The organism is Streptomyces sp. NPDC051578, assembly GCF_044454045.1.
Lineage (GTDB): Bacteria > Actinomycetota > Actinomycetes > Streptomycetales > Streptomycetaceae > Streptomyces.
In genome coordinates, this window is the sequence record NZ_JBITDH010000002.1 from 1,005,226 (window position 1) to 1,058,389 (window position 53,164).

The 53,164-nt window shown below is 68.5% G+C and carries 46 protein-coding genes and 8 pseudogenes (1 of these 54 cut by a window edge); 25 read left to right on the forward strand and 29 right to left on the reverse strand.

Annotated features, from left to right (window positions below):
- Window positions 1-476, forward strand: partial view of a virginiamycin B lyase gene (locus ACIA6C_RS15790; protein ID WP_399276091.1) — the 3' portion only. The gene continues 409 nt to the left of window position 1, outside the view; only the last 476 of its 885 coding nucleotides appear in the window; its start codon lies off the left edge, out of view; its stop codon occupies window positions 474-476.
- 307 nt (window positions 477-783) lie between these two features.
- Here ACIA6C_RS15790 and ACIA6C_RS15795 read toward each other — a convergent pair whose 3' ends face one another.
- Entirely contained in the window at window positions 784-1,155 is a 372-nt protein-coding gene (locus tag ACIA6C_RS15795; protein WP_399276093.1) for an STAS domain-containing protein, read from the reverse strand.
- A complete protein-coding gene (locus ACIA6C_RS15800) occupies window positions 1,152-2,585 on the reverse strand; it encodes a PP2C family protein-serine/threonine phosphatase (RefSeq protein WP_399276095.1) in 1,434 nt (477 codons plus the stop codon). The genes ACIA6C_RS15795 and ACIA6C_RS15800 overlap by 4 nt, the downstream gene beginning before the upstream one ends.
- Before the next feature lie 847 nt (window positions 2,586-3,432).
- Between ACIA6C_RS15800 and ACIA6C_RS15805 the strand changes: the two genes are divergently transcribed.
- The 3 genes and pseudogenes from ACIA6C_RS15805 to ACIA6C_RS15815 all read left to right on the forward strand — a co-directional run bounded on the left by ACIA6C_RS15805 (window position 3,433) and on the right by ACIA6C_RS15815 (window position 5,457).
- A complete protein-coding gene (locus tag ACIA6C_RS15805; protein WP_168713964.1) occupies window positions 3,433-3,588 on the forward strand; it encodes a DUF6131 family protein in 156 nt (51 codons plus the stop codon).
- 680 nt (window positions 3,589-4,268) lie between these two features.
- Window positions 4,269-4,526 (forward strand): annotated as a pseudogene (locus ACIA6C_RS15810) (recombinase family protein); the annotation flags it as partial.
- 286 nt (window positions 4,527-4,812) lie between these two features.
- On the forward strand, window positions 4,813-5,457 hold the full coding sequence (locus ACIA6C_RS15815) for a LysE family translocator (protein WP_399276097.1): 645 nt from the start codon (window positions 4,813-4,815) through the stop codon (window positions 5,455-5,457).
- A gap of 739 nt (window positions 5,458-6,196) precedes the next feature.
- On the opposite strand, the gene ACIA6C_RS15820 is transcribed toward ACIA6C_RS15815, so the two are convergent.
- From ACIA6C_RS15820 to ACIA6C_RS15830, 3 genes are read right to left on the reverse strand one after another with little or no spacing between them, the layout of a single operon-like run.
- The gene (locus tag ACIA6C_RS15820) at window positions 6,197-7,234 is read right to left on the reverse strand and encodes an alpha/beta fold hydrolase (protein WP_399276099.1); all 1,038 of its coding nucleotides are present in this window, start codon (window positions 7,232-7,234) and stop codon (window positions 6,197-6,199) included.
- Entirely contained in the window at window positions 7,231-7,467 is a 237-nt protein-coding gene (locus ACIA6C_RS15825) for an acyl carrier protein (protein ID WP_361127540.1), read from the reverse strand. The genes ACIA6C_RS15820 and ACIA6C_RS15825 overlap by 4 nt, the downstream gene beginning before the upstream one ends.
- A gap of 35 nt (window positions 7,468-7,502) precedes the next feature.
- Window positions 7,503-8,510 carry a beta-ketoacyl-ACP synthase III gene (locus ACIA6C_RS15830; protein WP_399276101.1) on the reverse strand — a complete coding sequence of 336 codons (1,008 nt, stop codon included), beginning with the start codon at window positions 8,508-8,510 and terminating at the stop codon, window positions 7,503-7,505.
- A 1,435-nt stretch (window positions 8,511-9,945) separates the two neighbouring features.
- On the opposite strand from ACIA6C_RS15830, the gene ACIA6C_RS15835 reads away from it, so the two are divergent.
- Complete coding sequence (locus tag ACIA6C_RS15835) at window positions 9,946-10,347, forward strand: hypothetical protein (RefSeq protein ID WP_399276103.1); 402 nt, start codon at window positions 9,946-9,948, stop codon at window positions 10,345-10,347.
- Window positions 10,348-10,623: 276 nt separating this feature from the next.
- A pseudogene (locus ACIA6C_RS15840) lies at window positions 10,624-10,856 on the forward strand (hypothetical protein); the annotation flags it as partial.
- Between the two features lie 196 nt (window positions 10,857-11,052).
- Here the strand turns inward: ACIA6C_RS15840 and ACIA6C_RS15845 are convergent.
- Window positions 11,053-11,853, reverse strand: coding sequence for a class I SAM-dependent methyltransferase (locus tag ACIA6C_RS15845; protein ID WP_399276105.1), 801 nt, complete (start codon window positions 11,851-11,853; stop codon window positions 11,053-11,055).
- A 65-nt stretch (window positions 11,854-11,918) separates the two neighbouring features.
- Window positions 11,919-12,080, reverse strand: a complete 162-nt coding sequence (locus tag ACIA6C_RS15850) for a hypothetical protein (protein ID WP_399276107.1) — start codon at window positions 12,078-12,080, stop codon at window positions 11,919-11,921.
- A gap of 235 nt (window positions 12,081-12,315) precedes the next feature.
- Here ACIA6C_RS15850 and ACIA6C_RS15855 point away from each other — a divergent pair, with 235 nt between their 5' ends.
- Window positions 12,316-12,909 (forward strand): RICIN domain-containing protein, encoded by a 594-nt coding sequence (locus ACIA6C_RS15855; RefSeq protein ID WP_399276109.1) that lies wholly within the window; start codon window positions 12,316-12,318, stop codon window positions 12,907-12,909.
- A 65-nt stretch (window positions 12,910-12,974) separates the two neighbouring features.
- A pseudogene (locus tag ACIA6C_RS15860) lies at window positions 12,975-13,246 on the forward strand (transposase); the annotation flags it as partial.
- 114 nt (window positions 13,247-13,360) lie between these two features.
- Here ACIA6C_RS15860 and ACIA6C_RS15865 read toward each other — a convergent pair.
- On the reverse strand, window positions 13,361-14,074 hold the full coding sequence (locus tag ACIA6C_RS15865) for a YitT family protein (protein WP_399276111.1): 714 nt from the start codon (window positions 14,072-14,074) through the stop codon (window positions 13,361-13,363).
- Between the two features lie 61 nt (window positions 14,075-14,135).
- On the opposite strand from ACIA6C_RS15865, the gene ACIA6C_RS15870 reads away from it, so the two are divergent.
- Window positions 14,136-15,491: a PLP-dependent aminotransferase family protein gene (locus ACIA6C_RS15870; protein WP_399276113.1), complete on the forward strand. Its 1,356-nt coding sequence runs from the start codon at window positions 14,136-14,138 to the stop codon at window positions 15,489-15,491.
- Between the two features lie 583 nt (window positions 15,492-16,074).
- Here the strand turns inward: ACIA6C_RS15870 and ACIA6C_RS15875 are convergent.
- A pseudogene (locus ACIA6C_RS15875) lies at window positions 16,075-17,124 on the reverse strand (IS701 family transposase); the annotation flags it as partial.
- A gap of 186 nt (window positions 17,125-17,310) precedes the next feature.
- Here ACIA6C_RS15875 and ACIA6C_RS15880 point away from each other — a divergent pair.
- Window positions 17,311-17,613, forward strand: a complete 303-nt coding sequence (locus tag ACIA6C_RS15880; protein ID WP_399276115.1) for a hypothetical protein — start codon at window positions 17,311-17,313, stop codon at window positions 17,611-17,613.
- 523 nt (window positions 17,614-18,136) lie between these two features.
- Here the strand turns inward: ACIA6C_RS15880 and ACIA6C_RS15885 are convergent.
- Window positions 18,137-18,961: a glutamate racemase gene (locus ACIA6C_RS15885; protein ID WP_399276117.1), complete on the reverse strand. Its 825-nt coding sequence runs from the start codon at window positions 18,959-18,961 to the stop codon at window positions 18,137-18,139.
- A gap of 508 nt (window positions 18,962-19,469) precedes the next feature.
- On the opposite strand from ACIA6C_RS15885, the gene ACIA6C_RS15890 reads away from it, so the two are divergent.
- Window positions 19,470-19,886, forward strand: a complete 417-nt coding sequence (locus ACIA6C_RS15890) for a DUF4190 domain-containing protein (RefSeq protein WP_399276119.1) — start codon at window positions 19,470-19,472, stop codon at window positions 19,884-19,886.
- 413 nt (window positions 19,887-20,299) lie between these two features.
- Here ACIA6C_RS15890 and ACIA6C_RS15895 read toward each other — a convergent pair.
- Window positions 20,300-20,449, reverse strand: a pseudogene (locus ACIA6C_RS15895) (IS3 family transposase); the annotation flags it as partial.
- Window positions 20,450-20,643: 194 nt separating this feature from the next.
- Here ACIA6C_RS15895 and ACIA6C_RS15900 point away from each other — a divergent pair.
- Together ACIA6C_RS15900 and ACIA6C_RS15905 are read left to right on the forward strand one after the other, a co-directional pair.
- Complete coding sequence (locus ACIA6C_RS15900) at window positions 20,644-21,483, forward strand: MFS transporter (RefSeq protein WP_399276121.1); 840 nt, start codon at window positions 20,644-20,646, stop codon at window positions 21,481-21,483.
- A gap of 32 nt (window positions 21,484-21,515) precedes the next feature.
- Window positions 21,516-21,890: a GH25 family lysozyme gene (locus ACIA6C_RS15905; protein WP_399276123.1), complete on the forward strand. Its 375-nt coding sequence runs from the start codon at window positions 21,516-21,518 to the stop codon at window positions 21,888-21,890.
- A 513-nt stretch (window positions 21,891-22,403) separates the two neighbouring features.
- On the opposite strand, the gene ACIA6C_RS15910 is transcribed toward ACIA6C_RS15905, so the two are convergent.
- Window positions 22,404-22,889: a ricin-type beta-trefoil lectin domain protein gene (locus tag ACIA6C_RS15910; RefSeq protein ID WP_399276125.1), complete on the reverse strand. Its 486-nt coding sequence runs from the start codon at window positions 22,887-22,889 to the stop codon at window positions 22,404-22,406.
- A 359-nt stretch (window positions 22,890-23,248) separates the two neighbouring features.
- Window positions 23,249-23,401, reverse strand: coding sequence for a hypothetical protein (locus ACIA6C_RS15915; protein ID WP_399276127.1), 153 nt, complete (start codon window positions 23,399-23,401; stop codon window positions 23,249-23,251).
- 332 nt (window positions 23,402-23,733) lie between these two features.
- Between ACIA6C_RS15915 and ACIA6C_RS15920 the strand changes: the two genes are divergently transcribed.
- On the forward strand, window positions 23,734-24,384 hold the full coding sequence (locus ACIA6C_RS15920; RefSeq protein WP_399276129.1) for a hypothetical protein: 651 nt from the start codon (window positions 23,734-23,736) through the stop codon (window positions 24,382-24,384).
- 370 nt (window positions 24,385-24,754) lie between these two features.
- On the opposite strand, the gene ACIA6C_RS15925 is transcribed toward ACIA6C_RS15920, so the two are convergent.
- Entirely contained in the window at window positions 24,755-24,904 is a 150-nt protein-coding gene (locus ACIA6C_RS15925) for a hypothetical protein (RefSeq protein WP_399276131.1), read from the reverse strand.
- 124 nt (window positions 24,905-25,028) lie between these two features.
- The gene (locus tag ACIA6C_RS15930; RefSeq protein ID WP_399276133.1) at window positions 25,029-25,697 is read right to left on the reverse strand and encodes a hypothetical protein; all 669 of its coding nucleotides are present in this window, start codon (window positions 25,695-25,697) and stop codon (window positions 25,029-25,031) included.
- A 481-nt stretch (window positions 25,698-26,178) separates the two neighbouring features.
- On the opposite strand from ACIA6C_RS15930, the gene ACIA6C_RS15935 reads away from it, so the two are divergent.
- From ACIA6C_RS15935 to ACIA6C_RS15960, 6 genes are all read left to right on the forward strand, one after another.
- Window positions 26,179-26,619, forward strand: a complete 441-nt coding sequence (locus tag ACIA6C_RS15935; RefSeq protein WP_399276135.1) for a YidB family protein — start codon at window positions 26,179-26,181, stop codon at window positions 26,617-26,619.
- A gap of 568 nt (window positions 26,620-27,187) precedes the next feature.
- Window positions 27,188-28,435 carry a 2-isopropylmalate synthase gene (locus tag ACIA6C_RS15940; protein ID WP_399276137.1) on the forward strand — a complete coding sequence of 416 codons (1,248 nt, stop codon included), beginning with the start codon at window positions 27,188-27,190 and terminating at the stop codon, window positions 28,433-28,435.
- Window positions 28,432-29,106, forward strand: coding sequence for a hypothetical protein (locus tag ACIA6C_RS15945; RefSeq protein WP_399276139.1), 675 nt, complete (start codon window positions 28,432-28,434; stop codon window positions 29,104-29,106). The genes ACIA6C_RS15940 and ACIA6C_RS15945 overlap by 4 nt, the downstream gene beginning before the upstream one ends.
- Before the next feature lie 397 nt (window positions 29,107-29,503).
- On the forward strand, window positions 29,504-29,788 hold the full coding sequence (locus ACIA6C_RS15950; protein WP_399276141.1) for a hypothetical protein: 285 nt from the start codon (window positions 29,504-29,506) through the stop codon (window positions 29,786-29,788).
- Between the two features lie 286 nt (window positions 29,789-30,074).
- A complete protein-coding gene (locus tag ACIA6C_RS15955) occupies window positions 30,075-30,344 on the forward strand; it encodes an acyl-CoA-binding protein (RefSeq protein WP_399276143.1) in 270 nt (89 codons plus the stop codon).
- Window positions 30,345-30,569: 225 nt separating this feature from the next.
- On the forward strand, window positions 30,570-31,208 hold the full coding sequence (locus ACIA6C_RS15960) for a hypothetical protein (protein ID WP_399276145.1): 639 nt from the start codon (window positions 30,570-30,572) through the stop codon (window positions 31,206-31,208).
- Window positions 31,209-31,825: 617 nt separating this feature from the next.
- Here ACIA6C_RS15960 and ACIA6C_RS15965 read toward each other — a convergent pair.
- The 3 genes from ACIA6C_RS15965 to ACIA6C_RS15975 form a co-directional block, all read right to left on the reverse strand.
- Entirely contained in the window at window positions 31,826-32,230 is a 405-nt protein-coding gene (locus ACIA6C_RS15965) for an IS5 family transposase (protein ID WP_399276147.1), read from the reverse strand.
- A 206-nt stretch (window positions 32,231-32,436) separates the two neighbouring features.
- A complete protein-coding gene (locus ACIA6C_RS15970) occupies window positions 32,437-33,621 on the reverse strand; it encodes an IS701 family transposase (protein WP_399276149.1) in 1,185 nt (394 codons plus the stop codon).
- A gap of 53 nt (window positions 33,622-33,674) precedes the next feature.
- Window positions 33,675-34,679 carry a terpene synthase family protein gene (locus ACIA6C_RS15975; protein ID WP_399276151.1) on the reverse strand — a complete coding sequence of 335 codons (1,005 nt, stop codon included), beginning with the start codon at window positions 34,677-34,679 and terminating at the stop codon, window positions 33,675-33,677.
- 507 nt (window positions 34,680-35,186) lie between these two features.
- Between ACIA6C_RS15975 and ACIA6C_RS15980 the strand changes: the two genes are divergently transcribed.
- Together ACIA6C_RS15980 and ACIA6C_RS15985 are read left to right on the forward strand one after the other, a co-directional pair.
- Window positions 35,187-35,450 carry a hypothetical protein gene (locus ACIA6C_RS15980; RefSeq protein WP_399276153.1) on the forward strand — a complete coding sequence of 88 codons (264 nt, stop codon included), beginning with the start codon at window positions 35,187-35,189 and terminating at the stop codon, window positions 35,448-35,450.
- A 377-nt stretch (window positions 35,451-35,827) separates the two neighbouring features.
- The gene (locus ACIA6C_RS15985) at window positions 35,828-37,447 is read left to right on the forward strand and encodes a PxKF domain-containing protein (protein ID WP_399276154.1); all 1,620 of its coding nucleotides are present in this window, start codon (window positions 35,828-35,830) and stop codon (window positions 37,445-37,447) included.
- A gap of 421 nt (window positions 37,448-37,868) precedes the next feature.
- Here the strand turns inward: ACIA6C_RS15985 and ACIA6C_RS15990 are convergent, their stop codons facing one another.
- The 11 genes and pseudogenes from ACIA6C_RS15990 to ACIA6C_RS16040 all read right to left on the reverse strand — a co-directional run bounded on the left by ACIA6C_RS15990 (window position 37,869) and on the right by ACIA6C_RS16040 (window position 48,257).
- Window positions 37,869-38,138 carry a hypothetical protein gene (locus tag ACIA6C_RS15990; RefSeq protein WP_399276156.1) on the reverse strand — a complete coding sequence of 90 codons (270 nt, stop codon included), beginning with the start codon at window positions 38,136-38,138 and terminating at the stop codon, window positions 37,869-37,871.
- A gap of 696 nt (window positions 38,139-38,834) precedes the next feature.
- Complete coding sequence (locus tag ACIA6C_RS15995) at window positions 38,835-39,917, reverse strand: hypothetical protein (RefSeq protein ID WP_399276158.1); 1,083 nt, start codon at window positions 39,915-39,917, stop codon at window positions 38,835-38,837.
- A 461-nt stretch (window positions 39,918-40,378) separates the two neighbouring features.
- Entirely contained in the window at window positions 40,379-40,624 is a 246-nt protein-coding gene (locus ACIA6C_RS16000) for a hypothetical protein (protein ID WP_399276160.1), read from the reverse strand.
- A gap of 5 nt (window positions 40,625-40,629) precedes the next feature.
- Entirely contained in the window at window positions 40,630-41,145 is a 516-nt protein-coding gene (locus tag ACIA6C_RS16005; RefSeq protein WP_399276255.1) for a hypothetical protein, read from the reverse strand.
- Between the two features lie 72 nt (window positions 41,146-41,217).
- Window positions 41,218-41,448: a hypothetical protein gene (locus ACIA6C_RS16010; RefSeq protein ID WP_399276162.1), complete on the reverse strand. Its 231-nt coding sequence runs from the start codon at window positions 41,446-41,448 to the stop codon at window positions 41,218-41,220.
- Window positions 41,449-42,963: 1,515 nt separating this feature from the next.
- Window positions 42,964-43,388 (reverse strand): annotated as a pseudogene (locus ACIA6C_RS16015) (transposase); the annotation flags it as partial.
- A 46-nt stretch (window positions 43,389-43,434) separates the two neighbouring features.
- Entirely contained in the window at window positions 43,435-44,025 is a 591-nt protein-coding gene (locus ACIA6C_RS16020) for a transposase (RefSeq protein WP_399276164.1), read from the reverse strand.
- Window positions 44,022-44,333, reverse strand: a complete 312-nt coding sequence (locus tag ACIA6C_RS16025) for a winged helix-turn-helix domain-containing protein (RefSeq protein WP_399276257.1) — start codon at window positions 44,331-44,333, stop codon at window positions 44,022-44,024. The genes ACIA6C_RS16020 and ACIA6C_RS16025 overlap by 4 nt, the downstream gene beginning before the upstream one ends.
- Before the next feature lie 9 nt (window positions 44,334-44,342).
- Window positions 44,343-44,570, reverse strand: a pseudogene (locus ACIA6C_RS16030) (helix-turn-helix domain-containing protein); the annotation flags it as partial.
- A gap of 1,068 nt (window positions 44,571-45,638) precedes the next feature.
- Window positions 45,639-47,606: an RICIN domain-containing protein gene (locus ACIA6C_RS16035; RefSeq protein WP_399276166.1), complete on the reverse strand. Its 1,968-nt coding sequence runs from the start codon at window positions 47,604-47,606 to the stop codon at window positions 45,639-45,641.
- A gap of 153 nt (window positions 47,607-47,759) precedes the next feature.
- Window positions 47,760-48,257 (reverse strand): hypothetical protein, encoded by a 498-nt coding sequence (locus ACIA6C_RS16040; protein WP_399276168.1) that lies wholly within the window; start codon window positions 48,255-48,257, stop codon window positions 47,760-47,762.
- A gap of 622 nt (window positions 48,258-48,879) precedes the next feature.
- Between ACIA6C_RS16040 and ACIA6C_RS16045 the strand changes: the two genes are divergently transcribed.
- The 3 genes and pseudogenes from ACIA6C_RS16045 to ACIA6C_RS16055 form a co-directional block, all read left to right on the forward strand.
- Window positions 48,880-52,437, forward strand: coding sequence for an ALF repeat-containing protein (locus ACIA6C_RS16045; protein WP_399276170.1), 3,558 nt, complete (start codon window positions 48,880-48,882; stop codon window positions 52,435-52,437).
- Window positions 52,437-52,838, forward strand: a complete 402-nt coding sequence (locus ACIA6C_RS16050; RefSeq protein WP_399276172.1) for a hypothetical protein — start codon at window positions 52,437-52,439, stop codon at window positions 52,836-52,838. Before ACIA6C_RS16045 ends, ACIA6C_RS16050 begins: the two co-directional genes overlap by 1 nt.
- 95 nt (window positions 52,839-52,933) lie before the next feature.
- A pseudogene (locus ACIA6C_RS16055) lies at window positions 52,934-53,056 on the forward strand (IS701 family transposase); the annotation flags it as partial.
- Window positions 53,057-53,164 lie beyond the last annotated feature (108 nt).

Consider the following 53,164-nt stretch of genomic DNA (forward strand, 5'->3'; position numbering starts at 1 on the left):
TCCCCGGCGGCTCCTTCCCGTCCTTCCTCACCACCGCCCCCGACGGCGCCCTGTGGTGCACCCTCAACCACGGCAACGCCCTCGCCCGGATCACCATCACCGGCGAGACCACCCTCCACCCCCTGCCCACCCCCGGCGCCGCCCCCGTCGGCCTCACCGCGGCCCCGGACGGCACCCTCTGGTTCGCCCAGATCGGCAGCGGCCACATCGGCCGCCTGACCCCTGGGGGCATCAGCGAACACCCCTTGCCGGACCCCCGGTGCCGCCCGCACGCCGTGGCGGTCGCCCCGGACGGCTCCTGCTGGTACACGGCATGGGCCACGGGCCGCATCGGCTGCGTCACCCCGTCCGGCACCGTCGCCGAGTTCGCGCTCCCCACCCCGGCGTGCGAACCCCACGGCCTCGCCTTCGCCCCCGACGGCACCCTCTACGTCGCCCAGGAGAGCGGCGAGGTCACCCGCTGGAGCCTCACCTGACACCCCTGGCGGTGACGAGGTCTCGAGGTCTCAATTCACCCTCGAAGCTGCCCGGCGGACTTGCGCGGCCCGGTTTTCCGACCACGCAAAGCGTCCCACTGAGCCAGGACGCTGTTGTTCGGCCATGCCGGCCTCCGTACGTCAGGGGTTGTGATCGAGGACGTAATGGGCGCGGGCGAGCTCGCGCCCGCGAGACCGCGATCTACGGCTGGCTCCGCTCATCGTGGAGACGAGGCACGCGCGGAGGAGTACCGGAGGGTGCTGATCGCCTGGGCCGAGGCAACGCGCGGCCCGGCCACCGCGGGGGTTACGCGGTGGCCGTGTTCTGGCTGGGGGTGTGCGCGACGAGGGCGTGTGCTGCGGTGGGGTGGGCGGGTAGCAGGGCGCTGAGGCCGGTGAGGTCCAGCAGCCGCTCGAGGCGGTCGGGGACTGCGGCGAGGACCAGGGTGCCGTCGGCGGTCTTGGCGCAGCGGAGGATGCCGACCAGGGCGTTGAAGCCGGAGGAGTCGCAGAAGGTGACGGCTGCGAGGTCCAGGATCAGGTGGCGGTGGCCTTGTTCGATGAGGGCCAGTGCCTGGGCGCGTAGCTGGGGGGCTGTGGCCACGTCGAGCTCCCCGGCGACGTGGGCCAGGGCGAGGTCGCCGTCGGTGTGCTGCGTGGTGAGGAGGAAGTCGGTCACGATCTGCTCTCCGGCGTCTCGCCGGCGGGGGCGATGGTATGGGCGGTGGCGGTCGCGGTGAGGCCGTCCGCGGCGCCGGCGAGGGGGACGGACAGCGCCAGCAGCGCGACGTCGTCACCGGCCCCGTGGGGCAAGGCATCGAGGAGGGCGACGGTGTCCCCTATGACCGCCGCCGCGCTGACGGGTGCCGTGCGCGCGGAAAGGAAACGGGTGAGACCCTCCTCTCCGATCATTTCACCGCCAAGGGCGCGGGCCTCGGTCAGCCCGTCGGTGTAGAGAAGCAGTCCTTCGCCCGGGGCGAGGTGGATGCTGTGGGAGGCGAAGCGTGCGCCGTCGAGGGCGCCGATGAGCATGCCGCCCTGGGGGTGCACCGCTTCGACTGCCCCGTGGCCGCGCAGGTGATAGGCCGGCGGGTGTCCGCCGGTGGCCACCGTGACGGTGAACCCTCCCTCCTCGTGCGGGTCAAGGACGCCGAAGACAGCGGTACAGAACCGGGTGCCTACAGCCGGGTCCAGCAGCAGCGCCGTGTTCAGCGAGGTAAGGACCACGTGGGGGTCGGGGTCGATCAGGGCTGCGGCGCGCAGCGTGTAGCGAGTCAAAGAGGTCAGGGCGGCGGCTTCGGGGCCCTTGCCGCACACATCGCCCAGGAAGAACGCCCACCTCGCGCCGTCGAGGGGGAAGACGTCGTAGAAGTCACCGCCCACGTTCTGCGGGGAGGCGGTGGCGTAGTGGCAGGCCAGCTCCAGCCCGGGCACTACCGGAAGCGCCGGCGGCAGCAGAGTGCGCTGAAGGGTGGAGGCGAACGCCTCGATGGCGCTCTTGTCCCGCTCGGCGCGCTGCCGGGCCTCCTCCTGCTCCCGGCGCCGCTCCTGCTCGGCGCGAAGGGCGTTCAGGGCGGCCAGGCGCATCTCCATCTCGTCCAGCACGATCGCGGCCAGGTCCGTGAGGGTGGCGGTGTCGTCCTCGGTGATCAGGCGCGGCTTGGTGTCGAGGATGTTGACGGTGCCCAGCCGGTGCCCGTCGGCGGTGATGATCGGAGCGGCGGCGTAGAAGCGGACGCCCATCGGCCCGGCGACCAAGCCGTTGTCGATGGCGACGGGATCGGTGAGCGTGTCCGGGATCACCAGGGTCTCGTCGGACAGGATCGCCGAGCCGCACAGGCCCGGCTCCCGGCTGATCTCGCTGACGCCTTCCAGACCGTGGGCGGCCTTGAACCAGATCCGGTCCTCGTCCACGATCGTCACGCTGGCCACCGGCACCTTGAACAGCCGGGCCGCCATCGCCGCAACGCGGTCGAACGCACCGTCCGGCGGGGTGTCGAGGATGTCGTAGCGGCGCACCGCGTCCATCCGGGCCGTTTCCTGTGCCGCACTGAGCGTCTGCCGCTCCGGCGTGCCCGCCGGGCCGGTCGCGTGTCCCGCTTGCGGCATCGTTTGCCTTCCCTTGCCGCGCCGGCCTCGGTGGCCGACGACTGTCGCAGCCTAGACCGGCCCACCCGTCGTCGAGAAACCTGGGCCGGACGGGATGGCACAGGCAGCGGACCGCCGCCCCCGCAGTCGTAGGGCGAGCGGTCGTCACAGGGCGCCAGCAGGCGGCCTGGTCGGTCTCGTCCGGTGGCTCGGGCGGGGGCCACTCCTCACGGTCCGGGCACAGGCGCGAAAGCCGTTCGTTCGCGAGGTCCACGGCATCCCGCGGGTGACCCGGGATGCCGGTCTCCCCTGATCGCCGGCGGGCTGCGTCAACCTTGGCACCCGCTCCTGGCTCGGGAAGAACGCCGAAGGCGAGGCGTACTTCCCGCGGGGCCAGACACCGGCGACACCTGCTATCGCCTGGCGCCGGCTGTCACCTGCCGACTACGGGGCGCCCTCATCGGACGGGTAGGCGACCAATGTCGCAGAGATGGGCCGGCTACGGGCCCGGATGCCCCAGCGGCACCTATCCGCGACAGGTGACATCCGGAGCGCCCCGACAACAAGGACGATGAGCCTGCGGACTGTAGCGCCGTCGCAGTCACGGAGCGTATGCACCGAGGGCCCAGCGTTTTCCGCGGGAGTCCATGCCCGCCAGGCAGGGCGAGGCGCAGCCAGCCATAGCCGCGCCGGTGTGCGCGGCGGCCTTCCACTCCCGCCACTGGTCCCCTGGTCCCCGGTTTGAGACCGGATGCCCCACAGGAGGCCTGATCATGCCGGCTCTGGGTATGCGCAGTGCGCAAGAGGAGTGCCGGGCTGGGGGAGCACTCCTGAACCGGAACGTGACCCCGCGAAACGGGAGGACACCATGATCGTCCTCGGCGTCATTCTTCTCATCGTCGGCTTCCTGACGAGCATCAGCATTCTGTGGACGATCGGCATCGTCCTCGTCGTCATCGGACTCGTCCTCTGGATCCTGGGCGCCGTCGGGCACGCCGTCGGCGGCCGCAAGCACTACTACTGATGTCCACTCGAACGCGCACCCTGCCGTCATCTGTGGCTGCGATCCCGGTGCTGCTGTCATGGCAGCACGACGGATCGCACTGGTTGTAGACGGCGGCCGCCGTGCAAGGGGCATGCCCGTAAAGCCGGGCTACGATCACGTCCGGCCGCCGATGGTTGGAGAGCCGGGCCCAGGGGCCTGCACAGGAGTCAAGCTCCAGGTCCGGATCACTCCGCCTCGGCGCGCGCCGCGGTGAAACAAGATCCCGGTCAGTCGTTTTCTGCGGCCGGGACGCGGTCGGCCGCGTAGCGCGGGCAGGACAGAGCAGGCCACGTCACCGTCTGGCGCCCGCGGCCGCGGCGATCGTGACTGGCCATCGCCCGGGCCGCGGCGCAGTCCTGCCCGGCCTGATGGTGAGGAGCCGACGCCCTTCTGGTAGGCCACGCGGGCGCTGTTGGCGCCCAGAAGGGCCGCCCCGCCCACCAAGTGTGCCGATCGCGGCCACGTTGACCGTCGTCCTGCTCAGGCCGTGGGCGTGGCCGTCCACGCTCGACGGGAACCGGTGTCCGTGGCGGCGTGAGCTCCTCCGCCGCCCCAGGCAACGGCTCCAGGCGTAGCAGTCGTGCCCTGGAGGCGGCGTAGGCCGTCAGCGGGCCGACGCTGCCGCCCTTGGAAAGCACGCGCGCCGGAAGGTCTCGCCGTTCGGCCGGTCGCTGGAGAACGTGATCGAGCTGTCGAAGGACCGCCAGGCCCGGGGCGTCGATCTGGTCGTCCTCGACCAGGGCATCGACAACTCCACCGTGATCAACACGACGTTCTTCCAGATCCTGGGAGCGGTCGCCGAGTTCGAGCACGCCCTGACGTCGGAGAGAACGAGGGACGGGCTGGAGCCCGATCCGCGGCCGCGCCGGCGGGCAGAAGCCGAAGGCCGCCCGCCGCCGGAACAGTCCTCGGCCTAACCGATCAAGATCAGGCGGCAGGCCCGGCATCGATCAAGTGGCGGCGGTACAGGAAACGGGTGGTGTATGTGGGCACACGCTGCAAGTCCTGCTGCGCCTTGCTCGGGCAACGGGGCAGTCCTCGATGCCGTTGACTGGCTGCAGAGGGTGCACGGAGAAGCCGAACGGCAGGGCCGTACCCTGAGGCACGCGATGCAGGCACTGCCGTTGCGTCGTAGCCGTCCGTCTCCGCCGGGCGCCGCCCACGCCGGGTACCGGGTGCCCAGATGAGGAACGGGAGTTGACAGTGATCAGTCTGGCCGCAGTGGGGGGAGTGGCCCTGGTCGAATTGGGCATGGCCCTGACCCCGGGACCCAACATGATCCACCTGGCCTCTCGCGCGATCACCCAAGGCCGCAGGGCGGCCCTCGTCAGCCTGAGCGGGACCGCCGTGGGATTCCTGTGCTACCTGCTGGCTGCGGCCGCCGGCCTGTCCGCGTTGTTCGCTGCCGTGCCGCTCGCGTACACGGTGGTCAAGCTCGCCGGAGCCGCCTACCTGGCCTACCTGGCCTGGAACATGCTCAAGCCCGGTGGTCGCTCCCCCTTCGCTCCGGCCCAGGACCTGCCCCCGGTCTCTGACGCCCGCCTGTTCTCGATGGGGCTTGTGACCAATCTGCTCAATCCCAAGATCGCTCTTCTGTATGCCGCTCTTCTGCCCCAGTTCATGGATCCGCAGGCGGGCCCGGCCTGGGCACAACTGCTGCAGCTCGGCAGTGTGCAGATCATCGTGGGAATCTCCGTGAACGCTCTCATCATGCTGGGCGCAGCACGGATGTCAGGGTTTCTGGCCGCCCGGCCCCGCGTGATGACCGCTCAGCGGTTCGCCTCCGGTGGCTTGCTCGGTGTCTTTGCGTTGCGCACAGCCCTGTCCCGTACCCCTGTCTCGGCCTGAGCCATGCCTGCACCTGTGAGGCCGGTGTTCCGCTGAGGCAGTCGCGGTATCGAGCGGGGAGCTGATGTCAGCTGGATGCGACCGTCCTTGACGAACATCAGCGGAGCGCGGTCCAGTCAGTTCGCCGAACTCTTCCCTCGCATCTTCCGCTCCCCGTCTCCTCAGTCCGCAACCACAAGAAGGGCAGGCAGGACGGCGGGAGGCAGCGGACGCGCTGCGTGCGGCGGCCGCCCGCTGGAAGACCAGACATCTCCTGCTCGTGGAATCCACCGCACGGCTGGGACCGGCCTCTGATGGAAAGCGTCGCCATCTGGTTGTCTTGCGCGTAACAAGGCTCGGTACGGGCGGCTTCGGCTCCCGCGCGCGGTTGCCATCTCGGCCGAGAAGGCTCCGCCGAACGCAGCCGCCCGGACGGCGGTGCAGCGCGACCACGGCAGATCTGGTGACCGCCGCCGGCCGACCCAGCTGCCGGGGCCTGGCCCCGACTGCGAACTGCTGGTCTGGTACACCGAAGCACACCGTCTGTCGTTCGAGGGGTTGTAGCACGGGGCGACCGCCCGCACCCGCAGCGCCCCGGCCGCGCGGTGGTGGGCCTACTTCACGGCCTTCGACGATCAGATGTGAGTTCCTCGAATCGGCGATGTGGAAGGGCGTAGGGCGCCTACTCCCCGCCTTTCGTGGACACCGGCTCCCTGCAACGGCCGTACGGCCCTCGCGTCGTGCGCCGCGTGACGATCGCTCAGCCGGCCCGACGGGCAGACGGCCGCGGAAGGTACTCGGGGTCGGTGCAGAACGGCAGCCCGTCCAGGGGCAGGTCGCGCAGGAAGCGGAGTACGAGTTCGGCGTACTCGCGGTCCCGCTCCAGGTGAGCCATGTGGTCGGCGTGGCGCAGGAGGACGAAGGCCGCGCCCTCGATCGTCGCGGCAACGGACCGGTTGTCGTCGGGCGTGGTGGTGATGTCGTGTTCGCCGGTGAAAACCAGGGCCGGGACGCCGCGGATGCCACCGCCGGGGATGAGATCCGCATCGAGCAGGCGCCGGTGGCACGCAGCGTTGCGCAGGGTCTCGGCGGGCGAAGTGCGCAGGAACTGACGGCACAGCAGCCGACGCGCGGCGTCGGACTGCTCCACCCGCTCCCGCGCGCCCTTGTTGATCAACACATCCACCAGGCGCTCGGCGTTCTCTCTTCGGTCCGCGCCCCTGCCGGCGTCCCCGGCCGCTGGTCCCCGGCCCCGCACGACGGCCTCCAGGTGATCGGCGACCTCGCGCAGGAGGGCGCGCACCGGTGCCGACACCCGACGCGTGGTGCCGGCCAGCAGCAGCCGGGCGACCCGGTCGGGGTGCCGCTGCGCGATCCGGTAGGCGATCGGGGCGCCGTAGGAAGTGCCCAGTACGTTGACGCGCGGAAGCGCCAGCCGGTCGAGCACGTGCAGGGTCGCCTCCGTGAGGAGGTCGAAGCCCTGGTCCGGGGCCAGATCGTCTGCGGTGCCCGTGCCGGGGAGGTCGACCAGGACGATCGGCGTGCAGGGGGCGATGCGGCGCTCCAGCCTCGGCCACGAATACATGTCCTGGAGGGCGCCGCCGAGCAGCAGCAGCGGCTCGGTGACCGCGGGCGTACCGGTGTCGCCGGGTGGACTCGGGGCCGGCGCGTGCTCGGGCGGGTCCGGGCGTACGACACGCGCGGTGTAGCGCAGGCCTCGCCAGCACAAGGGCACGTGCTGTTCATGCAACAGCCCAGCCGCCACAGGGACCGGGTCGACGGCGGGGGACAGGGTCATGCCCGCAGCTCCGCGTACCGTCCGACCAGCTCGGCCAGTTCCGCGACGCTGGCGGCCTTGCCCAGCACGTCCTCGCTGACTTCGACTCCGATGCCCTCTTCCACTTGCATGGAGAGGACGACGAGTGCCATGGAATCGATGTTGGCGCTCACCAGGGAGGCCTCGGGGGTGATGGGAGCCGCAGGCAGGCCGCCCTTCGTGGTGAGGATTTCCTTGACTTGCTCGAACGTCATCGGTGGGTCCCTGGAGAAGAGTCGGGGCTGGATTCTCACATGCGGGGGGCGAGGCCGGCCGGCCAGACGAGAGTGGTGGCCGCCCAGGCGAGGCCGCTGCCGAAGGAGACGAGGAGCACCTTGTGGCCGGGCTTGAGCTCCCCCTTGTCGGCGGCGTCGGCCAGCAGCAGCGGTACCGAGGCCGCGGCGGTGTTGCCCACGTCCCGGATGTTGGAGGGAACCTGGTCGGCGGGGATGCCGAGCGCGTCGGCGACGGCGAGGTTGATGCGCAGGTTGGCCTGGTGGGCGATGAGCCGGTCGACCTCGTCGATCCGCCAGCCGGCCCGGGCCGTCGCCTCGCGCGCCGCGTGCGTCATACGGCGGACCGCGTGGCGGAAGACCTCGTTGCCGCGCAAGTGGACGAAGAAGTCACCCTGTGGCGCCCGGGCACGCTCGTGGCGTCCGCGGGCACCGCCCGCCGGGACCACGATGGCGTCGGCGAGGGAGCCGTCGCTGCCCCAGATCACGGGGCCGAGCGCCCCTTCCGCGTGCGGGCTGCCCGCTTCGAACACGGCGGCCCCCGCGCCGTCACCGAAGATGGGGGCGGTCGCCCGGTCCTCCGGATCGACCAAGGCCGACATGGTCTCGGCGCCGACCACCAGGACGCGCCGGGCGGCGCCGGAGGCGATCAAGCCCGCGGCGACAGCAGATGCGTGCACGAAGCCCGAGCAGCCCGCCGCGATGTCGAACGCCGCCACCGGAGGCAGGCCCAGCCGGTGGGCCACCCAGGGAGCCGTCGCGGGGCAGGGGTGATCGGGACTGCTGGTGGCCACGAGCAGGGCGTCCACGGCATCCACGCCGGCCGAGGCCATGGCGCGCGCGGCCGCCTCGACCGCCATGTCGCCGGTCGATACGTCGGGCGCCGCGATGCGGCGCTCAGCGATGCCGATGCGCTCGCGGATCCACTCGTCGGAGGTGTCCAGGCGCGCGCACATGTCGTCGTTCGTGACGCGCCGGGGCGGCAGCCAGGCCCCCAGTCCCGTCAGCACCGCGGCAGTACCCACGGCATCCCTGGACCCGCCGTCGCGGTAACTCATCCCCGTTCCCCTCGGTCGCTCCACCCGCCCAAGCGAAGCAGCCCGGCCCTCGGCGGCAGGCACGCCATGCCGACCGGGCGCCGCCGACCACCTGATCGGGGGCTCGACTTCCTGATCTGCGCTCACCTGGTTCGGGCAGTCCGACTGCTTGGTGACAGGATGCAGTCATGGACCAGGCAGAGGTACTGCTCCTCGGGAGGCGCGCCAGTGCCGACCGGCCGCGGGATCACCGCCCGGATCCGGCGCCGCCACACCGCGAAGCGCAAGACGGAGAGGAGCGGGAAGCGACGCGAGCGACCGCCTGGGCGAGTGCTGACGGCAGTGCTCTTCGTTTCTGGCCTGTTCACCCGGACGCTGCATGAACAGGCCCACATCTGGCGAAGGAGCTCACGGGCTGCTGTCGGGGGGGCAACACCGCCGTCGAGGTGTGACTTGCCCGCAGTCGGCTATGCCATGGTCGAATCCGTCTGTGGTGAGTCGGGGTCGGTGCTTGGCAGTGCCCTCGGCAGCGGGAGCCGTCGCAAGCTCAGCCTTTGTGCCCCTGGCCGCGCCCACTACGGTGGCACAGCAGCGCACTTTCCGTCGACGACCATAGAGGGAACGCCCACGATCTCAGCACCTCTTCCCCAGCCCACCCGAGGGTCGGCGCGCAGTGATCACGACCGATTGTCAGCGAAGACACGACGACGCAGCGAATACTCACGTAGCCGGCCGTAAGGGCTGTCGGGACGACATCGCGCTGACTGCGGCACCGACCACCCTGTGGCGGTAGACCGGCGTACCGGTCAGCCCAGTTCAACGGGATTGTGGCCATGCCGCAGGTGGCTGAGGCGATGACGATGTCGACGCTTGGCTCTCCTTGTGGGCCAGGGGGAATCACCAGGTGGGCTGCGTTAACGGTCACGCCCCACGCCCGACGCTGCAGCTCGGCTGGCCACATTCCCGGTGAGCAGATCGTGGCGCGCGCTGGAGTCCCTGTATGCGACCTTGAACCCGCCGGGTAGGGCAGCCTCCAGCAGCGAACTGTTGTTGGGTCCCTTCGGTCTTGGACGGTGCCAGGGGACCGATGGTGAGGGGACGACTCCCCGTCCCTCTGCTGTGAATCCGTACGCTGACCCCTCACCAGCCGCAGCCTGAGCAGGCGACACACCCGCCAGCCCCACGGCCAGCACCGAAGCCGCCGTAACCCCCCACCGCAACGCCCTGTGGCACACGCTCCCTCCCGTCTTAGTGCGTCAAGCCACGTGATGGTTCATACCCGGCAAACGATCAAGGCCCCCCACGCGCCGCGTCCGTACCGAACGGGCCCAGCGCGCCGGGGGCATGGGTGTTTGCCTCTCGGGCCCCGGCGGTGCTGCGTAGGCTGGGCGTGGACGCACGCGGGTCGGGAAGGCTGATGGTCATGAGCGAAAGTCATTTAGGCGGCCGGGACGACGCTGACGGATCTGATGCCCTGGGCCTGTACTTGGAAATGGTGCGCGCCCGGCTTTCCGTAGCGCGGTTCGAGGCCGTTGTCCGCGCGGCCCAGGCCACCTGCGGGCTTCTTGCCGAAGGCCATGAGGCCTTGGTGGCCGTGCCGGGGGAGGAAGGTTTCAGCCTGCAGATGCAGCGGGAGTATCTCGGGTTGCTGGCGGTGATGATCACGGGCAATCTCGACCACCGGGTGGTCGACCTTCCCGGCCCGGCCGGCGTGACCGGCCTGGCCGTCATCCAGCCGGTCACAGGCCAGGGGGCGCCCGGCAGCGCACGCGGTCCGGGGTGTAGTGGCGAGCAGTGGCAGGCGATCCTCCGCTACAGCGCCTGAACAGCACACAGACGCGCCAGCCCGCTCCTTGAGGCGAGCTGGGCGGGGTGGGGGCGTCGATGGGGCCGTCGCCACCGCAGCCGCCGGCAAAGCACCCCCGCCGGCCCCGGCCGCCCCGGTGCCCACCGCCGCCCCGGCTACTGCTGCTCCCGGTGAACACCTCGGCCGCCTCGGAGTCCGCACCGAAGAGCCGCCTCGACTGACCCCCCGCCAAGGGCCTCAGAGCAATCCTGGGCCCCGCCCCGCCTATCGCCCACCGATGAGAGTGCCTGGTGGGTGGATCGTCGTGTGTACGGGGTGGAGCCGAGCGAGCGGGACCTGGGGCCGAAGCCGGGGCACGCCTGTGTCGAGCTGGTGGGCGGCCCCTTGGACGGCATGCTGCTGGACGTCACCGGCTGGCCCCATCAGGGGGTCGTTGTGGGGCGATGCTGCTGTTGGAGCACGGCCGGTTCGGGCCGGGCGGCGGGTCCGAGTACGAGCCGGCCGGCCGTTCCGCCGATGGCTATCGGGCGGTGAAGTGTTTGTTGATGGCGTCGATGTCGAGGCGGTCATGCGTGGTGCGGGTGCCCCACGGTTGCCAGCACGATGAGAGACGCGGGGTTGCCGAGGGCGGGGTGTTGCCGGCTTGTGCATCAGCAGGGTCGTTGCCCACCTGACCCAGCCGCCCGTCGGCCTCACTGCTGACCTGGGCCGGCCGGTGGAAGGTCAGTGACCGGCGCCGGCCTTGACCGCTTTGGTGGCGAAGTAGCCTGAGAGCCAGCCGGCAGTGGCCTCCGAGTGGTGCGGCGCCTCGGCGAAGCCGGTGATGGCGAAGCCCGCCGCGATCTGCCCGCCGAGCTGCTCGGTGAGCGTGTGGCTGTACTCCACCGGCGCGTCGAGGCCCCACAGCCGTTCCCGCTCGGCGGGCTCCAGGTGGGTGAGGTCGCTGTAGGGCAGGCGGTGGCGCACCACCAGCTCGCCGCGCGTCTCCAAGGACTCGGCGTCGAAGAGGTAGACGTCCGGGTTGAGGAAGCCGGACAGCAGTGTCCCGCCGGGGCGCAGCACGCGGTGGCATTCGCGCCAGACCGGCGCCAGCTCCGGGATGAACAGGTTGGAGACCGGGTGGACGACAAGGTCGAACGAGGCGTCCGGGAACGGGCTCAGGTCGCGCGCGTCGCCGAGCACGGTGCGTAGGTCGAGCCCCTCCCGCGCCGCGACCATCTCGTCCTGCGCCAGCTGGCGGGGCGAGTTGTCGAAGACGGTTACCCGCGCGCCCGCCGCGGCCAGCACCGGACCTTGCTGCCCGCCGCCGGAGGCGAGGCAGAGCACGTCGCGTCCGGCGATCTCCGGCGGGAACCAGGTCGGGTTCACCGGCTCGTACCCGATCAGGACGATGGACCACTGGCCGGCCCGCGCGTTCGCGATCACCTCGGGGCCGACCGGGCGTGACCACTCGTTACCCTCCTCCACCTGGCGGTCCCAGGCGAGGCGGTTGTGCGCGACGGGGTCGACGGGGATCTGGCTCATACGCCGTACCCTAGTGGCCTGACGCCGGCGGTGGGAGCGACCGTTGTCTAAGACCAGATGAATCGTCAGCCGGTTGAAATGCACCGCTGCAACCGAGCTAGGACCCGGATGAAGTGCGCGGAGTCGTTGCGCTTCAGCTCCTCTACGACCACCTGACCGGTGTGCACGTCCAGCGCGACGGTGACCGAGACGATGCCGTGGCGGATGTACTCGAGGCCGGTGTCCACTCATCGTGCCGACCGCCACGCAGACGTCGCTCCGCCACGCCGGGCAGGAGGGAGGAAGTCATACAGACTGGCTGTTTCGCTCAAATCCCCTCTTCCGTTCCGTGCATATTGTCGTTGTTAGTACCCTACTTGAGTGGCATTCAGCCTATTGGGGCGGGTTGTGGGCAGTTCTGGGGTGCGCCAGCGGCGGGTCGCCGCACGAGTATCCAGGCGCCTGACCGGAGGGGGCCCTCTCATGCCTATCCCGAAGTCCCACACCCGCCGCCGTGTGCTGCTGCGTGTGCTGCCCGCAGTGGCCGCGCTGACGCTGTGCGCAGTTGGCACACCGAGCCAAGCCGCAGACGTCACCGATGCCCGGCACCAGGAGATCATCAACAGGGCGGACGGGGGTCGACTCAGCTCGTGGGACGACGCCACACACGACGGAGTCGCCGCCAGCACGATCCGCGAACCCAACGACAACTACGAAGCCCGGACCAGCACACAATGGGAACTGGAGCAACAAAACGACGGAACCTGGCTGGTGCGCAACGAGAAGAACGCCGGCTTGTGCCTTCAGCCCACGACCACCGCCACGATCAATGCCGTGGTTGTGCTCAAGCGCTGCACCGGCGAGCGGATTCAGACCTGGCAGATCGTCCCTGAGGAAACCGACCTGGACCTCGCGGCAGGCTCCACTGGCTGGTGGAGCCTGCGGCCGGCGGACAACCCCATGCTCGCTGCCGCCCCCGTAACGGTGGGCGGCGCCTACAGCGGGATCAGGCTCTTCCGGGCCACCAACAGCGCTGACCGGCTCTGGCACCACCAGTCGGCCCGGCACAGCTGGTAGCACGCACTACGTCTTGGCGGGCTCCCCCCCCCGATCGAAGTCCCGGGGGAGGGAGCCTGGTGACTCTCCACCTCGCCTGCGACGGACAGGGGCGGCCGATCGCGTCCACGCTCACCGGCGGGAACGTCAACGACTGCACGCAGTTCGAGCCGGTCATGGCCCGCATCCGCATCAAACGGTGCGGGCCCGGCCGACCCCGCACCCGGCCAGGGTAGTCAGGGACAAGGGGTACTCGTCCCGGAAGATCCGCTCCTACCTGCTTAAACGCGGTAGCGCCTGCACCGTCCCCGAACACATCGACCAGATCAGCGGACGCCTCCCACGAGGCGAGAGCCTGTCGTACCGATTACGGTGAGCGTCGGTTCGGTTGGTGAGGCTCGGTTGAGTGATACCCAACGGGGCAGGCCACCGGTTCTAGGTCAGGCCGACCAGACCGGTGCAACGCAGGCATCTATCGCCGGGCTGTCGCTTCCGAACGACTGGTCGAGCCGAGGATGATGACGGGTGACGTCCCGTCAACCGTCCTGTCGGGCGTGCTCCTGTGACGGTAGGCAAATCGGGGGATGAGGTACTGCGTGATCGGCCCCACGGCTAGCGAATAGAGCACCGTGCCGATGCCCACGCTCCCGCCGAGTAGCCAGCCCAGGGCAAGGACGCAGATCTCCATCGCGGTGCGGACGGACCGGATCGACCACCCGGTGCGGGCCGCGGCGCCGGTCATGATCCCGTCGCGCGGGCCGGGGCCCAGGCGCGCGCCGACGTACACGGCCACGGAGAACCCGTTGAGCAGCACGCCGCCAAGCAGGAGCGCGGCGCGCGCTGCGAGGTCAACGTGTTCGGGGATGAGGGACAGGCCCAGGTCGGAAGCGCCGGCCAGGACACCGACGTTGGCGAACGTACCGAACGTCGGCTTCTGCTTCAGCGGGATCCAGGCCAGCAGCACCAGGAGGCCGATGACGGCGCTGATCGTCCCGAAGCTGAGCGGCGTGTGCTTCTCCAGGCCCTCGTACAGCACGCTCCACGGGTTGACGCCCAGGGCGGCACGGACCATCAGGGACAGGCTAAATCCGTAGAGTGCAAGCCCGACGAACAGCTGCGGGAGCCGGCGGGTCGGATGCTCGCGTAGGGGGATGAAGGTGATCGGAGGCAAGGTCTTGGTGCTCACGGCGCCAAGCTAGGGCCCCCGACCCCGGCAGCACCTGGTCCAATCGTGCAAAACTGGACCAGTGAGAGTTACCGAAGCCCAGCTGGCCAAAGCGCTGACCGGCTGGCGCACGCCGGACGTCCCGCTGGCGTCGGCGCTCGCCTGCGCGCTGCGCGAGGGGATCCAGGACGGCCGGCTGCGCACCGGCGACGCCCTGCCCGCCGAACGCCGCCTCGCCACCTCCCTCGGCGTCAGTCGGGGGACCGTGGTTGCAGCACTGGACGCACTGCGTGACGGCGGCTGGGTCACGACCCGCCAGGGCAGCGCCAGCATCCTGCGCCTCGCCCCGTCCGCCGCCGAACGCCTGGCCCCGCGCAGCGCCACCGGCGAGGGCGGATTCATCGACCTGAGCCGGGCCGTGCCAGCGGCCCCGGCCGAGGCGTATCAGGCCGCGATGACAGCGGCGATCGTACGGTCGGGACGGCTGCTGGCGGAGGCCGGCATGCCCGGGCCCGGTCTGCCCGAGCTACGGGAGCTGATCGCCGGCGATTACAGCCGCTCAGGCTTGCCCACGAGGCCGGAGAACATCTTCGTGACCACCGGGGCCCGCGCCGCGTTCGCGCTGCTGTGCGCGCACCTGCGACCACGGACCGCAGCGGTCGAAGTGCCCACCTACCACGGCGCCCTGGACCTCCTGCGCGGCGCTGGCGCTCGCCTGAGCGGATTCCAGGTCACCACCGCCGGATGGGACTGCGACCACATGGCGGCAGCCTTCCACGCGGCGCGCGGCGGCATGGCCTATCTGACCCCGGACTTCCACAACCCCACCGGCGCCCTCATGGACACCGCCACCCGTCGCGACGTCGCCGCCCTGGCCGCGCGCCACGCCGTGACGCTCGTGGTGGACGAGACCATGCGCGACCTCGACCTGCGTACCGAAGCCGAAGCGGCGCCCAGGATCCGCAGCGCGTTGTTGCTCGGCTCGACCAGCAAGACAGTGTGGGGCGGGTTGCGGATCGGCTGGCTGCGCGCCCCGGCCGATCTTGTCGCCACCCTGGAGTCGGTCCCGCTCAGCGCCGCGCTTGCCGCAGCCCCGATCCAGCAGCTGATCGCACTCGAATTGCTGGACGGAAACGGAGGCCGACTCCGGCATCGGCTGGTGCGGCTGCGCGCCCAACGCGACCATCTCAGTGCCCTGCTCGCCGATGATCCACGCTGGCGGTTCGCGGTTCCGGACGGCGGGCTCTCGCTGTGGCTGCAGCTGACCGAAGGCCGCGCGGACAGCCTCGTGGCCCACGCCGAGGCATCCGGGCTGCGGCTCAGTCCCGGCTCCCGCTTCGCCGCGGACGCCACGCTGGCGCAGTTCCTGCGGGTGCCGTTCACGCCCCCGGTGGACGTCCTCGACCGCGTCGCCACGACACTGCGCGACCTCGCCTGATCCGCCGTGCGACCGGTAGCTCGTAATACCCGAGGCAATTGGGGGTAGCGGTGCGCGGTAGTGACTGTGGTGATGAGGGATCCGTGAAAACGAAAATCCCCAGGCCCGATCGACTTCCCCACTCGGTTGACGAACGAAGCGGCGGAGGCACCGAGTACGGGTGGGTCCGGGCCGAACGAACGGTTAATAGCGCCTTCGGCGCCGCTGCGCGATGGGCTGCGTTCGCCCAGGGTTTCAGCCGAGGAGCAGGGCCGGCACTGCGTCCGCACCCCACCGAGCCAGAAACAGGACGACCGCGAGAGTCCCACCGATCCAAAGCGCCGAAACCAGATTGTCCGCTAGTACTCCAGTGCGGTTTCGTGATCTATCCGCTGGCTTCGTGGGCTGAGCGTCGTCGGTAGTGGCTGCGCCGGGCTGTTGCCTGGTGGCGTCTGCGCCAGTTCGACCAGTGCAGCAGTCTGGCCGGGGACGCGACTGGTGGGTTGAGGATGGCGGTGAAGAGGTGGCGGATCTCTGGAACGGTCAGCGAGATCGGGTTGCGGCCCCGGGTGTGGTGATGTGGGTCGGTTGGCCGGTCGGGGGCTGCATCGGCGGCGACGGTGGCGAGGAAGGCCAGCGCGAGCATGGCGAGCGTGACGTGCCGGTGCCATGAGGTCCAGTTCCTCACCTGGTAGTGGTCCAGGCCGACTTGGCTCTTGGCGGCCTGGAAGCACTCTTCGACGCTCCAGCGGCTGCCGGCCACGCGGACGAGTTCGGCCAAGGGCGCTGCGGCAGGTGACCAGCACAGGTAGAAGGCGAGTTCCCTCGTGGCGGGGTTGCGGCGGATCAGCAGATGGTGGTGTTCGCCGGTGCCGATATGGATCCACGCCCAGTCGTAGTAGCGCAGGCCCTTCGCGCCGTTGCCGGCGCTTTGCCGGTGCCAGGCAGTCGCGGGCAGGCGGCCGGCGACCGTGTCCGCGCGAATCGGCGTGCGGCCGGAGTTGATCCGGACCCGGAGGGAGCAGGCGACGGCCAGAACGTAGCCGGTCCCGCGGGCCTCCAGGGCGGCACGAAGCTGCGGGTCCTGCCCGTATGCCTCGTCGCCGGTCACCCACGGTGCTTCCACCCCGTCGTCCAGTGCGGCGGCGATCATCTCCCAGGCCAGGCGGGGTTTGGTCGCGAACTGCACCTCGTCGGGTATCCCGGCGGCCTGGCGGCGCTTGGGATCGGTGCACCAGGAATGCTCCGGCAGGTAGAGCCGGCGGTCGATCAGTGCCCGCCCCCGGCTGGTTGCGTAGGCGAGGAAGACACCGACCTGGCTGTTCTCGATGCGTCCGGCGGTGCCGGTGTACTGCCGCTGCACGCCCGCCGAGGACCGGCCCTTCTTCAGGAAGCCGGTCTCGTCGACGATCAGCACGCCACCGTCGTTGCCGAGGTGGTCGACGGCGTAAGCGCGGACTTCGTTGCGGACGGCATCAGCGTCCCAGCGGGCGCTTCGCAGCAGACGCTGCGTCGGTCCGGGACGTGCGTGACCAGCCTGTTCGGCCAGCCGCCAGCAGTTCTTGCGCTCGACGCCGGACAGCAGCCCGAGCAGGTACGCGCGGGCGGTCGCCCGCGGTTCCACCCGTCGGAACCGGCCCGCGATCCGGGCCATGGCCTGGTCGAACAACGCCCGCCAACGGACCGGGTCTACGCTATGGCCCGCAGCCACCGCACGATCTTCAGGAGTCCACACAACTCCCGATGATCACGCGGTGGCTGCTCTCGCTCCGGGCCGGGTCCTGGGCAGTGCAGAACTCCTTGCGTCGGTCCGACGGCCCCTGATCGACACAATGAGCACATGGACAGCGAACCCCTGCGGATCCCCCTTGACCAGCTTCGGACGGCCTTCGAGCTGGCACTGCAACACATCGAAGCGTCAGCCGGCAGCGCAGTCGCGCTCGAACACGATTACTTCTGGTCTGTTCCGGGCGACGAACTCTACAACGTCCCCAACGAACCGAAATCGATCACAATCGGGCAGCTCTCCGAGTCATGGCAGCACCTGGAGGACCTCCTCGCCGACCCGAACCGGGCCGTGGGCCACCACCTGGTCTGGCTCGCCGATGTCCTCCGCGCGATTGGACAGTCCACCGCCCAGTAGCCAGAACACGCACGATGTGACGTGGAACTACGAAGTCACACTGGAGTACTAGGGGACTACTGGGGTCCAACGGCACCGTGCGACCGGGGATCACCAGCACAGTGCGTGACGGATCCTTCTCCTTGCCCTGCCGGCTGACCCCTCGATAGCGCTGAATCTGGCCGAGCTGGTCCGCGACCTCGTAGACGTCGTAGTGCGAACTCGGTTCCCTTGGCAATGCTGGCGACCGTGATCAGCGGGTCCCACCGCAGAGGCCGCCCACTGGGGCCTGCCGTGGCCCGCTGGATTACTCCGAAAGGGATATGGACACGTTTCTGGCCCCGGTCCCGGATCAGCCCGGATCCCGTCATCCGTACCGCGCGTCGCCCGAACCATGTCGTCACCGCCGGCGGACGTGCAGCACTGCTCGCTCAGCCACCGATCCCCCCGGATGCTCTGCCGCGATCGTAGTTGTGATCACCGCGACGGAAGTTTAAGAGTTCGCGCGGATAGGCGTGTTGCGGACAGGGACAGGGGGGTTCGCTTAGATTGCCGGAGTAGTCATCGGGGCTCGCGTGGTGGCGGAGAGCAGAGCTTCGCGAGGTACTCGCGCCGCGGCGGCCAGGGCACGGCCCACCGGATAAGCGTGCGCGCCTGCCGGGAGCTGGCCAGGGCGACCGCTGAGTACCACGTCGATGGAGCCCAGGACGCTGCTTGCTTCCCCGGTGCGGTTCAGTCGTCGCAGTACTTGGCGGGCGACTGCTTCCGCGCTGTCGTACAGGATGGTTCCGGCGGGCAGGCTCTGCAGAATCTCCGGCGCCACCAGGGGGTAGTGCGTGCATCCCAGCACCACGGCGTCGCAATCCCGGGGGCTCCGCTCGGCTGCATCGGCAATCGCCTCCGCTGCGGCGGCCATGTCACCGTGGTCGATCGCCTCGGCCAGGCCAGGACACGCGATCTGTGCGACCGGGATACCGTTCGCGAAGTCCGCGATCAGCCGATTCTGATAGTCGCTCGCGGTGGTACGGACGGTTGCCCAGACGGCGAGATTCTGACTGGTCGCCGCGGCCAGCTTCACGGCGGGGACGGTTCCTATCACGGGGATGCGAGGCTCGAACCTCTCGCGCAGGGCGTCGATCGCGGTGACAGTGGCGGTGTTGCAAGGCACCACGATGGCCTCCGCGCCGCGCTCCGCGGCCAGATCTGCGGCGGTGAGCAGACGGTTCGTGACGAAGGAGGCGGATTTCGGACCCCAGGGGGCGCCCTCGGGATCCAGATGCAGGAGCAGATCGAGTTCCGGGGCGAGGTGCCGAAGCCAGCCGGCTGTAGGGAGCAGGCCAAATCCTGAGTCGATCAATGCCACCGTCATAGAGGTCAACGTACCAGTGAGATCTCACCGCAAACCGTACCGAGCACATGCGCGGCCCCCTTGCCAGGCAAAACCCATAGTGGCTGCTGTCGTTCCGATCTTGAGGGGTGTTGGTCGAACGGGAGTCTGGAGGGTCATGTCCTGACCGGCAGCCGGCTGTCCGCCACCACCGAGCTGCGCTACCGCGACGGCGCCACCCGCACCATAATCCTGGACAACGGCCGCGGCGCCGCCGCGCAGCGCACGGTGCGCGTCTACCGGCTCCCCCGGCCGCCGGATCACCGGTCGGCTGCTCACCGGCCGCTGCGCCCGCCCCCGGGGTTCACCTCTTCGAAGGTGGCTGGCGCTGGGAGGGCACGCTTCCGGGTGCAGTCTGATCGGCGGGGCGGGCCGCGGTCGAAGAGGGGCCTCGGGGGCGTGTTTGCTAGTTCGAGTTCGTGGCAGACGCCGAACACCGCCACTTCACAGCGAAGTTGTTCAGCGGTCGATCCAAGAAGGGATCCGTTCCATGTCCGATCCGTACCGCTCCCAGCAGGCCGCCGAATCCGGCGCCCATTCCGCCCCCACCTCTACCCCCGCGCCGGGTCACAACGGCTTGGCTGTGGCCGCGCTGGTCACGGGCATCGCGTCCCTGCTCCTGCTGTGGCTGTGGTTCGTCGGCATACCACTTGCCCTGGTAGCCATCGGCCTGGGTGTAGCCGCCCTCCGCCGAGCTCGTAACGGTGCTGGCCGTCGTGGCATGGCCATCACCGGCCTGGTCCTCGGCGCCGTGACCGTGGTCCTCGCGGGAATCCTGATCGCCGTCGGGGTGTCGGTTCTCAACTCCGACGAGGGCAAGGACCTGCGGTCCTGCCTGAACAACGCCCAGACCCAGCAGGAACGTCAGAACTGCTCGAACCGCTTCAACGAGAGCGTCGACAACTGACGCCGGCCAGCGCCCCGGTCCGGGCCGCACGGCCGCCACCCGGATGGCGGGTTCGCCATGGCCGCTCCTGAGGTGCGACCACTCTGTGACTTTCGTGGCTGGGTAGGGTTCTTGGGGCGCCGTGGGTGCCGGTGCTGTCGTTTCGTCATTGCACCAGTGCCCGGTTCTGGCCGGGGCCGCCGCGGTCGGCGGAGTGCGGCCTCCTGGTCGTCTCCTGCACCCGCGCGGCAGCTGCTCGCGTTGATCATCCTCTGTATGGCCGGCGGCGCCTATCCCGCTCGCCCGACGCCCATGGGTACGACCGACCACGCGCCGGTCCTGGGTGACCGGGCCGGCGCGGTCGGTACTGGGTCTCCACTGTGCGTTCCGGCCGTGCGCCGCAGTTCTCAATGGGCTGCGTGCCTGGGGGGCGTGTGCCGGGTTTCGGGCTTGCGGCCTTGGAAGAACGACTTTGCGAGAGCGTTGTCGTAGCTCGAGCCGACCCGGCTCATTCTGCGGCGGATGCCGTGCCGACGGCAGACCTCGGCGAAGGCGGCCGCGCTGTGCTGGGCGGGACGGCCAGATCCAGGGGTGTGCGCCGCAGTCGTTTCCAGGGGAGCTGTTCCCAGCAAGTCCCACCGCACCGGCACGTCGCCCCCTCGGCATTTTTTCCTGCTGCACCTCCAGGGTGCCGACACGTCTCCGGCGCGACGCTGTGATGAACTCGCTCGGACAAACCGGGACGATGCGCGAGGTGGCAGAGGGGATGAGGCGGTCCATGCCGAACAGCGTCGGCCGCGCAGTATTCGGACCCCGTGACCGGCTCGCGCTGCTCGCGGCCGCGACCGCGGCTTTGGTGGTCGAATTGGACTGGCTCGCGGTCAACATGGCACTGCCGGACATTGCCGCCTACCTGCACAGACCGGTGACCGACCTGCAGTGGTTGATCTCCGCGTTCACCCTCGCCTTCGGCTCGGTGATGCCGATCGGCGGGTGGGTCGTCGATGCGTTCGGCCGACGACGCACAACCATCTACGGTCTTGAGCTCTTCGTACTGGGTTCCCTGCTGTGCGCGTTCGCCCCCTCGCTTCCCTGGCTCATCCTCGGCCGGGCGGTCCAGGGTGTCGCTGGCGGGTTCATCGTGCCCGGAGCCATCGCGATGACCGCGGGCGGGTTCTCGGGCCGTCGCCGCGAAATCGGTCTCGGCGTCGTGATGGCGACGGCGAGCGGCATGGCGGCGCTGGCGCCCTTCGCGGGTGGAGCCCTCGTGTCCGCGTTCGGCTGGCGGTCGGTCTTCCTGAGCGTCGTGCCGGTGTGCCTCCTGTCCGGCGCGCTGGTCTACTGGTGTGTCACCCCCTCTTTCAATGCAGAGAGTGCCGCCCGTCGGCCTCCGTTGTTGAACGGGGCGTGCGTCATGCTCGGCGCGGTGGCGCTCACGGTGACGGTGGACCGTGGCTCCAGCTGGGGGTGGACCTCACCGGTGACGGTGCTCTGCGCCAGGAGTGTTCCGGGTAGGCCGATGTGCGATGCTCACCGCCTGATCACGTTCACCGACTCCGACGGAATGATGCTTCAGACCGGCAGACGCCGACGCGATCACCCCGGGTCCGCGCCCTAGGCAACCGGCCGCGGTTCACGCTCGGACAGCAGGTGTTCGACCGCGACCGCCAGGCCCACGGCACGCTGCCCGGCGCGCTCGACCTGCAGGCCGGCTGCCACGGTCTGAGCCAGTCAGCGATGGTGAACTGGATCCGGGACTTCGGGAATACGTATCACGCCAGGACCAGCCGTTTTCCCGTGATCGAGACGACCATCTCGTGGTGGCAGCAATGCACGGGCAATAATGCATCATTTGGCCAGGATTACCCCCTGTGGATCGACCGCTGGGCGAGCACTCCCGGAGCACTGCCGAGCGGCTGGAGCTACTACTCCTTCTGGGAGTACGCGGACCACGGCCCGTACCCCGGGGACCAGCTGCGGTTCAACGGTGACGCCGCCGAATTGGCCAGGCTCGCCAGCGGCTGATACTCGCAGGGCGCCGCGACGCTCCGCATGAGGCGCAGCGCGGTGGGGATGCAGAGCAGGATGCCGGCTGCCGTCATCGCGGACACGAGCCGGAGTACCCCTGCCCGGCTCCGCCTGGGCAGGGCAGGAGTGTTCCGCATCAGCCCGGCCCGGGGCGGGCGCCCTCCCACACGGCCCGGCTGCGGCATCCTCGACGACGTCGCAGGTCGTGGTGATGTGGACCGCGTGCCGGGCGCCCGGCCCCTGGGCGGTTGATCACGGTATGAAGAAGACTCTGATCAAGTGCGTGAGTGCTGGCCGTGTCGGCGGCGGCGATCTGGGCGCAGGCCGACGAGCGGCCGCAGGTCGCGGCAAGCGACGGTCCTGTCAGCTCCTCATACGCGACTTACCAAAGGTCTGCAACGCGTCAACCAGTACATCGCGAATTACTCGGACATCCACTGCGCCCTTGGGGGCTGACCCGACGACGTCTAGCCTGCTGGAGACACGTTCGACAACGCCGCCGGCAGTTACTCAGGAGGCGTTGAGGAAGTCGAAGCGCTGCCAGGTGTCGCCCTGACCGAAATCCGTCCTGAGGTCCAAAAAGCTGCTCTCCCGCGCAACCCATGTGAGGAGGAGCCAGTCGGCTACCGCCGGACGGATCGTGTGTCCGTAGGTTTCAGCGCGGATGTTCCATTCCTGTGTGGCCTTGCCAGGCTCGCACGTCACCAGGATGGGGAGGTAGCCGGCGACGTTCCATGCCTCAAGGCACTCACCGTCGCTGACGAGGCGGTGGTCAGCGGTGTAGGTCCACGTAGTCCGCTCCTTCTCCCAGCACGGCTGGTTCGAGACCGGCCGAAGGTGGCCCTGCTTATCCCCCCAGCCGACACAGCGGTTTGTCTCGTGCAGCTTGCGGATCTGGAAATTGCCGCTGGGGGCATCAGCATGGGCGGGGACAGTACTGCACGCGATGCTGAACGCCAGGGCGGCCACGGCCGCCGCTTTCTTGTGGTTGTTCACAACATCATCAACGAGTCCAGGACCAACCGGTTGTGCTCCGCGCCTGACAGCTTCGGGGTTTAAAAGCAGGTACTGACGTGAAGCCGGGAGAGCGCAGCCAGGAGACGTGGCCGCGCCTGGATCGGGCCCGCGGCGGGTGTCACTGTCTGCTGACACCGAACGTGAACCGATTGTCATGCATGTGGGGCTGACTCGCGCCGGCCGCGGCCTTGCTGGGGCTTGAAGGATCGGATCTGGTAGCTGGCCTGGAGGTTTGTGTCCTGGCCGGCCGGGATGGAACGTCAGGTATGCCACAACCGCTCGCCATCGACCTGCTTGGAGGCCGCCGGTTCCCGGGCTGGTGGTGTCTCGGGTCAGGGTCAGCCGGTGCGCATCACGGTGTTGATCCAGGTGGTGAAGCTGCTGATGCGGTTGAAGGCGGGACTGCTGGTGTTGGGCGCGGCCAGGCGTGGGCGCTGACGCGCGCCGTCACCGGCCAGGTATCCGACGGTGCGCTGCGGCGCTCCCTGCACCCCCGATCCTCGAAAGCCGGTGATCCGCGGGACGTCGTCGGCTACGCCGGCCTGTCGGCGGCCAAGGACGGGGCACCCGCCTGGGTGGCAGTTCACTCGGGGCCGGGGGGCAGTGCAGGCTGTGTGTTTGGATATCGGCGACGGGCGTTGGACCGCGGGGCGCTGGCGGGTTTCGATGTCACCCGAATGGTGTGCTTGCTGGCCAAGTCTGCTGGTCAGGGGCCTGAGATGTGTCTGAGTGGACTGGTCGAAGTGACGCAAAAATGATCTATACCTGATGGTGAAACTGACGAATACTCTCACAGCACAGATCGTGACTCAGGGGAGAATCCATGTCTGACCAGCAGGTTTCGAACGCTTCCAAGCCGTTCAACGTCATCACGCTGACGATCCCGGCCACAGAGGCGACCAACTACTGCGAGGTCTACCAGGTCGAGCCCAAGTACCTCCCTCAGACCCTCAGGCTGGCCGGAGCGTTCCAGGGCGCCATTGAGCGGGAGGACCTGAGTTTCAACTTTGCGAGGGCCGTGTCGATCGCGCAGGGCATCCCCAACTCTGCGGTGGTCCAGACCCTGAACCAGAGCGTGATTCAGCAGACCGTCCAGGTCAGTGTCATGGTTGACCAGCTGAAGGAACTCTTCCGTACCGTCCTCGCGATGGCGATCAGCTCTCCCACCTTCTGGGCCCAGGTGGCCAACGCCCTCACCAACGTGTTCACGAACCTGAAGGCGCAGGAGGACTCAGCCTGGCTCTTCTGGAAGAGCGAAACCTCCGGGAACACGAGCTACTACTACAACCTGCTGTTCGCGGTGCAGAATGCCGAGACTGGCGGCGTGATGGCGATTCTGCCCCTCGCCTTCGAGGTCAACGTCGCCGCCCCTAAGGAGCGGCTCCTGTTCTTCACTCTGCAGGACACCGCCCGTTATGAGGTTCGTGCGAAAGCCGTCACCCTGGTCCAGGCGCTGGAACACCTTGCGGGCTGATCACACATGATCTACCGGAGAGCCGGCGATCACCGCAGGGTGGCTTCGTTCGCGACTTCCGACAGAAGTTCTTCACCATCCCGGGAGGCAGGCGGATCGGACCTGAGGCCATGTTCACGAGAACGGGAGGCACCACCTGGTCCGGCCCCTTGGGGTCACGGCGCTCCGTCCATGCGCGGTGATGCGGCGATGTGCCGTGCGTGCTGATGCCGTCGTGGGCGGCGAATTCGGCGGCGGAAGAGGCCACCGCCACGGCTGACCCTGGTGACCCCGCCGGCCACCAGGTCAGCGGTAGCCGCTGAAGCCCCTGCAGAGGTCGTGTGCCGGGCGGCGACGGTGCTGCCCGGCACACGCCCGCGCCCCACTGCGCCTAGTAGGGGTTGTCGGAAGCCGGAGCAAACTTACCGATGTCCTGCGTGGGCGTGTGCTCGGCGACGGACGCCGCAGCGTTCCTCAGGCTCGGCTCAGCCTGATCAGAGGTGGTGGTGTCGTCCTCGGCGGGTTCGATTTCGTTGGGCATTGTCGTCCTCTCCGCATGTTCAGCCACTGGCCTCAATGTTTTCATGACGTACGTCAGGTGCGACTGGCCGGTCGATCCTGGCGGCTCCCGGGGGCGACAGGCAGATGATCGGCCGGCGCATCGCCTAGGCCGTGCCCGGTAGCTGTCCTTGGTTGACGTTCATGCCCTGGAGTTGGGCGTATGGAGTTTTCTTGCCGGTCGGCGACACGGTGCCCAGGCGGATCGGGGCTTGCAGCTGGAACAGGGCACCGCCGGTGGGTGACCCGTTGGGGTTGGTCTGCTGGGGTGGCGGCGGGTAGTGGGTGAGGTGGGCGACCCACTTCGCCGGGTCGAGGGTCTCGTAGACGAACGGGCCCTCGGTGTCGCCTGAGCGTTCGAAGGTGGCCTCCATGGATTGGTTCCAGTTCGCGGTGATCCCGCCGGGGCCGATCTTGAGGATGCTGAGGGGTCCGACATCAAGGTCCGGCAGGCGCAGGGTGACCGTCCCGAACAACGGGTGGTGCGCCGCCATGGTGAGGTGGAGTGTCTGCAGTCGTACGAAGTCCGCACCGCCGGCCAGGACTTTCACGCGCATGGAGCCGATGAAGTTCAGTGTGGGCAGCGGTGGTGGGAGGTTCACGGCCAGCGTGGCGCCGAAGGCGTTCAGGCTGAGGTTGATGGTCTGCCCGATGGGCGGGAACGACGCAGGTTGCGAGGCGGCGAAGGCGCGGCCGGCTTGGCCCGCGAGGAGTGTGCCGCCGGCGGCCGCCACGACCTGGCCGAGCAGACGGCGGCGGCTGGGGAGAGACGTCATACCGAGGATTGTCGATCTCCACGCCGTGTCCCGGAGTGGTTCCGGCAGCCATGTCCTCCCTACGGGTGATGCCGCGCCGGGATCACGTCGCGTTCCTCGTACAGCGGGGGGATCTGCCGTGTCGTCGCAGGGCGTCGATCTGCCGGTCGGGTTTCTGACCGCGGGTGGATGCCCGCGCGTGTTGGGGGTCTCGGTGCGGACGGCGGGCTCGGGGGCCGGCAGTTCGAAACCGTGTGACTGAGCAGCCGATCTCCCCTTCAGCGCTTGAGTAGGTTCGGCTGAGCGTCGGCGTCCGAGGCTGGCCACCAACGGAATGACATCCGGCCAACCTTTCCGGCACATGGGGACTTGTGCCTGCCGGGTCGGACTGTCGGTCAGATACTGCCCGATAGTCCCACCATGCTCTGCTTGCGGCGTTTCAGCGAGAGACGGAGCCGGCGGGGGATTCACCAACCACTCACATGACGTTTGGAGCTCCTGCATGTCTGATAACTCCGTGCCGTTCCCCACTGGTGCCGGCGGCGGCCAAGTCGGGCTGCTGGTCACCTACCCGTTCGCCAACGTCAGTTCGCGGTCGCTTGCGACGGAGGGCGTGGATGACTCTGACCAGGAGCTGGTGATCCCGCTTGAGGACCTGACCCAGGTGGAATCATGGGTCTCGACCGGAGCCAACGAGCCCCTCCCGCCGCAGCAGGTGGCCGGCCTGATCGGCGAGGAGCGGCTGACCCTCCTCGGGGATGCGCTTGGCCTCTCTGCTGCCGAGGCGTCGGCCACCTTGGCGCAGGAAATCCCGGCTCTCGTCGACGGGGCGTCCCCTGACGGAACGCTGGACCTGGACCCCGCCAAGCCCACGGTCGTCCGGCTGGGCCGCGGCCAGCTCGCCCTCGTCAAGATCGCCTCACCCGGGCAGACCGAGCAGTAGAGCAGAGCGGCCGCGAGCCCGGTGGCCGACTGCGGGCAGCTGATAGAGGGAAATCGGGCGGTCTGCTTGCCTTTTGCGTCGACCGGGACCGGCCGTCCCCGGCGTCCGGCTGGGCAGGGAACCTGCGAGCTTGACCGCGGCGTGGGCCCGCTCGTAGGTGCGCTGGGATGCCGAGAGGCCGGCTGCCGTCGCGAGGAGGCGCCGGTTCGGCGGCGGGGAAGGACGACTCGACGGCGTCACCGCGGTGAGCGGCCCGCGGGTTCCGGTCGATCACCGCTTTGAACGGATCGGGCGCGGTCCCCGCGGCGGGGGCTTCTTCCGCGGCTCCGGCCGGACCGAGGCGTCGGTGTCGCCGCGGCGGGACCGAGAAGCATGTGGGCGGTCTGGCCGGCTGGGTAGGAGGAGGTTTTCCTTGCTCACCGTGCCGGGGCGGGAGGGGGCATGGTGCCTTGTGCGGCGGCATGTTGCGGCTATCCGGTTGAGCGGAACTAGAGTGCCCAGTCGGCTGCCTTTCCTGTCGGTGGAGGGCGTGGGTGTCGGCCGCTGGGCCGGGTGGAGATCGGGGTGCGTGGTGGGCGGCGACGTGGTGCGGGAGTCGGCTTTGGCGGGGCGTGTGGTGTTGTGGGAGGAGTCGGCCCGTGACGGCGCGCAAGCCAAGACGTTGATGGGCGCGGATTTCCGGGTGCGGCTGGCGCGGGAGCAGGGCCGGATCTTCGGTGCGCACGGGCCGCGGCACGTGGTGTTCGCGGCGGGTTTCCCGGCGGTGTGCAGGGAGGAGTTCGAAGCGGTTCGCAGGGTCGCGGTGGAGGCCGAGGGCGCAGTGAGCGTGGCCGCCGTGTGCCGGGGGAAGGCGGCGGACGTGCGGCAGGCCATCGCTTCGGTCAAGGGCACCGCGCACGCCCGGATCATGGTCGTCGTGCCCGCGTCCGATCCGATGGCCCAGGTGATGTCCCATCGCCCGGCGCGCGAGGCGCTGCAGGAGGGCGTCGCGCTCGTCAAGGAAGCCCGGGGGCTGGATGAGGGGGTGGCGGCGGACGTCTGCCTGGCGGACGCATCCCGCGCCGACCACGCTCTTGTGGCCGAGTACGCGACGGAGCTGACCGCGGCGGGCGCGGGAACCGTCATCCTGGCCGACACCGTCGGCGACCAACTACCCGCCGATGTCGCGCAGATGTTCACCCGGGTTCGAGCCGCCGCGGGCGATGACGTGGTGCTCGCCTCCCACCTGCACAACGACCTGGGCCTGGGCTTGGCCAACACACTGCAGGCCCTGCGGGCGGGGGTACGGGTCGTCTCCAGTTCCTGGCTGGGCATCGCCGAGCGCAGCGGCATGGTGGCCACCGAACAGCTGCTGTTCCTGCTGGCCCACCGGCCCGAGCGCACCACTCACATCCTCGGCACCGACACCAGCGCCTGGTGGACGGCCCCGGACCTCACCCGTCTGCCGGCCATCGCACGAATGGTCTCCGTAGAGACAGGCGTGCCGCTGAGCGTGACGACGCCGATCGTCGGCAGCGGGGTCGGCACGATCTCCACCGGCACCCCCTTCGTCCACCCACAGCTCTTCCAGCCCTTCGACCCCCAAAGACTCCTCGGGATCACCCCGAGCGTGGTGCTCACCCACCTGGCCAGCACCCGGGTCATCAAGGCGGTGGCCACCCGACTCGGCCACGACCTGGACGACGCACAGGCACACGCCGCGATGGGCTGGGTCAAGACCCACGCCTACCGCACCGGTCAAGCCGTGGTCGACGACCCGGCCTTCGCCGGATACCTCAACGCACTGCGCACCACAAGGACGGGCGAGCAGCTGTGAACCCCGACATCGGCACCGTCGACACCGACGGCGCACGCAAAGCCCTCGCCCGAGGTGCCGCGGTGGTGCTGCCCAACCCCGCACCCCTGACCTATACCGTGGCCGCGACAGACCCGCGGGCCGTCAACACCGCCAAGGCAAGGCCCGGCGAACAGGCCGTCGCACTCTGGGCCCACGACCCCGACACCCTCGCAGCCCTCGATGACTACCTCGACCTCGATGCGGCCCTGACCTCCCTGGGCCGCCGGCTGCTCATCGAGGAGCGAGTGACCTTGCTGGTCCCCATACGCCCCGGCACGTCCATTCCGTCCTGGCTGTCACCCGCCAGCCAGGACGGCTGGACCCTGCTGTTCGGCGCCCGGTGGACACCTCTGCTGCCCGTCCTCGCCGACCACCCGATCCTCTACGTCAGCAGCGCCAACCGCACCGGCCGGCCACCCGCCGCCACGGCCACCGAAGCCGCCGCGATGTTCCCCCCGACCGTGGCCGTCCTCGGCTCCACCTCGCTCACCGGCGCCGACCGCGACCCGCGCGGACCGTCCCGTGCTGCGACCACCACACTGCGCCTGCATCCGGACGGACGACTCGACCTTCACCGCCACGGAGCCCAAGACCGCCCGTATCCGAACGCCGATCAGTACCTCGACCGGCTCCGCGCCACACGCACCTGAGCGGAGGCGGGGGCGGGTCGGTGGACGACGGGGGCCGGCTGTGAGGGAGGTGCGGTCAGGCTGACCTCTGCCGGCCGCCAGCGCCGTCGCGGGCTTGGCTCGGTGGCGGATCCGGTGGATGGGTGAGGGAGGAGAGGACTGCCTTCGGGAGAGCTGGGATGCGAACGCGGGCTTGCCGATCACGGCAGAGGACGCGGGTCCTCCCCAAGCGGGGCGGGTGTTGGCGCGCGGCGAGGTGGACTGTCAGACGGGAGGCAGAGATGCCCATGCCGTTCGGGCCGCCGGAATACGGCCCGGCCCGGGGTCTAGTCCTGGCGGCGTCCGTCCGGCTTCAGCCGTCCGCGCCGCGATGCGCAAAGCGGCCCGCCGGCTCGGCTGGAGAGCCAGCACGATCGGAATGATCGGCACCCGCCACGGCACCATCGTTGTGGTCCAGGACGTGCGCGAGGTGCCCGAGGAACACCAGGGCGTCATCAACGACGCCATGAACGACCGGATGGAAGCCGCGCTGCACACCGGGTGGGGCGAGCCGGGTCCGGCCCCCATCCAGCGTGGCTCGGTGGCACTGACGACCCAGAAGTTCCGTGCCGCCGTCGCCGCAAACAGCGCCTGGCACGGCCCCTCGGCACTCGCCGGGGCCCTCGAACGGCAGGCAGCACCAGACCCCGGAGAGAAGCCATGACATCTCCGGAGTCTGTGGGCACTTCGCTTGACCGTCAGGTTCATCGTTGATCGAACTGGGCTGGAGGCAACCCCCGCGATCGGTGACCCACAGCGCCGGCTGGCTGCTCGGGCCGCGACCTCCCGTCGGGTTTGATTCAGGTGGTTCGCTCAAGGGTTGAGCGGGCGCCTCGCAGCTGCGTCACACTCGCCGGGACCAAGTGTCACCCACCATCAGCAGCGGTCGTTCACCCAAGTAGACGCACGGGACATCGGGCGTCCGAACAGTCCGCCACGGAAGGACACGAATGTCAGCAGGACTCGACAACCCCGAATTCAAGCAGGTGGCCGAAGACGTGAAGAACTTGACCAGCAAGCCGGACAACGACACCCTCCTGAAGCTCTATGCCTATTTCAAACAGGCGACCGTCGGCGACAACGACACCGATGTGCCTGCGATGTCCGACTTCACCGGGAAGGCGAAGTGGAACGCCTGGAATGAGCTGAAGAGCACGAGCCAGACCGATGCGACGCTGAGGTGCATCGAGCTCGCCAAGAATGTGATCGTCAACCACTGATGCCGAACAGGGGGGGGCGAGGAGCGCAACGGTCCTCGCCCTCACCCGTGCCGCCGGCACTTCCCCTCGCAGTCACCACACGCAACGCAGATCTGCAGGCGTTCATCAGGCCGGCCAGTGTGGGTACACGATCAGGTGAATGGCTGCTGGTGCGAGGCGCGCCTCGTCGGATTTGCGCTGCAATTTCCTCTGATCTGTTTTCAGCGATGATCAGGAGGAATCGGGATGTCCCGTCGTTCGGCCAGGGTGTTCACCGCCTGTACCGCTTTGCTCGCCCTTGCGGCCTGTCCTGCCGCCTCGGGTACGGCCACGGCCGTGCCGGCGCCCTTGTCTGCCCACGGTGCCGTCGCGGGACTGCCGCCCATCGGCGCGGAGTTCCCTTCCTCGATGCTCGCGGCGAACGTGCCGATGATGTACAAGGGCCAACTTTCCACCTTCGATTTCCGCGGTGGAATCAAGCAGCGCGTCGAGCGCGACCCGGACGACCCGTCCAACAGCGTCCGACTGCGAACCGTAGGCTTCAGCGTTTCCGCGGAACTCCCAAGCCAGGGTGGGGGGAGGGTGACCTTCGAGCAGAGCGAGGTGGACGACAACCCTCAGAGCACTCTGCGGCAAACACGGAACTTTCCCCCGCAGTACCAGGAACGCGACGTCATCCCGGTCACCGCCGCGTTCGCCCTGCCGGGTGAGTCGGGCGTGCTGCACCCCAAGGAACCGTTGGTCCTGAGCGCCACGCTCACGCAGTACCCGGCACGGGGAGACGTGTACACGCTGGAGAAGCCAGTCGACCTGGTGGACCCGGCACACCCGAACACGGTGGTGGCCAGGCTGCTGAAGTTCCCCGCCAAACGAGGCGGCCTGTAGACGCCGAAGCGCACAAGGGCCCGGCACACCCTGGAGCGGTGCCGGGCCCTTGTGCGCAGGGCCTTTGACCAGGACGTTCCGTGCCTGCGCAGGGAGGTCGGCTCACCGAGTCTGGTTCGAGGAACCATTCGACCAAGCACGTGGCCCCGGAAACCGTGGCGGTCCTCGGCTCGACCTCGCTCACCGGTGCCGACCGCGACCCGCGCGAGCCGTCTCGTGCAGCGACCCCCACACTGCGTCTGCATCCGGACGATCGACTCGACCTTCACCGCCACGGAGCTCAAGACCACCCGTATTCGAACGCCGATCAGTGCCTCGACCGGCTCCGCGCCCACACACACCTGAAGCGGCGTCGGGGGCGGGTCGGCGGACGAAGGCCGGTCGGCAGTGGGCGAGCTCCGGCCAGGCCGGTCCCCCTGCCTGCGGAGGTGACGTCGATGGCGTTCTTGCCGGTCTCGGAGACAGAGGGCGGTCGAAGACCTGTCGCGCCTGCGCATGACACGTACGGCTGGGACACGAAGTCCTCCGTCGTGCAATAGGTTTCTAGACAGCTGTCACCACACCGGAGGTCTTCGCCATGTTCAAGACCCCGTCGCAGGCGAGGTGGATTTCGGTGGTCAGGCCTCCTCGGGACCGGCCGAGGGCGTGATCGTCCGGTTCGTCCGTCCGGTGGTTCCCCCTTTTCGGCCGGTGGCGGCGGCGTGCTGGTGGGCGCGGACGATGGTGGAGTCGATCTGGACCAGCCAGTCGATGTCACCGGCGGCATCCGCCCGGGCCTGGACTTGTTGGAGGGCCCGGGTGAAGACACCGTCGATCGCATAGCGGCGGAAGCGGGTGTAGACCGTCTTCCACGGGCCGTAACGTTCCGGCAGGTCACGCCAGGAGACCCCGGTCCGGATCTTGTAGACCATCCCGTTGATCACCCGCCGGTCCTCCGCCCGAGGCCGACCCCTGCCAGCCCTCGGTATCAGCGGAGCCAGCAACTCCCAGTCGAAGTCGGTCAGTTCATGGCGACGGATCACGAAAACATGATCCACCATCGAACGATCTTTTGAAGACGGACCCTAGTACTGCAACGGTCTGTGCCGTGATGGGTTGTTGGCCTCTGGTGGTGTGTGGCCGCGTCGTTTGTAGTGGCTGGTGCGGGCTTGGAACTGGCGTCGTCGTCGCCAGTGTGACCAGTGCAGGATGTGGTCGATGCTCGGGCGGGGCCGGGTGAGTCGGCTGATCAGGCGTCGGAGTTCGGGGAGGGTGAGGGGTATGAGCTGGGAGGATCCGTTTCTGCTTTCCCAGTGTCGAGTTCGCGGGCCCGCAGGACGGTGAGGCAGGCGTATGCGGCGATGGCCAGGGTCATGTGGCGGTGCCAGCCGTCGTAGCGTCGGACCTGGTAGTCGTCCAGGCCGCACTCCTGCTTTGCGGTCTGGAAGCATTCCTCGACCGCCCACCGGCTGCCGGCGATGTGGATCAGCTCATCCAGTGTGGTCTCGGCCGGGCAGTAGGCGATGTAGTAGGAGATCTCGTCTGGCCGGCGGACGCTGCGGCGGGCGATAACCCAGTGACGGCGGTCCTCGCGGTGCCAGGGACGGACCTCGACCCTCGCCCAGTCGTAGACCCTCGGCCCGTGGGCCCCGTCGCCGCAGGAACGGCGCTTCCACTTCTGCCGGGGCAGTCCGGGAAACAGGTCGTGGACGGGGTGGTCGATGGCCCAGCGGGTGACGACGGTGTCGTGGCGGGTGGTGGCCATGACATGGAATACATCCGCCCGCTCCAGCTCGGTCCGCCAGCCCTTGGAGAAGCCGTAGGCGGCGTCCGCGGTCACCCACCGGAACGGAATCCGGTCCGCGATGGCCCGGCGGACCATGGCCTTGGCCATGACCACTTTCGTCTCGAAGGCGACCGTGTCGTCGATGCCGGCCGCCCGGCACCGTTCCCGGTCATCCGTCCACGAGGTCGGCAGATACAGGCGGCGGTCGATCAACGTGCGGCCACGGCCGCCGGCATAGGCGAGGAACACCCCGATCTGGGAGTTCTCCGTCCGCCCGGCGGTCCCGGAGTACTGACGCTGGACCCCGGCCGAGCGGACACCCTTCTTCAAGAACCCGGTGTCGTCCACGATCAGCACAGCATCACGGTCGCCAAGATGCTCAACCACGTACTGGCGCACGTCGTCCAGGACCTCATCGGCGTTCCAGTCGATCCGGTTCAACAACCGGTGGATCCGGTCCGGCCCCGTATGCCCGGCCTCCTCGGCAAGCGTCCAGCCGTTCTTCCGCTCCAGCGGAGCTATCAGCCCCCGCATATAGGCAAGAGCCGACTCCCGCGGCTCCGACCTGGCAAAACGGTGCACGAACCGCTCATGCAGAGCCTTCAGTTCACCAGCCCACAACCGGGCATCAACACGTTCCCCACCCATGAACCGACCAACGACCGACCTGCCCAACCGTCACGGCAAACACCGTTGCAGTACTAGTTCACTGGCGTGGGGTGAGGGCCGGTTTGGGTGGCGTAGCGGTGTGAGGTACGGAAGTAGGCGAGGTTCCCGGCCATGCACTCGGCAAGGCCGCGTGCCCAGCGACGTTCCAGCGTGGCCTGTTCTGGCAGTGCCTGGCAGGCATCCGTGAAAGCTTGCAGGTGGTGGTGGACGCGCACGGCGGTGACATCGGCGGCCTCTTGCCAGGTCATGCCGTGGTGGTGGCGCAGGACGGTGGGCAGGTTGTGCAGCTCGCCACGTGCGTGTTCCTTGTGGGCCGAGTACAGGTCATTGGTGAAAGTGGTGGCGTCGGTGATCGATTCCATCAGCGACCGGTAGACCGGGGTGCCGAGAAAGGACGCGGGGAGTTCCTCCTCGTTGGCGTACTCGATGAGATCGTAGAACCACACCAAGGCAGAGGTCAGACGCCGCAACGGCACGTACTCCGCTTCGGTGGGAACGGCGCCCGCTTGGCGGTGGCGGGCCACATGGTGGTTGGAGGCGGTCCAGTCCTTCAGGTTGCGGATAAAGCGCCCGCCCCAGGCGGGGGACATGTCGACAGTGAAGCGTTCGAGGAAGTCGCGTGCGGGGATCGGGGCAGTGGCCTCGACACGGGCGGCATGGTCGTCGCGGTCGTCCGCCAGGAACATCCACGCGAAGAGGGCCGCCAGGTTGACCAGACGCGGCAGGGACGCCCGGGGGTAAACCCAGGCCGAGGCACGCAACAGATCGTCGGCCATGGTGCGCTGCTCCTCCTCGGCATTGAGGAAGATGCCATGGGATGCGCACAGGGCGTGGGCCGCGGCGACGGAGGCATCGGCGTGCGGGTTGGGCCGGGGCTTGATCGGCGCCTGGATGACGGGAACCGTGAACAACGGCACGGGTTCGAGCCCACTGCGGGCCGCCGTGCGATCCGTCTGGACGGCCGGCTCACCGGCTCCGTGCGAGGCTGCGCCTGACGCTTGCGCCGATACGGAGGCGTCCAGGGACTGCTTCTTCATTCCTCACCAGGCTCTCTGTACGGAGCAGCGTACCGCAGCCCGGACGGCACGCACGTGCCCGGCGGCGGAGGAACCTTGCTGCTCATGAACCAGACTGCTGCCACATCCGAATCAACCCGCCTCGTAGCGGCAGTGCCAGGCGCGAAGAGGGCGCATGGAAACAAGATGAAGCACTGGGAACACGGAACGGCGCACTGACATGAAACCCAGAGATTCGGTGCCGGCCTGCTGGTCTACCTCGGCGGTGAGGGGGCGTTCCCCGATGTCCACCCGGATTAGGTGGCCGCTCTTGCCCGCCGCCGGGACCTGCCGGCTCTGCTGGATCGTCACGTGCCGCTGGGACCGGACCAAGCCGCCCGCCGCCTCGGCGTCCGCCGCGCCGACTTCGACCAGGTCGTCCGCCTCGGCTGGGTCGCCCCGGTCGGTCCGCGGAGATCGACTACAAGCACCACGGCGGCGTCACCACCGTCCCGCTGTACTCCACAGAGGACCGGGTCGGGTGGGCGGGTGCTGCTCCAGACCCGCGGCGGCGCCCTGGTCCAGGACGCGTTCCCTGATCTGGCCGCCGCCGGCCAGCTGCCCGCCGGCCTGGTCCTCAATGGCGAAGTCCTCGCGTGGGATGTCGAGGCCGGGGCCCCTGTGGCCGTGGACATCAGCGACATGCTCGGTGTGGTCCTCGGCGAGGGGCTCGCGTTCCCAGGTCCAGGTCTCCTGGAGCGGGAACGACGCCGCGGGATTCCGATCGACCTGGTAGGGCCCAGCCCGGCGTGAGCCGGCCCAGAGGCAGCAGGCCACCGTCCTCCGGCGGCCCGAGCGAGGACCCGTTGGCGATCTCCGCGACCAGGCTCCGGTACGGCTTCGGGACAACGGCCCCGAGCCAGCCGGGCAGCTGCGCTCAGGTAGAGCGGCCGCAGAGCCGCCTTGGGCCGGGTGGCGCTGTCGAGGATCGTCGCGCCGCTCAGATGCACTGGGACGAACCACCACTTCGAGCACAGGCCCCGCACGTCGGTCCAGATCAATCGGAGCCAGCATTGAAAACTGCACGCATGATCAAAAAGGAACATGTGGCGGTCCGTCAAAAAACGTGTGAATAGCATGAGTTGAAGCCGGGAGACGGTATCCGGTCATCTCTTCGATAGGTGGACCTCATGTCCCTGGTTCTTGGCGGACGACGCGCGCCCGAAGGGCGGCTGAGTCGCCTGCGGCGTGGCGCGGGCGCGGTGCTGGCGATCGCGGTTCTAGGCACCGCTGGCGCTGTGCTGCCGGCCGTATCCGCGCACGCCGCGGATGCGGCGGAGCCGGTCTACCTGACCGATTTCCACACGAACTCGCTCGTGACCTACGACCTGAGCAGCGACAGCGTGGTGGGCACCGTCCCGGTCGGGACCAGGCCGCAGGCGGTTGCGGTGTCGCCGGAGGGCTCGCAGGCGTGGGTCGTCAACCTGTTCGGCAACTCGGTATCGGTGGTGGACACCGCGACCAACACGGTCATCACTCCCGTGGCGGCGGGCCGCCAGCCCTACACCGTGGCCTTCTCCCCGGACGGCGCGCACGCCTACGTCTCGGAGAACGCGGGCGGACATCCCGGCATCGAGGTGATCGACACCGCAACTCTGACGGCCACCGCGTACATTCCCGTCGCCTACACGGCGACGAGGCTCGCACCGACATCCGACGGGACGCGCCTCTACGCGGCTGTGTCCGGTGACATTGCGGTGATCGACACCGCCAGCAACACCGTCACCGCCAGCATCCCGACCGCCGACCGCCGCTCCATCGGCGGCCTGGCGATCAGCCCCGACGGCACCAAGGTGTACGCGACCAACGTCAACATCGGCACCCTCTCCGTCGTCGACACCGCCAGCGGGACGCTCGCGGCGACCGTCCCGATCGCCCAAACCGTCGGCGCGCTCGCCCTCAGCCCGGACGGCGCCCGCGCCTACGTCACCGCGAGCAGCGCCGGGATCGTGGCGGTCATCGACACCGCGACGGCCACCGTGTCTGCCACGGTCCCGATCGCGGGCTCCCCGAACACGGTGCTGGCAGACCCGGACGGAAAGCACCTCTACGTCGCCACCGGCCTGGGCGCCATGGCCGTAATCGACACCGCTAGCAACACTGTCGTCCGCACCACCGCCATGGGGGTGTACGCGTCCGCCATGGCGTTCGCGCCCGCCAAGCCCGCCATCGCCGCGCTTAGCCCCGACCACGGGCCGCTGGCCGGGGGCACCACCGTCACCCTCACCGGCAGCCACTTCACCGGCGCCACCGCGGTCACCTTCGGCGGCCTCCCGGCCACATCCTTCACCGTCGACAGCGACACCCAGATCACCGCCACCGCCCCGGCCGCGAGCACCGTCGCCACCGCCGACGTCACCGCCACAACCCCCGCCGGGACCAGCGCAGCCGCCCACTACGCCTACACCTACGCCTTCAGCGGCTTCCAGGCACCCGTGGACAACGCGCCAGCCGTCAACCGGATCAACGCCGGGCACGCCGTCCCGCTCAAGTTCTCTTTGGCCGGCGACCACGGCCTCGGCATCCTCGCCCCCGGCCAGCCTTCCCTCCAGCAGACCGACTGCACCACCGGCGCCCCCGTCGGCAACTCCGCCCCCGCCGACAGCGCCGGCGCCCTCCAGTACGACTCCGCCTCCGACACCTACACCTGGGTGTGGAAGACCGCCAAGACCTCGGCCGGCACCTGCCAGACCCTCACCCTCGGCCTGAACGACGCCACCACCCACACAGCCCTCTTCCAACTCCGCTGAACCCACCCGGCACCACACCGGGAGGCCGCCGCCGAGACCACTCGGCGGCGGCCTCCCGCATGACCTGATCTCGAGGATCACGCCGGGGTCGGTTAGGGGGCAGGAGACGTTTGAGGAACCAGCCGATCTCTGGCACGGCGGGGGCGACGATACCGGGGGCGTATTTCTGCGGCCTTTACTGCATCGGCGGCAAGCCCGCAGAGGCGGCGCAGGGGAGTTGCGGGGGCCGGTGCCTAGACGCGGTCCTGGCCGTCACTGAGGACCAGCTCTTCGTCTTCGTGAACTGCAAGCGCGTCCCTGCGGCCACCTCACCGTAGGCCCCTGCCCGACCCAGCCCGGATCCCTGCGTGATCGGGCCGAGGGCATCGCGGCCGGTGCCAAGGCGGGCGCCGCGGCTGCGGCCGGGAGCAGCGGACCCCGGCTACCACCAGCCGCCGTCGGAACGCCAGATGGGGGTGGGCTGTCCGGTGATCTTCCGGTGCGTGAGGACACCGAGGACGTACCAGCATTTCAGGGACCACCAGAGGATCCATGCCTCGGCTACCAGCACGTAGCCGCACAGCTTGACCGCGCCGACGAAGAGGCCGGCTCCCCCGCCGATACCACCGCCTCGGCGCCGGCCTCCGAAGAGGGGGGTGGAGCCGCCGAGGGACAGTGGGCCGGGTAGCGGGACGGACCAACGCAGACGCACGGTTTCTCCTGACGTCGCGGTATTGGGGCGGTTGGCGCACCCGACAGGTACAACGAGGCAGGGGAACTGGCTGGACGGCGGGCCTGAGGGATAGATGCCGAGAGGCGCGCATGCAGCTGCCGCACCAGCAGGTGAGTCCCGGTACGCCGGCAGTCCACCGCTGGAGCCGCGCACCTGAGGCAGGGCGTGACCCGGACGGTGCGGTTCGTGATCGTGACGCCCGCTCGGGTGGGTGGGTCGCAACAGGTCAGGCCTGGGGAACCCGCTTTGGACGGAGGCTGAGACGAAACCATGGCTGTGGCTTCAGACCGAGAGCACCCCGAGTGCACAGTGGTTTGGGCGTGCCCACCTCGCGTCAGCTCTCTCAAGCCAGTGTGTGGGGTGGTCCAAGAAGTAGTTCGTCGTCGGCGTCGAAGCGGTGACCAGTCCCCGGGCCAGTGGGGGCCACCGTCCCGTGGGTACTGGTGCACCTACTCGAGGGCCTGGACGCACATCAAGCACAGCTACAGGCTGTCCGTCACCGAAGCCGAACGCAACCGGCTGGACGAGATGCTCGACACCTGCGTGTGAGCCGGCCCCTTGGGGAGGGGACCGGACTGCCGAATCCGACCGTTCGATGGCCGGCCCCCGGGGTGGTGCTCCTTGCCGCGGTGCAGCCCTTCAATACGGGCGGGTGTGGCGCGTGGCGGGGTGTCGTCAGGCAGGGGCGGGGCTCGTACGTGCTTGTTGTGTGACTGGTGGGGTGACGGGTTCGAAGTAGCTGGGGTGTTGTCCGGGTTCGGTGTGTTCGATGTGGGTGTAGCGGCCTGACAGGAGGTGCCAGTCGAGGCTGCCGGCGACCCAGGTGCCGAGCCCGTGGACAGCGCTGACGGTCTTGTACCAGTCGTTGACGGGGAGCTTGAAGACGTGGAATGAGTTGGTGAACTCGTCGCGTAGCCGTACGTAGGTGCCGACACGGCTGTTGATCATGGTGGCGGTCTTGTTGAGGGCTTGCTCCAGGGAGAGCTTGTCCTGGTGCTGGAGTACGGCGACGAGGTTGTTGAGGTCGCCCCGGGCTGCCTCTTTGGCGAGGGAGAGGATGTCATTGGTCCAGCAGGCGATGTCGTTCCCGGCCAGCCGCATCTGCTGGTAGATGCGGCTGTCGAATACGGCCGGGTCGAGGCTGAACTCTTCGGCTACTTCGATGAGGTCGAAGGTCGGATCGGCGGCGCCGATGATCCGCCGGTAGGGGATGTACTCATCGGCGGTCGGCGGGGTGGTGTACCGCTGGTAGGCGATCTCCTCCCGGTACAGGTCGATGTAGTCGCAGATGTGGTCGATGAAGCGGATACGCCAGGAGCGGCTCATCGGCGGCGCGGTGTGCGGCCACATGTCGGCGGCCGCCGCCGTCCCGGGGCACGTCGGCATCGGCGTGGGCCCCAGGTCCACCGGCAGGACGGCCCGCAGCTCCGCGACGAACCGGTCGACGGCCTGCGCCTGGGACGCGGGATCACCCGCGTCGTCGAACTGGTCGTCCACCAGGAAGAGCCAGGACACCCATTCGGCGATGGTGCGGATGTCGATGGCATCGGGCTTGATCCGGGCGGCGAAACGCCCGAACTCCGCCTGATCGAAGTGGTCGGCGGCCGCATCGGTGGTCACCAGGCGGAAGCGGCGCACCCACTCGCGGACGTGCTCTTCCGCCTTCCACTCATCTGCGTGGACACGGATCGGGAACGGGTTGTGGATGGTGACGCTGGGCACGCCCGGCAGGCAGATGAGGCGGTGATCGGCGGGCAAGAACTGCTCCCTTGCTGGCATGTACTGCACGTGGTGTCGCCATCGCGCCCTGTATCTCCCCCCGTGATGCGGGGGATACACCAGTGGCTGAGGGGTGGCAATGAAGCGATCCGCGCCTGTGGCGGCGTGGGTTGGTCTCACGCCCACTGGATGCCGAGTTCGGCGAGGGCGGCGAGTTGGCCCCGGCCGCGTCGGTCGCGGCGCTGCTTCTGGTTGACGATCCACACGCCAGTGCGATGCTGCGGCCCGTCGGGTGAAAGCTCGACGTGCCCGCGGCCGGGCAGGCCTCCGCCTTCCCGTTCGATGTACTGCGTGAGGGCCTGTACGCCCTTGCGGAAGGCTTCCGTACCGCGTCCGGACGCGGTGGCCGCGGTACGGGGCCGTTCGACGTGCGCGGGGGTGACGCCGAGCGCGGCGAGGCGGGCCTGCTGCTCGGCGTTCGGCCGGTTCCAGGCACGTCGTTAGGGGGCGAGCCAGCGGCCGATGTCCTCTCGGTGACGGGTCACCCCGGCGGTGATCGTGGTCAGGCGGACGCTTTGGTCCAGGAGCTGGGTGAGGTAGGTGTGGCGCTGCCAGTCGACCGTCCACCCGTGGTCGTCGTCGCCCGGGTTCCAGTCCTCATCGATCGCGGCCAGGGCGGCCGCCCGACGCTCCGCGCGGTCGAGGTCCTTCCCGAGCCCGCCGGGCTGGCGGATGTGGGTGGCCAACGCCGCTAAGGGGTCACTTCGGGGAACTCCTTCTCCGGCATAGCCGTGACGAGACCTGAGCTGACGGGGCGCACGTCGTTCACAAGAATGAGCCGGTTTCTGGCCCAGGTATCGAGCCGGTCGCATGCCCAGGCCGGGTCGTACGCTGCCGTGGGCAGCTGCGGTAGGCGCTTTCGGCCGGTGTCATCGAGCCGATAGGGGACGACGAAGGCCGTGTTCCAACCGTCCAGGTTCGCGGCAAGCCGCTCTTCCGCCTCTACTGGACTGATGCCCAGGTACTGGGCGATCTCTGCCCAGGAGCTGCCTCGCTCGCGTTCGTAGATCACGGCCGAGGCCAGAGCGCGCTCCGCGAGTTCGATGAGCTGGAATGCCCGGCTTACCCGGCCTCCGGGACCGGTGTCAGGGTCGTTCTCGGTGGCGACCAGACCAGTGGCGCCATCCACAACATCCGCTGCATGACCGCACAGAACGAGGCGAGCCAGCGCCTGGCGGGTAGCCGAACGCAAGGAACGCGCCAGCATCCGCAGCGAGAAAGGCATCCGCTGGGGCGGTCGGCTTCTGTCAGCGGCGGCCTGAACCAATTGGAAAGTGAGTCACCGAGATCGTTTGGCGGCGTTTGCCCGATAACGTTCCAGCACGCCGATGGACAGTGCCGATGTGGCCATCAGCCCGAACATGATCGAGCTCGAACCACCGCCGTGATGGCTCTCCAAGATACGGAATCCGGCCAACAGGACAAAGACTCCGAACAGCGCGACCTGTATCCACCTGAGGGCCACGGCCCGCTGGCCGTAGACATCAGCGTTGCTGCCACTTGTGCGCACCGGGGCTCCTCTGCTCCTTCAGCGCGCCGACTGTACTGGTGCAGGGAGCCGTCAGCACGACCCAACCCGGCGGACCTACTCGGTCACAGCACTAGCTGGAGCGGCCCTCCGGGTCCGCACACGTACGTAAATCGCTGCCGTTCTCCAGGACTTCCTGCGTGCAGGCTCCGATGCGGCCTTCTATCATCTGTGTGAGCTGACCGGCCAGCATTCCTTAGCGTCTGTCCGGCGGTGTCGAGCGGGCGGGGCGGGTGGAGCGGTGCGTTGGAGAGCGCGCAGGAGTGCCCCTCATGAAAAGGCCGGGGGCAGACTGCCTGGTACTGGGCCCTCGAACCGGTGGAAGGCTCAGGGCGATCTGTGGCAGGCATGGCTGCGGCATTCGGTGGTGGGCGTCGATCTGCTCATGTGGTGGACGAACGCAAGCAATCTACGTGGCCTGGTGGGGGACGGCCGTTATCGGGAACGTCTCATCGCCCTGCTGTCTCAAGCGTCACCGCGGGACTGCGCGGCGATAGGGCTCGGTTGTGAACGTCGGATAGACCGGCCATGCCGGGAACCGCAGACTTGCAGCCGTCCTCCCGTCGAAGGCCCGGCCGCCGACGCTCCGGAGTTCCGCATAGGCCCGATACCGGGGGCTTGTAGCTCCTTCGTGGACTGCTGGAGGGGAACCGGGCTGCACGTGGAATTCACCTCCGACGACCGTCATCGGGCCGTGCACTTGAGGGACAAGACCGAGTAGGTCGGCGTGTGGGTGGACGGTGTCCCACTACCGGAGGACGCCTGGCTGGACGTGTCCGGGTACTGGGTCGACGACCGGTTCTACGTGGTTCAGGCCGCAGGCCCGGAGGACCACCCTGAACAGGAGCTCGCCATGGGCCATCTGGGCTGCAGGGTTCTCGCTGTGGTCATCCACGACGTCCAACAAGCCACTACCCGGATGATCGTGCCGGACGCCACGGAGACGTGGACCGATCCATGTGTGCGTTTGGACGGCGGCACATGGCGCCTGTACGCGGATGGGGCCACCGCCGAGGCCGGCAGGCCGGCGCGATTGTTTCCTGCCGTACCACCGTCGGTCTGACGTTTCCTGCCCGGGGCCCCGGACGACACCGGGTGCAGATACACCGTCCCGGCGACAAGGGCGAGGACTATATTCGGTCACCGCTAGGGCCTGTTGCGAAAGTGGCTGAAGGTGCGGGGTGTCGTTCAGAGACTGCGGATGGCCTCGGCCAGGCCGGATCCGTAGGAGGCCCAGCAGATCACCGAGCCGTCATCGTCGAGCTGTCCCATGAACCACTCATCGTCGTCCCGCACGAGGCACAACTCGTGGAACGCGAGAATTACATCGGGCCGGAGCGGCTCGTAGTCGCCCTGGCCGGCCACCTCGACGACTACGAGCCGATCGAGGGAGAGCGGGGCGGCGCTTGGGTTTCCGGAAAGAGCGCGCACGCGTTCGATCGTCCATCTGGCGGGGAGTCCTGAGTCCACCGGCGCATGGTCCCAGCAGGGCGCCTGTCGCAGCCACTCGTTAAGTACTGCGACCAGCACGGTCGCCTCGTAGCGGACGGCGAGCTTGTCGTACCGGGTGGCGACGGCCCGGTGTCGCTTGAGGCGGTTGATCCCGCACTCGACAGCATGGCGCTCGCGGTAGTCGACCGCGTCAAGACGTGGCGGCCGGCCGCCACGGGAGCCGAGCTTCTGGCGGTTGCGGGCCTGGTCGGCCTTGTCGGGGATGGTGCAGCGGATTCCGCGGCGGCGCAGGTAGGCGGTCCGTACTCGGCGGGGACGTCTCGCCACGGCACACCGGTCCGGACCCGGAACCGTATGCCGTCGATCAACTGCCGCCGAGGCCAGACCGGCGGTCGCCCCGTCTTCGCGCCCTTCGGCAACAACGGCTCCAGCACCGCCCACTGCTCGTCCGTGAGATCTCCCCGCCCCATGAACCGTGATCATTCACAGCCCAAGATCCACTTTCGATAACACGGCCTACTGATCTTTTCGTAAGTTCGGTGGGTGTGGTGGGTGGATGGTCAGGCCGGTGTGGGCGAGGAACGACCATGGCAGTCGGGGGTTGGTGTTGATGCGGTGGATGCCTTGCTCGGTGGCGTCGGCGACATCGGCGAGATGGTCGCCGGCGAGGTTGGCGAGTTCCCGTTTCCTGAGCGAGGACCACAGCAGTTCCACCGGGTTCAGCTCGGGAGCGTAGGCGGGTAATCGTTCCAGAGTGAGCCAGTCCTGTTCGGCGACCCAGGCCCGCATCGCCCGGCTCCAGTGGGCGGACAGGCCGTCCCAGACCAGGACCACTCGCTCGCCGCGGTAGAACAGCTTCATCTGCTCCAGGACCTCGATGAGGGCGGCGGTGTCGTAGCTGCCGGGCTTGAGGTGGAAGCACAGGCGGGCCCCTCGATCGGGGTCGGTGGAGTGGTATCCCAAGGCCCCGGCCATCGACGCGCGCTTCCAGTTCAGCCGGTGCCGCAACAGCGGCGTCCGACCTCGGGGCGAGTAGGTGCGGCGGACCTGAGGCAGCAGGGAGACGCCTGATTCGTCGAGGAACACGATCCAGGCACGTGTGTTCATGGCCCCTTTTTGATGCGCGGCCACTCGTGCGCGATCCAACGGGCGATCTCCGACTCGTCCCGCTCGACCGCCCGCCGCTCGGGCCGTTGCAGGCTCCATCCGAGCCGGCCGGTCAGCAGCCGCCACACCGACGCCCTCGACAACACCACCCCCGTTGCCCGGGTGACGACCTCGCCGACTCGTTCCAGGGTCCACAGGTCGGCCTCGAAACCATGAGCCTGGGCACCTTGCTCCAACGCGGCCCGGATCGTCTCGACCTGGGTGTCGTCCAGCTTGGGTGGGCGTCCGGTGGCTGCCCGTCTCCGCAAGGCCGAAGCACCACCTTGCTCCCACACCCGCCGCCAACGCCGCACACTCTCGGCACACACTCCCACCGCCCCCGCGATCTCCGCATTCGAAACACCGTCCTCGAACAACTCGACCGCCCGAACACGACGCGCCTCCGCCAACTGAGGCCGTGACAACGGAGGAAGGGAGGAACCGGCAACCGAGGGGGAAGGTCGATAAGCCACCCCGACAGCCTCCCACCCACACGGCCACCACACCCACCGAACTTACGAAAAGATCAGTAAAGGTTGTTTCACAAGGTGATCGAGGCCCTTGGCGAGGTACGCGAGCGACCCCATAATGAGCGTCTTTGGCCCCTTTCCAGGCCATCAAGCCGGAGGGTTGGATCGGGGCAAACCGGACGCCACTCAGGCCTGGCCACCCTTCTGCAACAGCCTTTAGAAAAGGCCGGTGGACGTGTACTGCGTGAGGTTCGCAAGGATCTCGCGCAGCCACGGGCTGCGAGCGGCTGGTAGCCGGACCAGGGTGTGCTGGAGCGTTCCCCGGTCGGCCCGAAACAGGCAATTGGGGCGCGGCGGAAGCGGGTCGTCGCGGAGGACGTCTTGGGGGATGCCGCCCGACGCGGGAACCGGCAAGTACGGCTGGGGGGATACCAACCACAGCCACACCCCCAGCGGCAGCGGCACCGGGTATGCCGATGCAGCCGGCCGGCCGGGGCCAGGTCTGCCCCGTCTGCGGATGGACCGGTACCAGGAGGATGTCGACGCCGGCGTCGGGGGCGGGCTGTCCCGGCCCAGCCAGGACGGCCCGCCGCTTCGGCCGGCCCCCGGGCAGCAGGGCGTCGAGCGCGCGTTGGACACGACTGTTCGTCCGCTGACAGGTGTTCAGGTGTTCAGGTGTTCCGGTGGCCTGCCTCGGGTCGTACTGCACCAGGGCGCGCTGGGCACTGGTCCTGTCCCGCGCACCCATTCCGGCGCGGTCTGCCACGACTGTAATGCGGGCCCGGGCGCGGAATTCCGATCCATTCCAGTGGCCCGTCGCGAGGCGTCCGTCCCCACTGGGGGTGGTGTGCGCCGGTCGGCCGGGGTGGCCGGTGACCGGTGTTCAGCGAACGTCGGCGTTGGTGCCGGTGCCGAGGGGGCGTCGGGTGGGGGAGTGGGGTACCGCGAGTTCCTCGGGTGTCGAAGCGGGAGTTTGTACTTGACTGGGCACTGCCCGTGCAGGGCTTCCTCGGAGAGAACGAGTGGCACGCGGAACCGGGCAACGGCCGGCTGCCATGGGCGGCCGGCCGTTGCCCGGTGTGCTCGTAACCCCTTGGGGGGGGGTTACAGGTACCAGCTCTGCCCCGCGTAGGAGGCGTCGGGGGAGTGCCCCCACTGCTGGGCGGGTGCGCCGTTGTCCTTGCTGGAGTTACTGATCTCCAAAGTCTTGCCGCTGTTGACGTTGGTGATGTCAAGGCTGACCGAGATGCCGGCCTGCTTGATCGTCCACTGCATGGTGGGAATGTCGTAGCAGGTGTACTGCTGCGCGCGGGCCCCGTTGTCCTTGCTGGAGTTGATGATCTCCAGGCACTTGCCGCTGTTGACGTTGACGATCTGGTAGACGCCCGCGGTGGCGGTCGGGCGGAATTCCCACTTCGCGCCGGGCTGGGCGCCGCAGGTCCACTGCTGGGCCGGGGCGCTGTCGTCCTTGCTGGAGTTGGTGATCTCCAGGCACTTGCCGCTGTTCACGTTGCGGATCTGACCGCCCGCGGGCAGGGGGAGAGGGGAGGGCCAGGCGTGGACGCCTACGGCGATGGTGCCCTGACCGTTGCCCTTGTAGAAGTTGAAGCGCAGCTGGTTGTTCCAGAGGCCGCCGAGGTCGGTCTTGCCGTCACCGTTGAAGTCACCGGACAGCATGATGGGCATGCCGTTCCAGGCGTTGTCCGGCCACATGGAGACGCCGGCGTCCAGGCCACCGGCCGCGTTGCCGCTGTAGCGGCGCAGGGCTCCGTCGGAGGCTATGGCGACGACGTCGTCGCGGCCGTCGCTGTTGAGATCACCAGTGGTGATCTTCTGGATGTTCAGCCAGGTGGTGTCCGCCCACATCTTCCGGCTCTGGCCCGTCAGTACGCCGTCGGGGCCCGTGGCGTAGGCGTACAGGGACCCCTTGGCGTCGCCCGTACCCCAGACGGCGAGGAGTCCGTCGCGCCCGGAGGCGTCGGCCTTGTAGCGGGCCAGCTGGAGCATGGCGTTCCAGTTGGTGCTCGCGTCCGCCCACATGGCCTTGCCGTCGGCCAGGCTGCCGTCAGCGCGACCCGCGTACAGGCGCAGAGCGCCGTCGCTCCAGACGGAGGCGATGTCGGTGAACCCGTCGCCGTTGAAGTCACCCCCGATGATCTTCTTGGCGGGCCCCCAGGATCCGTCGGTCCGCCACAGCGGGCGGCCGTACTCGAAGGTGCCGTCGGGCCGCCCGGCGAAGGTGTGGAGGTTTCCGTCGGTGGTGACGGCGGCGATGTCTGTGCGGCCGTCATGGTTGAAGTCGCCGGTAGCCATCACCTTGGTGACGTTGGGCACCAGCGCCGCCAGCCGGGTTTCCGGAGTGGTCTGTCGGATCTGGTCGATCCAGGTGGTGACGTCGTCCACACGGGCTTCCACGGCGCCGGTGCGGGTTTCGGCGGGGTTGGTGCCCAGGCAGCCGCCCTGCCAGGAGAGCGAGTTCACGGCGGCCAGCTCGAGGCGGCCGTCCTTCAGCCGCAGAGCGGGCCCTCCGGTGTCCCCCTTGCAGATCACGGCGTCGCCGGCGGCGTTGAGGTTGACGGTGCCGGCTTCGACCGAGGCCACGGTGAACATGCCGACGTGCGCCTTGTCCGGGACCCACTCGGTTTTTGTCCGCCCGAATCCCAGTGCGGTGACCTGCTCGCCGATCGCCGGGGCTGTGGAGGCGACCTTGACCGGCTGCACTCCCACGACGCGCCAGGCGAGTTTCACCATGACGAGGTCGCGGTCCGCGTGTGGCACGAGCTCCACTGCTTCGACCACGGTGCCGCTCGGCTGGCTGAGGTCGGTACGGCCCACGGTGACGGTGGTCTTCTCTGCGGGCTTGCCAGCTGGAACCGGTGCGGTCCCGTCGCGGAAGCAGGATGCGGCGGTGAGCACCCACTGGGGGTCGACCAGGGCGCCCGAGCAGGCAGTTTTGTCCCCGAAGTTGAGCTTGGCCGCGAAGGAGTAGTCAGCGCTGGGAGCGTCGCTCCCGTTCAGGGCCGTGGCCGGCCCAGCGCCGATGAGACCGCCGGCCACCGCAGTGGCGAGCATGGTCGCAGCCCACGCCAGGCGTGAACCGTTTACAGACATGATGTTCCTTTTCGGTGTGCGAAGAAGCCGGGCCCCATCGGCCGCCGGCGTGCGAGCGTGCATGGGTTGTTTCTTACTGCGGGGTCTAAGGGGTGAACAGGCCTTGGAACATGCCTACTTGGAGGTGCGAATCTCGACGAGCATGTGGTCGCGGCCCTCGGGGTCGGCACTCTCGCCGACCGCAGTCCAGGCGTTCTTGGCGACATCGAAGGACTTTTTCTCGGCGCCGACCGTCATGTCGACCTGGGCGCTCTGGTCGACGCTGCCCTTGACGGCGTACACGGCCGGGACCTCAAGCGTCAGCCAGCCGCTCTTCCCGGTGACCTTGAAGCAGATCTTGTCCTGGCTGCGACCCCAGACCTCGAGCAGACCGGTTTCGCTGGCGCAGTCGGCCAGCACGATGTGCCCGTCGCCCCGCTTCAGGACGATGTTCTTCTCGGTGAGGATCTTGTCCGCGTTCGGGTAGCTGTAGTCCTCTACGGCATAGCCGGGTGCCGCGTCGGCCACGGAAGCCGTGTTCCTCGTCGGCTGGCCTGCCGACGACGTCGTCCACAGCACGGCCGCCAGTCCGGCGGTACATGCCGTCGCAACGAGGCGGGTGACGAGTTTCATATGCGGTTCCCTCTTATGAATCACGTGCCGCATCCCCTTTCTCTATGCAAAGCGACGCGCGCCGAACGGATGTCTCTGCGCTGCTGTTTCAGGGAGATGCGGAACAAGTCGTGGATGTAGCCGGGATGACGGCTGCCGATAATTCCGCGCAGGTCATTTCAGCCCACCTGGCGAGGCGTGAAAATTCATCTGGGCGAGCTGAAGCGGTTTTCTGCGGTGCCTCATTCAAGATCACAATCCGTCCACATGTCCAACAGGATAAACCGGAAATATCTGTACAGAGTTGTCGAATCTGTCTGCTAAAAAGGCTAGTTTCGCGAAGGTTGTAGGACTGGATGTGAAGATCATGTGGATGATATGAGGTCTCATCCCCATGAATGTGTGGGATTCAGCGAAACTGGAACAATAACTTCCGGATAGAGCAGTGAAGTTGTACCTCGCATTGCTGGCCAATTGACGTTCGGCTGAATGAATGCTGGGATCATGCTGCCTTGACGCCCCGACAGCACCTGCGCGCTATTTGCGTATCTGTCTGGGGCGTTGCTGGGGGCGGGCGGCCCGTGCCGCTCCATCGGGGCGAGTACGGGTCGGATAGATACAGCGAGAGTGGAAAGGGGTCGTGATGCCACAGCAATCACGGCGGGTGTTGAGTAGGCGTCAGGCGCTGGCTATTTTCACCGGGGCAGCAGCTGGCAGCGTGCTGTCCACCGGTATGTTCGGGACGCGCCCGGCATACGCGGCGGGCGGTTCGGGTGGCACGCCGGCGGTGCCCGAGGGATCTGGGCTTCCGGCCACCGATCGCGGCAAGGTGGTCTGGGCGTACCGATCGGGCCGCCGGGCCGTGCGCACCGCGGCGGCAGCGGCACTGGCGGGCTCTACCGCGGACATAACGGAGTTCCTCGGCCAGAAGGCACCTGTGGCCTGGGCCGAGGACAACAGGTTCGCGCTCGCGGAGTCCCTGACCACAGCGGGTGTGGCGACGCGCAAGGCCATCAACGCGGCGTTGTCCAGCGGGGACGCGGCGGTCGAGGCCCTCCTCCAGGGAGGTTTCCAGACTGCCGTGGACGAGGACCTCAGGGTGGCCGTGAGTACGGTCCAGGCCCACGGTGCCAAGGCCGTGAAGGGGGCTGCATCCGCTGCGCTAGCGGCCGATTCACCCTTCGCATTGCGGGCCTTCCTCAGTGACGGGCGGTTCACCGCGCAGGAGGAGGATGATCGTGTACAGGTGATGACCATCCTCGCCTCAGCGTCACCACAGGTGGCTGAGTACGCGACTCGAGCCATGAACGACGGATCGGCCAGGGCCATCGGGTGGTTCCTGGAGACGGGTCAGTACATCGCCCGGGCACGCGACGAGGAGATGGCCACGATCAAGCAGTTGGTCGACGTCGTGGAGAAGGAAGGACGCCGCGCCAGTCTGAAGACCGACGAGGCTGTCGAGCTGTCCGCCCAGGCAGTCAGTGCTTCCGAGGAGGCGAAGGCCTCGGCGCTGGCTGCCAAGGCCGAGGCCTTGGCAGCCGAGCAGGATGTCACACTCTCAGCCAAGGCGGCTGGAAAGGCCGCGCAGGCGGCCATGGGCGCGGCCGCGGCTGCGTCGACTGCCGTGTCGGCCTCACGGACAGCGCAGGCCGCCGCACAGCGTTCGGTGGCTGCTGCCAATGCCGCTGCTGCGGCAGCGGCGTCAGCGGGACGGGCTGCGGCGAATGCCTATCGTGCGGCGATCGCTGCGTCCAAGGACAGGGCGATGGCGGGCGAGGCCACCGCGGCGGCGGACGTCGCACTGAAGCTGGTGAGCTTCGTGCGCACGGTGGCCGCCAAGGCAGACGTCGCGGCCATTGCTTCCGAGGCGGCGCTGCGGGCGGGCGACGCCGCCGCCAGCTCGGCGAACAACGCGGCCGACGCCGCTCGCGCGGCGGCCGACGCGGCCGTGGCCTCCGGAGCAGCCCGGTCCGAGGCCGCTGCCGCGAAGCGGGCCGCTGCCGAAGCGGACGCCGCCGCGGCCAGGGCGACCCAGGCGGCGGGCAGGGCGCGGAACCTGGCTGGGCAGGCGGCCGCCGCCGCCCGCGCAGCGCGTGACGCGGCCTACAGCGCCGCCGCTCACGCCGAGAAGGCCGCTGCCGCGGCCAAGGAAGCGGCCGCCCACGCCGGTGAGTCGGTCGACTATGCCAACCGGTCCACACTGGCAGCCGAGGCCGCTGTCGCGGCTGCGCAGGCCGCCGCCGACGCGGTCGTCAAGGCGCGAAATGTCGAACAGCTGGCCCGCCAGGCCGAGTCCGAGACTCTGGCCGAGGAGACAGCCGAGGCGATCGAGCAGGCCCGGCTCGCGGCGAAAGCGGAGTCGAACGAACTCGAACGGTTCAACCGGGAGCGGTCCCAGGAAGCACGCCTCTCCGAAGAGCTCCGAGCACTCATCAGCGCTGCGGAATCAACACTGCGGAACGGAACCATCGAGCAGGCTGCGGCAGCCGGGCGCAAGGCGGCGGTCCGGCTCTTGGAGGGTTCGGGGACCTGGACCCGTCAGGCAGCGGAGTACGCGCTGGCCGGTTCGGACCAGGACGTCGTCAACTGGATCGGGGCCGACCGCGTCCTCGCGCTGCAGCAGGACAACGTCGACAACGTCGCGGCGCTCGCCGCGATGTCGACGAAGGCCGTGGCCGAGGCGGCCGCGAAGGCTCTGAAGACCGAAGACCCCGCCAAGATCAAGGCCTTCCTGGAGACTGGAGCGGTCGAGGCAGCCGCTGATGACAACCGGGTCGAGGTGGCCAGGATCCTGGCCGACCCCAGCAGCGGCACGCGGGTGCGAAAGGAAGCAGCGGCCGCACTGGACACGGGGACCGCCGAGGCCGTGCACACCTTCCTGTGGGTCGGCCGCGAGGCGGCCGCACGCGAGGATGACCGGGTGGCTGCGTCCACACTCCTTGCAACCGGAGGCCCCTACACCAAGGCGGCGGCGCAGATCGCGCTCGAGGGCGACACCTTCATGCTCCGCCAGTTCATCGCGACCACTCAGCACGACTTCGCGCGGATCGACCACGACCGCGCCACACACATCAGCGCGGTCCGTGCGTCGATCGCACGCGCGGCCAAAATCGCGGCGAACGCACAGGAGGACGCGGCTCGCGCCTCCGAGGCTGCCGCCAACGCACGACAGGCCGCTGACAAAGCGACCGAGTGGGCCAACCTCGCCAAGGGCTATGCCAAGGATGCAGCGACGTCTGCACAAGAAGCACGCGACAACGCCGATGCCGCTGAGAGGTCCGCGGCCGAAGCGGCGAAGTCCGCCCAGATCGCGAGCAACGCAGCCGCCGCGGCACTCAAGGCGAGCAGCGTGGCACGTCAAGCCGCGACACGAGCCGTGCGGTCCGCTGAAACCGCCGCGCGATACGCCACGGACGCCTCCATCGCGGCAACAACCGCTCGCAAGCAGGCACTCGAAGCCGGCAAGGACGCCACCGCCGCCGCGCAGGCCGCAACCCAGGCCTACCACCTCGTTGCCGAGGCCGCGGCGCGCCAGGCGATCCAGGACGCGATCGACAATGCGACCGTTCCCGTCGACTCCGGCGGAAACAGCCTTCCGGTCGGAGCCGAGAGCTGTCTGACGCCGTTCGGCAAGCCCATCGAGTCCGGAAACGGCAATAACCCGTTCGAGCTGGGGTGGAGCTGGTTGACAGGGGGCGGCGATCGGTCCCAGTGTTTCGGCCCCAACGACAAGTTCACCAAAATCTACCGCGAGCATCCCCACACCATTGAGGCCCTCGGCTACTTTGCTGATCGGGTGCGGTCCGGGGAATACGAGCTGGGCCACACGTACATGTACGGCTATAGCCTCGCTGGCTTCCAGGGCCTGAAGTGGCTCAGAGACGCCGGGGTCACGGCGCCAGTAGACCACTTCCTGACCGGATACACCGGAAACTCCGCGTACGCGTTCCTGGGATCACAGCAAATCCGTATGACGCCCATCCGGAAGAACGCGGACGGCAGCGTGGTGTGGCGTTACACGGCGTACAGCGAGCAGAGCATCGAGTCCGCGACCCGCCCGCCTGTCATCGGATACCAAGACTGGTACAAGGAGACCGCCGGTAAGGCCATCAATGGTTTGATCGACTGGGTCAGTGGCGACTCAGGGCCGGGGTCAACCATGACCGTGGTCGTCGAGTTCAACGTTACGCTGGGGCCGTAGTGGGCAAGCTGACGGGTGGACGTCGGTTCGCCGCTGCTCTTGCCGCTTCTGCGCTACTCACCGCAGGCTGCACGGCTCAGATCGGCGCCGAAGACGTGCCCGGCCTATACCGCAACGATGAGACCGGCGGTAAGATCCGGCTTGATCCGGACGGCACATTCACCGCAACTGATCTGTCGACAGACGCGCACACCGATCCCGCCAATTTCCACGGCCAATGGGAGACCGTCGACAGCTCCGCCAGCGACTTCATCTACCTGGACATCGATGAGCGTGGCATTGGTGAAGTCTCCGGTATCCAGCTCTACGTGCGTGGCAAAAGGAAGGTAGCGTTCAGTACTCCGGACGGGTCGTGGTCCCTCGAGCTCAGCAAGAGCACTGAGACCAAACCTGGCATTTAACCTCCGCCCGTGGTCAGCGCGTTGAGCTGACCACGGGTCTAATACTGCAACGGCGTTTGGCGTGACTGATTGCCAGGACGGTCGTTGGTCTGGTTGTGGGTGGGGTATTTGGTGATGTGAGGGCGTGGGCGGCGGGTCTGGGTAAGGTGCATGAGCGGTGTGTGCACCGGTTTGCCCGGTCGGAGCCGCGTGAGTCGGCACTGGCGTATATGCGAGGCCAGCGACAACATTACCAACACCGCAGCTCAGTTGTGTGAGAAGGCGAACGGGCTGCGCCGGCGCGCAGTGGACACTGGCATGCCCTTCACCTTCGAATTCGAGTACGT

Bases quoted from the DNA above. Each gene is read 5' to 3' on its own strand.
- ACIA6C_RS15855 (WP_399276109.1), top strand. From the start codon at position 12,316: ATGCCTATCCCGAAGTCCCACACCCGCCGCCGTGTGCTGCTGCGTGTG.
- ACIA6C_RS15825 (WP_361127540.1), bottom strand. From the start codon at position 7,467: ATGACGTTCGAGCAAGTCAAGGAAATCCTCACCACGAAGGGCGGCCTG.
- ACIA6C_RS15985 (WP_399276154.1), top strand. From the start codon at position 35,828: ATGTCCCTGGTTCTTGGCGGACGACGCGCGCCCGAAGGGCGGCTGAGT.
- ACIA6C_RS16020 (WP_399276164.1), bottom strand. From the start codon at position 44,025: ATGAACACACGTGCCTGGATCGTGTTCCTCGACGAATCAGGCGTCTCC.
- ACIA6C_RS15885 (WP_399276117.1), bottom strand. From the start codon at position 18,961: ATGACGGTGGCATTGATCGACTCAGGATTTGGCCTGCTCCCTACAGCC.
- ACIA6C_RS15930 (WP_399276133.1), bottom strand. From the start codon at position 25,697: ATGACGTCTCTCCCCAGCCGCCGCCGTCTGCTCGGCCAGGTCGTGGCG.
- ACIA6C_RS15900 (WP_399276121.1), top strand. From the start codon at position 20,644: ATGCCGAACAGCGTCGGCCGCGCAGTATTCGGACCCCGTGACCGGCTC.
- ACIA6C_RS15925 (WP_399276131.1), bottom strand. From the start codon at position 24,904: ATGCCCAACGAAATCGAACCCGCCGAGGACGACACCACCACCTCTGAT.
- ACIA6C_RS15950 (WP_399276141.1), top strand. From the start codon at position 29,504: ATGATCGGCACCCGCCACGGCACCATCGTTGTGGTCCAGGACGTGCGC.
- ACIA6C_RS16035 (WP_399276166.1), bottom strand. From the start codon at position 47,606: ATGCTCGCCACTGCGGTGGCCGGCGGTCTCATCGGCGCTGGGCCGGCC.
- ACIA6C_RS16045 (WP_399276170.1), top strand. From the start codon at position 48,880: ATGCCACAGCAATCACGGCGGGTGTTGAGTAGGCGTCAGGCGCTGGCT.
- ACIA6C_RS15970 (WP_399276149.1), bottom strand. From the start codon at position 33,621: ATGGGTGGGGAACGTGTTGATGCCCGGTTGTGGGCTGGTGAACTGAAG.
- ACIA6C_RS15820 (WP_399276099.1), bottom strand. From the start codon at position 7,234: ATGACCCTGTCCCCCGCCGTCGACCCGGTCCCTGTGGCGGCTGGGCTG.
- ACIA6C_RS15805 (WP_168713964.1), top strand. From the start codon at position 3,433: ATGATCGTCCTCGGCGTCATTCTTCTCATCGTCGGCTTCCTGACGAGC.
- ACIA6C_RS15955 (WP_399276143.1), top strand. From the start codon at position 30,075: ATGTCAGCAGGACTCGACAACCCCGAATTCAAGCAGGTGGCCGAAGAC.
- ACIA6C_RS15845 (WP_399276105.1), bottom strand. From the start codon at position 11,853: ATGAGCCAGATCCCCGTCGACCCCGTCGCGCACAACCGCCTCGCCTGG.
- ACIA6C_RS15835 (WP_399276103.1), top strand. From the start codon at position 9,946: ATGAGCGAAAGTCATTTAGGCGGCCGGGACGACGCTGACGGATCTGAT.
- ACIA6C_RS16040 (WP_399276168.1), bottom strand. From the start codon at position 48,257: ATGAAACTCGTCACCCGCCTCGTTGCGACGGCATGTACCGCCGGACTG.
- ACIA6C_RS15890 (WP_399276119.1), top strand. From the start codon at position 19,470: ATGTCCGATCCGTACCGCTCCCAGCAGGCCGCCGAATCCGGCGCCCAT.
- ACIA6C_RS15935 (WP_399276135.1), top strand. From the start codon at position 26,179: ATGTCTGATAACTCCGTGCCGTTCCCCACTGGTGCCGGCGGCGGCCAA.
- ACIA6C_RS15880 (WP_399276115.1), top strand. From the start codon at position 17,311: ATGGACAGCGAACCCCTGCGGATCCCCCTTGACCAGCTTCGGACGGCC.
- ACIA6C_RS15960 (WP_399276145.1), top strand. From the start codon at position 30,570: ATGTCCCGTCGTTCGGCCAGGGTGTTCACCGCCTGTACCGCTTTGCTC.
- ACIA6C_RS15800 (WP_399276095.1), bottom strand. From the start codon at position 2,585: ATGCCGCAAGCGGGACACGCGACCGGCCCGGCGGGCACGCCGGAGCGG.
- ACIA6C_RS16005 (WP_399276255.1), bottom strand. From the start codon at position 41,145: ATGCTGGCGCGTTCCTTGCGTTCGGCTACCCGCCAGGCGCTGGCTCGC.
- ACIA6C_RS15920 (WP_399276129.1), top strand. From the start codon at position 23,734: ATGTCTGACCAGCAGGTTTCGAACGCTTCCAAGCCGTTCAACGTCATC.
- ACIA6C_RS15975 (WP_399276151.1), bottom strand. From the start codon at position 34,679: ATGAAGAAGCAGTCCCTGGACGCCTCCGTATCGGCGCAAGCGTCAGGC.